The sequence below is a fragment of the Longispora urticae genome, from assembly GCF_053902585.1.
In genome coordinates this window covers 54,803-112,473 of record NZ_JAQZSH010000003.1, presented here as the reverse complement: position 1 = coordinate 112,473, position 57,671 = coordinate 54,803, and the positions used below count along the sequence as shown (strand labels likewise).

At 72.1% G+C, this 57,671-nt stretch carries 50 protein-coding genes and 1 tRNA gene (1 of these 51 cut by a window edge); 18 read left to right on the top strand and 33 right to left on the bottom strand.

The genetic code is table 11. The annotated features are described in order from the left end of the window. The 3 genes from PT931_RS02140 to PT931_RS02130 form a co-directional block, all read right to left on the bottom strand. Positions 1-1,530, bottom strand: partial view of an ATP-binding protein gene (locus tag PT931_RS02140; RefSeq protein ID WP_456244008.1) — the start only. It extends 1,593 nt beyond the left edge of the window; only the first 1,530 of its 3,123 coding nucleotides appear in the window; the start codon lies at positions 1,528-1,530; the stop codon falls past the left edge of the window. A 423-nt stretch (positions 1,531-1,953) separates the two neighbouring features. After that, on the bottom strand, positions 1,954-2,529 hold the full coding sequence (locus PT931_RS02135) for a Clp protease N-terminal domain-containing protein (protein ID WP_456244007.1): 576 nt from the start codon (positions 2,527-2,529) through the stop codon (positions 1,954-1,956). Positions 2,530-2,709: 180 nt separating this feature from the next. Continuing rightward, positions 2,710-2,943 (bottom strand): helix-turn-helix domain-containing protein, encoded by a 234-nt coding sequence (locus PT931_RS02130; RefSeq protein WP_456244006.1) that lies wholly within the window; start codon positions 2,941-2,943, stop codon positions 2,710-2,712. A gap of 471 nt (positions 2,944-3,414) precedes the next feature. Between PT931_RS02130 and PT931_RS02125 the strand changes: the two genes are divergently transcribed. Then, positions 3,415-4,581, top strand: coding sequence for a bifunctional DNA primase/polymerase (locus PT931_RS02125; protein WP_456244005.1), 1,167 nt, complete (start codon positions 3,415-3,417; stop codon positions 4,579-4,581). Between the two features lie 222 nt (positions 4,582-4,803). Here the strand turns inward: PT931_RS02125 and PT931_RS02120 are convergent, their stop codons facing one another. After that, positions 4,804-7,368, bottom strand: a complete 2,565-nt coding sequence (locus tag PT931_RS02120; RefSeq protein WP_456244004.1) for a phosphocholine-specific phospholipase C — start codon at positions 7,366-7,368, stop codon at positions 4,804-4,806. Positions 7,369-7,377: 9 nt separating this feature from the next. After that, on the bottom strand, positions 7,378-8,625 hold the full coding sequence (locus tag PT931_RS02115; RefSeq protein ID WP_456244003.1) for a haloacid dehalogenase-like hydrolase: 1,248 nt from the start codon (positions 8,623-8,625) through the stop codon (positions 7,378-7,380). A gap of 534 nt (positions 8,626-9,159) precedes the next feature. Between PT931_RS02115 and PT931_RS02110 the strand changes: the two genes are divergently transcribed. Both PT931_RS02110 and PT931_RS02105 read left to right on the top strand, forming a co-directional pair. Then, positions 9,160-9,273, top strand: a complete 114-nt coding sequence (locus PT931_RS02110; protein WP_456244002.1) for an alpha/beta fold hydrolase — start codon at positions 9,160-9,162, stop codon at positions 9,271-9,273. Positions 9,274-9,513: 240 nt separating this feature from the next. Next, positions 9,514-10,173, top strand: a complete 660-nt coding sequence (locus PT931_RS02105; protein WP_456244001.1) for an SHOCT domain-containing protein — start codon at positions 9,514-9,516, stop codon at positions 10,171-10,173. Between the two features lie 134 nt (positions 10,174-10,307). Here the strand turns inward: PT931_RS02105 and PT931_RS02100 are convergent, their stop codons facing one another. From PT931_RS02100 to PT931_RS02085, 4 genes are all read right to left on the bottom strand, one after another. Beyond that, positions 10,308-10,724 carry a hypothetical protein gene (locus PT931_RS02100; RefSeq protein ID WP_456244000.1) on the bottom strand — a complete coding sequence of 139 codons (417 nt, stop codon included), beginning with the start codon at positions 10,722-10,724 and terminating at the stop codon, positions 10,308-10,310. Between the two features lie 156 nt (positions 10,725-10,880). Beyond that, a tRNA-Met gene (locus tag PT931_RS02095) sits at positions 10,881-10,957 on the bottom strand. Between the two features lie 118 nt (positions 10,958-11,075). Continuing rightward, the gene (locus tag PT931_RS02090) at positions 11,076-13,943 is read right to left on the bottom strand and encodes a UPF0182 family membrane protein (RefSeq protein WP_456243999.1); all 2,868 of its coding nucleotides are present in this window, start codon (positions 13,941-13,943) and stop codon (positions 11,076-11,078) included. A 96-nt stretch (positions 13,944-14,039) separates the two neighbouring features. Continuing rightward, entirely contained in the window at positions 14,040-15,074 is a 1,035-nt protein-coding gene (locus PT931_RS02085; RefSeq protein ID WP_456243998.1) for a YlbL family protein, read from the bottom strand. Between the two features lie 54 nt (positions 15,075-15,128). Between PT931_RS02085 and PT931_RS02080 the strand changes: the two genes are divergently transcribed. Then, a complete protein-coding gene (locus tag PT931_RS02080) occupies positions 15,129-16,370 on the top strand; it encodes a zinc-dependent metalloprotease (protein ID WP_456243997.1) in 1,242 nt (413 codons plus the stop codon). Between the two features lie 132 nt (positions 16,371-16,502). Here the strand turns inward: PT931_RS02080 and PT931_RS02075 are convergent, their stop codons facing one another. Both PT931_RS02075 and PT931_RS02070 read right to left on the bottom strand, forming a co-directional pair. After that, positions 16,503-17,051, bottom strand: coding sequence for a hypothetical protein (locus tag PT931_RS02075; protein ID WP_456243996.1), 549 nt, complete (start codon positions 17,049-17,051; stop codon positions 16,503-16,505). Beyond that, entirely contained in the window at positions 17,048-17,521 is a 474-nt protein-coding gene (locus tag PT931_RS02070) for a M48 metallopeptidase family protein (protein ID WP_456243995.1), read from the bottom strand. Before PT931_RS02070 ends, PT931_RS02075 begins: the two co-directional genes overlap by 4 nt. Positions 17,522-17,868: 347 nt before the next feature. Between PT931_RS02070 and PT931_RS02065 the strand changes: the two genes are divergently transcribed. The 3 genes from PT931_RS02065 to PT931_RS02055 all read left to right on the top strand — a co-directional run bounded on the left by PT931_RS02065 (position 17,869) and on the right by PT931_RS02055 (position 20,546). Next, complete coding sequence (locus PT931_RS02065; RefSeq protein WP_363730111.1) at positions 17,869-18,027, top strand: DUF5679 domain-containing protein; 159 nt, start codon at positions 17,869-17,871, stop codon at positions 18,025-18,027. Positions 18,028-18,192: 165 nt separating this feature from the next. Next, entirely contained in the window at positions 18,193-19,236 is a 1,044-nt protein-coding gene (locus tag PT931_RS02060; protein WP_456243994.1) for a TOMM precursor leader peptide-binding protein, read from the top strand. After that, entirely contained in the window at positions 19,233-20,546 is a 1,314-nt protein-coding gene (locus PT931_RS02055; protein WP_456243993.1) for an ABC1 kinase family protein, read from the top strand. Before PT931_RS02060 ends, PT931_RS02055 begins: the two co-directional genes overlap by 4 nt. On the opposite strand, the gene PT931_RS02050 is transcribed toward PT931_RS02055, so the two are convergent. The 5 genes from PT931_RS02050 to PT931_RS02030 all read right to left on the bottom strand — a co-directional run bounded on the left by PT931_RS02050 (position 20,512) and on the right by PT931_RS02030 (position 24,355). Continuing rightward, the gene (locus tag PT931_RS02050; RefSeq protein ID WP_456243992.1) at positions 20,512-20,694 is read right to left on the bottom strand and encodes a hypothetical protein; all 183 of its coding nucleotides are present in this window, start codon (positions 20,692-20,694) and stop codon (positions 20,512-20,514) included. The genes PT931_RS02055 and PT931_RS02050 overlap by 35 nt on opposite strands. Before the next feature lie 168 nt (positions 20,695-20,862). Beyond that, complete coding sequence (locus tag PT931_RS02045) at positions 20,863-21,012, bottom strand: hypothetical protein (protein ID WP_363730121.1); 150 nt, start codon at positions 21,010-21,012, stop codon at positions 20,863-20,865. A gap of 46 nt (positions 21,013-21,058) precedes the next feature. After that, complete coding sequence (locus tag PT931_RS02040) at positions 21,059-21,364, bottom strand: WhiB family transcriptional regulator (RefSeq protein WP_197005485.1); 306 nt, start codon at positions 21,362-21,364, stop codon at positions 21,059-21,061. Between the two features lie 121 nt (positions 21,365-21,485). Beyond that, positions 21,486-22,007: a hypothetical protein gene (locus PT931_RS02035; RefSeq protein ID WP_456243991.1), complete on the bottom strand. Its 522-nt coding sequence runs from the start codon at positions 22,005-22,007 to the stop codon at positions 21,486-21,488. A 233-nt stretch (positions 22,008-22,240) separates the two neighbouring features. Beyond that, positions 22,241-24,355, bottom strand: a complete 2,115-nt coding sequence (locus tag PT931_RS02030) for an ATP-dependent DNA helicase UvrD2 (protein WP_456243990.1) — start codon at positions 24,353-24,355, stop codon at positions 22,241-22,243. Between the two features lie 95 nt (positions 24,356-24,450). Here PT931_RS02030 and PT931_RS02025 point away from each other — a divergent pair, with 95 nt between their 5' ends. Further along, complete coding sequence (locus tag PT931_RS02025; RefSeq protein ID WP_363730126.1) at positions 24,451-24,696, top strand: mycoredoxin; 246 nt, start codon at positions 24,451-24,453, stop codon at positions 24,694-24,696. A gap of 174 nt (positions 24,697-24,870) precedes the next feature. Further along, complete coding sequence (locus PT931_RS02020; RefSeq protein ID WP_456243989.1) at positions 24,871-25,422, top strand: aspartyl/asparaginyl beta-hydroxylase domain-containing protein; 552 nt, start codon at positions 24,871-24,873, stop codon at positions 25,420-25,422. A 160-nt stretch (positions 25,423-25,582) separates the two neighbouring features. Here the strand turns inward: PT931_RS02020 and nudC are convergent, their stop codons facing one another. The 6 genes from nudC to PT931_RS01990 all read right to left on the bottom strand — a co-directional run bounded on the left by nudC (position 25,583) and on the right by PT931_RS01990 (position 36,714). Further along, positions 25,583-26,530: an NAD(+) diphosphatase gene (nudC, locus tag PT931_RS02015; RefSeq protein WP_456243988.1), complete on the bottom strand. Its 948-nt coding sequence runs from the start codon at positions 26,528-26,530 to the stop codon at positions 25,583-25,585. After that, positions 26,527-27,837, bottom strand: a complete 1,311-nt coding sequence (locus PT931_RS02010; RefSeq protein WP_456243987.1) for a M16 family metallopeptidase — start codon at positions 27,835-27,837, stop codon at positions 26,527-26,529. Before PT931_RS02010 ends, nudC begins: the two co-directional genes overlap by 4 nt. Next, complete coding sequence (locus tag PT931_RS02005) at positions 27,834-29,129, bottom strand: M16 family metallopeptidase (RefSeq protein ID WP_456243986.1); 1,296 nt, start codon at positions 29,127-29,129, stop codon at positions 27,834-27,836. Before PT931_RS02005 ends, PT931_RS02010 begins: the two co-directional genes overlap by 4 nt. A gap of 63 nt (positions 29,130-29,192) precedes the next feature. Beyond that, positions 29,193-30,122, bottom strand: coding sequence for a hypothetical protein (locus tag PT931_RS02000; protein WP_456243985.1), 930 nt, complete (start codon positions 30,120-30,122; stop codon positions 29,193-29,195). Continuing rightward, a complete protein-coding gene (locus PT931_RS01995) occupies positions 30,119-33,292 on the bottom strand; it encodes a UvrD-helicase domain-containing protein (protein WP_456243984.1) in 3,174 nt (1,057 codons plus the stop codon). Before PT931_RS01995 ends, PT931_RS02000 begins: the two co-directional genes overlap by 4 nt. After that, the gene (locus PT931_RS01990; protein ID WP_456243983.1) at positions 33,232-36,714 is read right to left on the bottom strand and encodes a PD-(D/E)XK nuclease family protein; all 3,483 of its coding nucleotides are present in this window, start codon (positions 36,712-36,714) and stop codon (positions 33,232-33,234) included. The genes PT931_RS01995 and PT931_RS01990 overlap by 61 nt, the downstream gene beginning before the upstream one ends. Positions 36,715-36,781: 67 nt before the next feature. Between PT931_RS01990 and PT931_RS01985 the strand changes: the two genes are divergently transcribed. After that, a complete protein-coding gene (locus PT931_RS01985) occupies positions 36,782-38,158 on the top strand; it encodes a gamma-glutamyltransferase (RefSeq protein WP_456243982.1) in 1,377 nt (458 codons plus the stop codon). 163 nt (positions 38,159-38,321) lie between these two features. Here the strand turns inward: PT931_RS01985 and PT931_RS01980 are convergent, their stop codons facing one another. Both PT931_RS01980 and proB read right to left on the bottom strand, forming a co-directional pair. Then, positions 38,322-38,615: an MGMT family protein gene (locus PT931_RS01980; protein ID WP_456243981.1), complete on the bottom strand. Its 294-nt coding sequence runs from the start codon at positions 38,613-38,615 to the stop codon at positions 38,322-38,324. Positions 38,616-38,636: 21 nt separating this feature from the next. Continuing rightward, on the bottom strand, positions 38,637-39,734 hold the full coding sequence (gene proB, locus PT931_RS01975; RefSeq protein ID WP_456243980.1) for a glutamate 5-kinase: 1,098 nt from the start codon (positions 39,732-39,734) through the stop codon (positions 38,637-38,639). A gap of 105 nt (positions 39,735-39,839) precedes the next feature. Between proB and PT931_RS01970 the strand changes: the two genes are divergently transcribed. Further along, positions 39,840-41,078 carry a glutamate-5-semialdehyde dehydrogenase gene (locus PT931_RS01970; RefSeq protein WP_456243979.1) on the top strand — a complete coding sequence of 413 codons (1,239 nt, stop codon included), beginning with the start codon at positions 39,840-39,842 and terminating at the stop codon, positions 41,076-41,078. 120 nt (positions 41,079-41,198) lie between these two features. On the opposite strand, the gene PT931_RS01965 is transcribed toward PT931_RS01970, so the two are convergent. The 5 genes from PT931_RS01965 to PT931_RS01945 all read right to left on the bottom strand — a co-directional run bounded on the left by PT931_RS01965 (position 41,199) and on the right by PT931_RS01945 (position 46,105). Continuing rightward, positions 41,199-42,839, bottom strand: coding sequence for a M14 family zinc carboxypeptidase (locus PT931_RS01965; RefSeq protein ID WP_456243978.1), 1,641 nt, complete (start codon positions 42,837-42,839; stop codon positions 41,199-41,201). A gap of 111 nt (positions 42,840-42,950) precedes the next feature. Beyond that, positions 42,951-44,129 (bottom strand): adenylyltransferase/sulfurtransferase MoeZ, encoded by a 1,179-nt coding sequence (gene moeZ / locus PT931_RS01960; protein ID WP_456243977.1) that lies wholly within the window; start codon positions 44,127-44,129, stop codon positions 42,951-42,953. Between the two features lie 108 nt (positions 44,130-44,237). Continuing rightward, positions 44,238-45,140: a DUF3152 domain-containing protein gene (locus tag PT931_RS01955; protein WP_456243976.1), complete on the bottom strand. Its 903-nt coding sequence runs from the start codon at positions 45,138-45,140 to the stop codon at positions 44,238-44,240. Between the two features lie 82 nt (positions 45,141-45,222). Further along, entirely contained in the window at positions 45,223-45,450 is a 228-nt protein-coding gene (locus PT931_RS01950) for a DUF3107 domain-containing protein (protein ID WP_456243975.1), read from the bottom strand. Between the two features lie 10 nt (positions 45,451-45,460). Then, positions 45,461-46,105, bottom strand: a complete 645-nt coding sequence (locus PT931_RS01945; RefSeq protein ID WP_363730174.1) for a TetR/AcrR family transcriptional regulator — start codon at positions 46,103-46,105, stop codon at positions 45,461-45,463. An 89-nt stretch (positions 46,106-46,194) separates the two neighbouring features. Between PT931_RS01945 and PT931_RS01940 the strand changes: the two genes are divergently transcribed. Beyond that, on the top strand, positions 46,195-47,142 hold the full coding sequence (locus PT931_RS01940; protein ID WP_456243974.1) for an alpha/beta fold hydrolase: 948 nt from the start codon (positions 46,195-46,197) through the stop codon (positions 47,140-47,142). A gap of 5 nt (positions 47,143-47,147) precedes the next feature. Next, positions 47,148-47,981 (top strand): phosphoribosylaminoimidazolesuccinocarboxamide synthase, encoded by an 834-nt coding sequence (locus tag PT931_RS01935; RefSeq protein WP_456243973.1) that lies wholly within the window; start codon positions 47,148-47,150, stop codon positions 47,979-47,981. Positions 47,982-48,022: 41 nt separating this feature from the next. Here the strand turns inward: PT931_RS01935 and PT931_RS01930 are convergent, their stop codons facing one another. After that, positions 48,023-48,670, bottom strand: a complete 648-nt coding sequence (locus PT931_RS01930; RefSeq protein ID WP_456243972.1) for a ferritin-like fold-containing protein — start codon at positions 48,668-48,670, stop codon at positions 48,023-48,025. A 492-nt stretch (positions 48,671-49,162) separates the two neighbouring features. Between PT931_RS01930 and PT931_RS01925 the strand changes: the two genes are divergently transcribed. Both PT931_RS01925 and PT931_RS01920 read left to right on the top strand, forming a co-directional pair. Then, complete coding sequence (locus tag PT931_RS01925; RefSeq protein WP_456244068.1) at positions 49,163-50,851, top strand: DEAD/DEAH box helicase; 1,689 nt, start codon at positions 49,163-49,165, stop codon at positions 50,849-50,851. A 512-nt stretch (positions 50,852-51,363) separates the two neighbouring features. Continuing rightward, positions 51,364-51,663, top strand: coding sequence for a translation initiation factor 2 (locus PT931_RS01920; protein WP_456243971.1), 300 nt, complete (start codon positions 51,364-51,366; stop codon positions 51,661-51,663). A gap of 344 nt (positions 51,664-52,007) precedes the next feature. On the opposite strand, the gene PT931_RS01915 is transcribed toward PT931_RS01920, so the two are convergent. Continuing rightward, complete coding sequence (locus PT931_RS01915) at positions 52,008-52,544, bottom strand: DUF2231 domain-containing protein (RefSeq protein ID WP_456243970.1); 537 nt, start codon at positions 52,542-52,544, stop codon at positions 52,008-52,010. Positions 52,545-52,642: 98 nt separating this feature from the next. On the opposite strand from PT931_RS01915, the gene PT931_RS01910 reads away from it, so the two are divergent. The 3 genes from PT931_RS01910 to PT931_RS01900 all read left to right on the top strand — a co-directional run bounded on the left by PT931_RS01910 (position 52,643) and on the right by PT931_RS01900 (position 55,247). Next, positions 52,643-53,062 carry a Fur family transcriptional regulator gene (locus PT931_RS01910; RefSeq protein WP_456243969.1) on the top strand — a complete coding sequence of 140 codons (420 nt, stop codon included), beginning with the start codon at positions 52,643-52,645 and terminating at the stop codon, positions 53,060-53,062. Between the two features lie 43 nt (positions 53,063-53,105). Then, complete coding sequence (locus tag PT931_RS01905; RefSeq protein WP_456243968.1) at positions 53,106-54,548, top strand: catalase; 1,443 nt, start codon at positions 53,106-53,108, stop codon at positions 54,546-54,548. A 111-nt stretch (positions 54,549-54,659) separates the two neighbouring features. Continuing rightward, positions 54,660-55,247, top strand: coding sequence for a Uma2 family endonuclease (locus PT931_RS01900; protein WP_363730195.1), 588 nt, complete (start codon positions 54,660-54,662; stop codon positions 55,245-55,247). Between the two features lie 12 nt (positions 55,248-55,259). Here the strand turns inward: PT931_RS01900 and PT931_RS01895 are convergent, their stop codons facing one another. Next, positions 55,260-56,540, bottom strand: a complete 1,281-nt coding sequence (locus PT931_RS01895; RefSeq protein WP_456243967.1) for an MFS transporter — start codon at positions 56,538-56,540, stop codon at positions 55,260-55,262. Positions 56,541-56,736: 196 nt separating this feature from the next. Beyond that, positions 56,737-57,645, bottom strand: a complete 909-nt coding sequence (locus PT931_RS01890) for a RecB family exonuclease (protein WP_456243966.1) — start codon at positions 57,643-57,645, stop codon at positions 56,737-56,739. Between the last annotated feature and the right edge of the window lie 26 nt (positions 57,646-57,671).

Here is a 57,671-nt window from a genome sequence, read left to right as displayed (position 1 = left end):
CACGGCGCGCAGCGTCTGGTGCCGGGCGGCGGCGGTCCGGCTCCCCCGGGACAGCAGCCGGAACCGGTCGTCCAGCCGCGCGTCGACCTCCGCCACGCCCAGCGACCGCAACCGGGCGGCGGCCAGCTCGATCGCGAGCGGCGAACCGTCCAGCGCCGCGCAGATCCGCAGCACGGCGTCCACTGTGGTCCCGTCGAGGGCGAAGTCGGGGCGCACGGCGGCGGCCCGGTCCACGAACAGCCGCACCGCCGGAAATTCCAGAACCTTCTCCAGCGGGGTACCGGCCGGCGGCGCCGCCAACTGCCGCACCGGGCACAACGCCTCCCCGGTGATCCCGAGCGCCTCCCGGCTCGTGGCCAGCACCCGCAGCCCCGGACACGCGCCCAGCAGCCGGTGCGTCAGCCGGGCCGCGTGCTCGACCACGTGCTCGCAGTTGTCCAGGATCAGCAGCAGCGGCCGGTCCGTGAGCGCCGCGACCAGCCGCTCGACCGGGTCCGCAGGCCCGCCCGCCGACGGCAGCAGCCCGCCCTCGCGCAGCCCGAGCGCCGCGAGCACCGCCTGCGGCACCTCCCCGCCGTCCCCCAGCGGCGCGAGGTCCACGAAGCACACCTCGCCCCGGCCCAGCCCGCTCGCCTCGATCGCCAACCGGGTCTTGCCCGCCCCGCCCGGCCCGGTCAGGGTCACCAGACGGGTACTCCCGAGCAGCGCCCCGATCCGCGCCAACTCCCCGGCCCGGCCCACGAAGCTGGTCAACTGCGCGGGCAGCCCGCGCCTTGTTGGTCCCGTCACCGCCGGCAACTCCCCCCGCAGCACCGTGACGTGCACCGCCGCGAGCTCCGGCGACGGATCCGCCCCCAGCTCGTCGGCGAGGATCCGCCGGGCGTCCTCGTACACGGCGAGGGCCTCCGCCTGCCGGCCGCTGCCGGACAGCGCGCGCATCAACTGCCCCCGGGGCCGCTCCCGCAACGGGTACTCCTCGATCAGCGCCCGGAGCGCCGGCACCACGTCCCGGTGCCCGCCGAGCGCCAACTCGGCCTCCGCCCGGTCCTCCACCGCCGCCGCCCGCGCCTCCGCCAGCCGCGCCGCCTGCCCCTCCGCGAACGGCGAGTCCCGGACGTCCCCGAGCGCCGGACCGCGCCACAGGTCGAGCGCCTCCGTGAGGAGGGCTGCCGCTCCGCCGTGGTCCCCGACCGCGAGGGCGCGCTGACCGTCCCGGGCCAGCCGCTCGAACCGGTGCGCGTCCACGTCCTCCGGGTCGACCGCCAGGCGGTAGCCCGCCGGGTGGAACTCGACCAGGTCGGCCCCGCCCAGGCCGCGGCGGAGGCGGGACACCTGGGACTGGAGGGCGTTGGCCGCGCCGGCCGGTGGGTGTTCGCCGTACAGGCCGTCGACCAGGCGCTCCGTGGGGACCAGGCGGCCGGCGTCCAGGAGGAGGAGCGCCAGGAGGGCACGCACCCGGGGGCCGCCGACGGGGACGGGGGTGCCGTCGGCGAGCCGGGCCTCGACGGGCCCCAGGATGCTGAAGATCATGAGGGAGATTCTCCCCCACGTACCCCCGGATGGCCCTGCCCGGATTGTGTCTCCGGCCGGTGGGTGGGACCCGGGCCGCGTCGCGGCGCCTCCCCCGGGGCGGGGTCCGGGCCGCATCGGGCAACCTCCCCCCAGGGCCGGGATCAGGCCGCGTCGCGCAACCTCCCCGGGGCGGGGTCCGGTCCGCGTCGCGCGGCCTCCCCCGGGCGGGACCCGGGCCGCATCGCGCGGCCTCCCCCGGGCGGGACCCGGGCCGCATCGCGCGGCCTCCCCCGGGCGGGACCCGGGCCGCATCGCGCGGCCTCCCCCGGGCGGGACCCGGGCCGCATCGCGCGGCCTCCCCCGGGCGGGACCCGGGCCGCATCGCGCGGCCTCCCCCGGGCGGGACCCGGTCCGGGTCGCGCAACCTCCCCCGGGCGGGGATCAGGCCGCGTCGCGCAGGCCCGTCACGACCCGGGTGCGCAGGTCGTCGAGGGTGACCCCGGCGTCGGTGAGGATCCGCGCCGCCAGCCCCTGCTCCTCGCGCACCAGCCCGAGCAGCAGATGCTCCGACCCGATGTGTTTGTGCCCGAGGTGCAGGGCCTCCCGCAGCGACAGTTCCAGCACCTTCTTCGCCCGGGGCGTGAACCACCGGTGGCCCGTGTCCTTGCGGCGCAGGAACCCCCGCCGCCGCTCCGGCTCGGGCGGCTGGAGCGCCCCCGCCCCGAAGGTCTCCTCGACCCGGGCCCGGACCGCGTCCAGGTCGATCCCGATCTCCCGCAACGCGGCGGCGTCCTCGTCGCCGAGCAGCCGGGGCGCGCCGAGCCGGCGGACCTCCGCCCGGACCCGCTCCCTCTCGACCCCGACCGCGCTGAGCACCGTGTACGCGAGCCCGGCCTCCGGGTGCAGCATCGCCAGCAGCAGGTGCTCGGTGCCGACCTTGGCGGCGCCCAACTCCCTGGCCTCCTGCTGGGACCGGATGACCGCCGCGCGGGCCTGGACTGTGAACCGTTCGAACATCGTTCCTCCCGTTGGATCGTGAGCGGATGTACGTCCCGCCAACCGGCGACTCGTGAGTGACCGGATTCGCGGGTGGGCCGTCGTGTGGGTGGGCGGTTTCGCGGGTCACGCCAGGCTCGGGGGTGGCCGAGCCGCGCCCGCAGTTTCGCCTCCCGCCCGGGCTCGGCGCCCCGCCGGCGCCTAACTCGGTGGTCCCGGAGCCACCGGCCGGCCGGAGTGCTTCTTGTGCACCGCCTGCTTGCTCACCTCGAGCGCGTCGGCGATCTCCTGCCAGGACCAGCCCTGCCGCCGGGCGTTGTCCACCTGAAGGTTCTCCAGCGCCTCGGCGAGCCGGCGCAGGGCGAGCACGGCCTTGAGGCCGGCCCGGGCGTCGGCTCCGCTGGCAGCTGTGGCGAGTTCCTTCGGCTCCGTCATGCGTCAACTTTAGTTGACAACCCTCTCGTCGTCAACTTTGGTTGACAAACCTCGCGGGATGCCGCGCGCCGGATCCAGCCGAGCCACCTTCCGTCAACTCCCGCCGCCCGATCCGCGAGAGAGTCACCGCCGCCCCGGGCCCGCCGCCCCCGGGCCCGCCACGCCACGCACGGAACCAGCCAGAGGGCACACTTGGCACACCCTCCACTTCGGATATGCGCAGTCCATGTCTGGTGTCGCCCGGTCTATCCGGAGCGGTGGAATCCGCGCTACCGTCGGAGAGCACCGCCCGTGGCGTCGGGAAGGCGGTCCGTGATGAGCGATCGACAGACGTGGCCGGACCGGGCGACCGGCGTCAGGTCACCCGCCCCCGGGCACGGCGAGCCCTGGGCCTCCGCGCCCGACGACTCCAGGCCCGGTGCGCCCACGCCGGGCGAGCCCACCCCAGGTGAGCCCGTGCCGGGTGCGTCCATGTCCGCCAGCCACAGATCCAGCGGCGGCCCCGGGCGATGGCCCGGCGGCGGCCCCGGACGCCGACCAGAGCTCACCCTGGCCGAAGCCGCCGAGGAGTACGCGGCCGCCGGACTCCCCGTCCTCCCCCTGCACACCCCGGCCGGTGCCGCCTGCTCCTGCCGCCGCCCCGACTGCTCCTCCCCGGGCAAACACCCCCGCCTCCCGCGCGGCCTGCACCAGGCGAGCACCGACCCGGCCCAGGTCCGAGCCTGGTGGCGCCGCTGGCCGGACGCGAACATCGGCCTGCGCACCGGCACCCTCGCCGACGTCTGCGACATCGACAGACCAGGACAGTTCACGGTGGTACTGGGCCTCCTCGCCGGCCACCCCCTCGGCCCCGTCGTCCGCACCGGTTCGGGCGGCTGGCACCTGTGGTGGGCCGGCACGGGCCGCGGCAACCGGGTCAGGCTCCTCGACGGGGTGGACTGGCGCGGCGTCGGCGGCTACGTGGTCGCCCCGCCGTCCCGGCACGCGTCCGGCCACCTCTACGAGTGGCTCCGCCCGCTGGAACTCCCTCTTCCACCCTGCCCGCCGCGCCTGCTCCGCCTGGCCTCGTCCCCCCGCCGCAACCCGGCCCAGTCCAGCCCCGCCGGGCCGGGCACGCGCACCCCGGACGGGCCCGCAACTCCGGCCCCGGGTCAGGCGGGACCAGGTCAGGCGACCCCCGGCACGTCAGGACCGCCGTCCAAGGCCACAGGTGGCCAGGGCGGTTCGTCGCGGCACGCCGGCCCCCGGTCCACCTCCCCGTCGACCCGCACCGAGGCTGCCACCGCCTCACACCCACCGCAGGCCCCCGGCGTCTGGGTCACCTCAGGCCCCGAGGCTCCGCGCCGCGCGCCCCGGCCCCGGGACCCCGAGGCCACCGCCTGGGTCCGAGCGGCCGTCGAGGGCGAGGCCAGCCGGGTCGCCGCCGCCCGGCCCGGCGAACGCAACGACACCCTGAACGTGGCGGCGTTCCGCCTGGGCCAGCTCGTCGGCGCGGACCTGCTCGACGCCCGCACGGTCCGGACGGCGCTGACCACCGCGGCGCGGCAGTGCGGCCTGGGCAGCCACGAGACGGCCCGCACCATCCACTCGGGCCTCACGGCCGGCCAGCTGCACCCCCGCGGCCCCACAGCAGCCTGACCCACCCCGGCGAACCGCCGCTCCGCCACCGAAACGAGCCGGCAGGTGCCCGCGTCCTCAAGCCGGCGCCCGACCATCACAGCGACCGACAGCCGTCTCCGCCGCAACCCACGGCCCGCAGCCCCCACGGCCGACCCATCAACGGACGCGGGACGCCGACCGCTTGGCCCGGTCGACGTCCCGCCGCTCACTCCCCGGGCTACCCGAACAGCCCGGCCCCGCCTACCATCCCAGCGGGGTGATCTCCGCCGCCGACGTCCACGGCCCGCGTCCGCCGGCCTCCGTGAGCGCCCGCAGCCTGACGTACCGGGCCGTACCGGATGTGAGGGTCACCGTCTTGGCCGTCGCGTTGTCGGCGAACGTGCCCGTGCCCACGACGGTCCACGTGCTGCCGTTCGCACTCGTGGCGACCTCGTACTGCCCGATCCGGCCGTTGGCGCCCCCGTCCTGGCGGGGCAGGTACGTCAGCCCCGTGACCGTGCGGCTGGACCCCAGGTCGAGCTGCAACTCGTGCGGCAGTGGCGCGTTGCCCGCCGACCACGCCGTGTGCCACATCGTCGCCGGGTTGCCGTCGACCGCGTTGGCCGCCGCCCCGTTCTCGCCGGCCGTCTCCTGGCTGTCGAACGAACGCACGGTTCTGGGCAGGGGCCCGGATCCGGTGCCCGTACCGCCCATCGCGGGATCGCTGGTGCTCTGCGCCCCGTTCTCCATGTGACCGGCGAAGCGCCGGGTGAACCCGTCTGTGGTGTTCGCGGTCGCGGTGAGGTCGTACCAGTGCGCGGCGGCGGCCACGGTCCACGAGTCGGTGACCGTCGCGCCCGGGTTGACGGTGTAGGACCACGGCCCGTCCGTCCGGTACCGGTTCGCGCGCACCGTCACCACGCACGCCTTGGTGCCGCTGTTCCTCATGTCCAGGTACACCCTGCCCTCGGCGGGTACGTGGCGCAGGGTCACCTCCGGGTTGGCGTTCCCGCTGGTGGTGGCCGTGACCCGGTTGCCGGCGAACCGGCGCAGGAACCCGTTCGGCCCGTAGGCGGTCAGGTCGTACGCGCCCGTGGGCGTACCCCCGGAGAAGGTGTCCCTCAGGGCCTTGCCGGCCTCGACGGTGTAGCGCCACGGCCCGTCGGTGCGGAACGCGTTGGCGTAGACGTAGAAGTGCGCTCCGGCGGCGCCGGTGTTCGCGAAGTCCAGCGCCACGCTGCCGCTGGTGACGCTGGCGGACACCCCGAGGACGTAGGGCAGCGGCCGGGCCGGCCGGGTGCCCGATTCCTGCGCGGGCAGGACCTGCGACGCGGGCGGTGCCGGGTTCGTGTTGAGGGGGCCGGACGTCGGCACCGGGGTCGGCAGGTTCGGATAGCCCACCACGGCCGTCGCCAGGTCCAGGGTCGCGGTCAGGTCCCCGCACACGGCCCGCCGCCACGGGGAGATGTTCGGTTCGGCGATGCCGCTCCACTTCTCCAGGAACTGGAGCACGGAGGTGTGGTCGAACACCTGGGAGCACACGTTGCCGCCCCGGCTCCACGGCGACACCACGATCATGGGAACCCGGATGCCGAGTCCGATCGGAGCGTTGTCGTCGTCGGCGATCTCGTCCCCGATCGGCGCCGTGGACTTCCCGTCGCTGCCGTCGCCCACCAGCGGGGGGACCGGCGGCGGGATGTGGTCGAAGAACCCGTCGTTCTCGTCGTAGTTGAGGAAGACGACGGTCTTGTTCCACACCGTCGGGTTGGAGGCGACGGCGTCGAGCAACGTCTTGGTGAACTCGGCCCCCTGGTTGGGACCCCAGACGGGGTGCTCGGACTTCCGCTCCGGGGCGACGATCCACGAGACCGCGGGCAACCGGTCCGCCGCGACGTCGGCGGCGAACGCGGGCAGGACCTGGTCGGGGCGCTCGCGCCGCAGCGCCCGGTCGTAGAGGACGCGTTCCGTCGCGCTGAGGGTGTTCACGCCGGTTGCCAGGTCGGCCAGCATGGTGGCCTGTTTCGTCGCGGAGGCGGCGCGCAGCGCGTCGTAGAACGCCTCGACCTTGGAGTATCCCGTCCTGGACAGCGCCTTCTTCGCGACGTCCACGAAGGTCTTGAAGTACTCGATCGGGTTGTCCGTGTAGTTGTCCCACTCCTGGTACACCCGCCACGACTTCCCCGCGGCCTGCAACCGCTCCGGGTAGGTGGTCCACGTGTACCCGGTGTGGTTGGCGTTGCCGTAGGGGGCGTTGCCGGTGGCCCGGACGGTCGTGCTGCCGGGCTCGTAGCCGACCTTCCCCGTCCACAGGAACGTGCGGTTCGGATTCGTCGCGCCCATCTCCGAGGAGTGGTAGGCGTCGCAGATGGTGAACGCGTCCGCCAGGGCGTAGTAGAAGGGCAGCGCCGCGCGGCTGTGCGTGGCCATGGTGCGCTTGCCCTTCTGCGCGATCCACGCGTCGTAGCGGCCCTTGTTCCACGCGTCGTGCCCGGTGTACCAGTCGTGCGCGGTGCCCTGCATGAACTGGTCGCTCACCGGGTACGGCAGCACGTAGCCCGAGCCGTCGGGCTGGTGGAACACCGAGCGGCCGGTGGGCAGGGTGATCGCGGTCGGGTCGCCGAAACCGCGTATCCCGCGCAGCGAACCGTAGTAGTGGTCGAAGGACCGGTTCTCCTGGGTCAGGATCACCACGTGCTGAATGACCTCCAGCCCCCCGGTGGGGGCGGCCATGGCCATGGCGCGCTGGACGCTCTCGGGCAGCATCGCGAACGCGGCGGCGGCTCCGGCCGTGGCCGCGCCGGCGCGCAGGAAGGTACGCCTCTCCATCGGTACTCCTCAACTCACTCTGTCGGGCTGGTCAGGGATGACGGCGCCGTTGTCGTCGAGTACGGGGCCCGGGACGCCGAGAGTGTCGACGTAACCGGTGGTGGAGCAGGGGTACGCGGTCGGGCGGGCCGGCTTCGGCTCGATGAACATCGGATTGACGATCCAGCGCCCGTCGGAATTCGCGTACGCCCGGCACATCAGCTCGGCCTTGTTCCGGTTGACCACCAGGCGCAGGGCGGTCGCGTCCCGCACGAAGGTGACGTCGGTGTCGGAGTCGCCGGCCGCGAACACGTGACTGTTGCGGTACTTCTGGAAGGCGCGCGGGCCGCGCACCCCGTGGATCTCCTGGTTGACGAAGCACCGCTTGCCATCGATGTAGGTGATGACATCCCTGGCACCGCCACAGCTTCCGAGCTGGTACGTGAGCCTGCCGTGCCGGGTCTCGCCCCGGATCCCGATCACGTTCCCCGGACCGATCCCGACGCCGCGCGCCCACACCTCGACCACCGGCTGCGGCGAAGCGGACACGATCCACACGTCGAACCCGGCGCGCCGCATGACCGCGATCAGGTCGCGCTGCTGGTCGTAGTACCGGACCCACCCGGTGACCTGGTGCGTCCCGACCGTCTGGGTGGCTCCGACGGCCGCACCCAGGTTCTCCTCCCGGGCAGCCGCGGCAAACCCTCTGACTTCCTTTTCGGTGTACCCGGCGAGCAGCTGCGCCGCCCACGCGTACGCCGGCTCCATCCGCCGGTGGTCGTACCCGTCGAAGGCCGTGGCTCCCGCGCTCGTCCTGCCGCTGCCGTAGACCGCGAGAATCTCGTCGGCGCAGGCGGTGTCCACGCTGGTCCGCAGCGGCGTCCCCGTGGCGCCCGCACCACATGCCCCTCGGAGTGCCTCCGTTGCCGCCGACGTCAGGAATGGACTGGTACGGCTCCAATCACCCGGCTGGCGAACCTTGTCGTGCCGAAGCATCCAGTAGGTCGTGGCGTCCCCGACGTCGTTCTTCACGACCGTGTTGTCCCAGTCGAACAGGGCGACGGGACGCCCGCCCCGACCACACCGGCCGTAGGTGTCGACGAGCTCCTGGAGCCGGGCCCGGTTCGCCCCGTACCAGGCCAGGGTGGGGTCGAGGGTCGGGCAGTTCCGCTGCCACCCGCCGCCGGCGGAGGGCTCGGCGGACGCTCCGGGTGCGAGCAGCCCCGCCCCGGTGACGGCGGACAACGCCAGGGCGACGAGCCAACGAGAAGCCTTCAATGGGCCACCTCCATACCAATTAGGTGAGCCCTTTCTAGCAGCGCCGAGACCCCAGGACAAGACGTATGCCCATCAGTGAATATTCACGTTAGTGCTCTGTCGAAGCTTGAAAACGACAGCTTCTTGCAGGATTGCCGAAACGATTCACGGACAGAACCATTCAAACGGGACTCAATTCAACACCCGACCCGACGGGTACTCCGAGAGCCCCGCCGGCCCTTCGCCAGCTCACGGCCGGGGCACCCTCGACGGGGCAGCGGTCACCGCTCCGACACGGTAGATTGATGCGATTGTCGGACCATTGATGGAGGTCTGTCTCACATGGGAATGTTGCAGCCGTGGCACATCGCGGTCGTCCTGTTCGGCCTCGTGGTGTGCGCCGCGGTCGTCGCCATCGCGTTCGCGACCGGCCGCCTGTCCGGCAGGAAGAAGTAGGCCGGTCGCCCCGGAGCTACCATCGGTACCGACGCTGCTGGTCAGCGGGGGCGCCACGAGCCCGGTACCCCCGAATGGAATGTCGATCTGGTCGCCCTGGTGCCGGGCGCGCGCCTGATGACCATCGAGGGCGCGGGCCACCAGGTCCCCACGACCCGCCCCACGGAGTTCCTGGCCGCCGTCCGCCCGTTCCTCGACACCCATTCGTCCTGAGCGTGCCCGTCCGGCCGCACCGTCGAACCCGCCCTCTCCGCGGGGCCGGTCGGTGACGTGGACCCGGATCCGGGAGGCGCTCGGGGTGAGCCGGCAGTCGGCATGGGAGCGGTTCTCGGGCGAGGAGTAGGGCTCGCCTGTGCACAATGGACACATATCGCGCTCGCTCTCGTGGGCGGCGGGGCTCGACGGTCGCGGGTAGGATCCCGGGGATCCCCACCGACTCCGCAGAGGTTCACCATGACGTTTCCCGACCCGAACGCCCAGCACGTGTCGATGCAGCCCACGGACACCACCGTCGTCTGGTCCGGCCAGAGTGAGGACCTGACCAACCTGGCCACGGGCGGCCGGCTCTCCACGGCGGCGTACAAGCTCACCCGCGACGGCCTGCACTTCGAGGCGGGCGTCCTGTCCCGGACGGCGGAGGTCATTCCCCTGTGGGCGGTACTCGACGTGGACCTGCGGCAGTCGCTGACCCAGCGGGCGCGGAGCGTCGCCGACCTCGTGGTGCGCCTCGACCCGAAGGGTTACAAGTACGGGCAGACCCTCGTGGTGCTGCGTTCCATCCGGGGCGCCGAGCAGGTCCGTACGACGATCATCCAGCAGGCCAACGCGGCGCGGGCGACGGCGCACCAGTTCCACCACCAGCTGGAGATCCAGCGCCGGCAGGCGGGGGCGTCGCAGGTGAACGTGGGGGTCATGCCTCAGGGGGCCGCGCCGCAGGGGGTCGTGCCGCAGGGGGTCGTGCCACAGGGGCTGGCCGCGCCCGCGCCGGCCGCGCTGGCTGCCGCGCCCGGCGACGACCTGCTGACCAGGCTGGAGCGGCTGGCTGCGCTCCACTCCTCCGGAGCGCTCACCGCCGAGGAGTTCACGGCCGCGAAGGCCAAGCTGCTGAGCTAGGCGACCGGGCCTCGCAGCAGGCCTCGCAAACGGCGGGCTCTCCTGCGAACGGGCTCTGCCGCAGGGGGCCCCGCGGCTCCGGACCTGCCAGAGGTCGGACGCGCCTGCTCCGAACAAGGACGCGCCACCCCTGGCTAGATGATCGCCCGGTGTCCCGACAGGGCGATGATCACGTCGTCGTCCACATCGCGGTAAGCCTGCACGCAGACCTCCCGTTTGTCCACGAACGACTTCGGCCGACAGGCCATCCCGGCACTGTCGAGCCGCCAACCGTGCCGCTGTTCCAGGTGCTGGCGGACCTGGTCGAGAATCCGGGTCGACGACGCACCGGACGTGCTCCGCACCGTGACCCGCCAACTGCACGTACCCGACCCGCAGTTCAGTCCACTGGTCTTCTCCTTCTGACCAGTGAGGCCGGCGGGCAACGGCAGCGCCTCGTCCTCATCGGGAAGAAAGGGCTCGGACAGTGTGACGTAGAACAGGAAAGCAACGATGCAGGCCACCATTGCCGTGGTGGAGACGACGGCAATCAATCCAGGTCTGGTGCGCATGCCGCCACATCCTGCCAGGCAAAGTCCAACGGCTCAGCCCCGAAAGCATGATCGCCTCTCCACACGGCCGGTGAAGAGTCCAGGGCACGGGCGAGGAGGTGATGCCGGCTACACGAAAAAGGCCTCCCAGGTTTCCCTGGAAGACCATTCTCCGTTTGGTAGCGGGGACAGGATTTGAACCTGTGACCTCTGGGTTATGAGCCCAGCGAGCTACCGAGCTGCTCCACCCCGCGCCGCTTCAGCGATTCTTTCGCGTTCCGTTCCTCGCTGACTTGAGTAACAGTAGCCCATGGGGTGTGGATCAACAAATCGGCCCCTCCCCGCCCAGGAACAGGCGGGAAGGGGCCATCATCATCGGGCCGCGGGCGTCTTCTTCTGCGCCTCTTCGAACTCCTTGATCGCGGTGTCCAGGTTCTTCAGGGCCTTGCCGTAGGCCTCGAAGTCCCCGGAGGCCTGGGTGCGGCGGACCTCGTCGATCGCGGCCTGCATCTTGGCCACGGCCGCCGCCAGGTCACCCGAGGGGGGCACCGGGGTGGGTGTCGGGGTCGGCGTACCCGTCGTGGGGGGTGTGGTCGTCGGTGGGGTCGTGGGACGGCCCGCCGCGGCCTGGCGGACGATCTGTTCGAGCGCCGCCTCCAGGGTGTCGCCGTAGCCGACGTAGTCGCCCTGGCCGTAGGTGACCAGGACCTTCTTCGCCTGCGGGTAGTTGGTGCCGCCGGTGCCGCCCTGGATGTAGAGCGGTTCGACGTAGAGCAGGCCGCCGCCGATCGGCAGGGTCAGCAGGTTGCCCTTGATGAGCTTCGAGGGTGGTGTGTTGAACAGGGCGATGTCCCGGTTCACCTCGGGGCTGCTCAGGAGCTTCTGCTGGGCCAGGCCGGGGCCGAGGAGGCCCTGGACGCTGCCGAGGTCGAGCAGGTCGATCTTCGGGGTGCCGTCGGCCGTGTAGGAGGCGGACATCATCGACGCCAGGTTGGGCCGGTTGCGCGGCGTCATCGAGGCGGTCAGCTGGAAGGTCTGCTTGTCCTGGCCGGGGAACTGGGTGAGCAGGTAGTACGCCGGCTGGGGGGACTTGGCGTCGTGGGTCGGGTCGTCGGGGACCTGCCAGAAGTCGTCGCCGGAGAAGTACTGCTTCGGGTCGCTGACGTGGAACTTGGTCAGCAGGTCGCGCTGGACCTTGAACAGGTCCTCGGGGTAGCGCAGGTGGTCCATCAGCTCCGGGGAGATGGCGGACTTGGGCTTGACCACGTTTCCGCCGAACGCCTTGTTCCAGGCCTTCAGGATCGGGTCCTTCTCGTCCCACGCGTACAGGCTGACCGTGCCGTCGTACGCGTCGACGGTGGCCTTCACCGAGTTGCGCATGTAGTTGACGTCCTGGCGGGCCTGCGCGACGGTACCGGCCCCGGTCTGGGCGTCGCGGGCCGCGTCGCGGAGGTTGACCTTCTGCGAGTACGGCACGGTGGAGGAGGTCGTGTAGCCGTCGACGATCCAGACGATGCGACCGTTGACGACCGCCGGGTACGGGTCGCCGTCGACTGTGAGGAACGGCGCGGCCTTCTCGACCCGGTCGCGCGGGTTGCGCACGTACAGCACCCGGGAGTTGTCGTTGAGGGCGCTGGAGAGCAGGAAGTTCGCCTCGCGGTACTTGAGGGCGAACAGCGTCTTGCGCAGCAGGTTGTCGACCTTCACGCCACCCGCGCCGGCGTAGGTGAAGTTGGTCTGCTGCTCCCCGGCGGTCGGCCGGTCGAACTCGATGTCCTTGCCGCCGGACTCCTTGCCGACGATCGAGTAGTCGCTCATCAGCTCGCCGTAGTACACCCGGGGCTGCTCGGTCGGGATCTTGTCGCCCCGGTCGGCGCACTCGCTGCTCTGGGAGTTCTTCCCGTCGTCGAGGAAGCCGGAGGAGAAGTACGGCTGGCCGCCGCAGACCACCTTGTTGGCGGGCGCGCCCACGAAGCCGTACCCGTGGGTGAAGACGGTGTGCCGGTTCTGCCAGTTGGTCTGGTTGTCCCGCAGGTTGGCCGGGTTGATCTCGCGCACGCCGACGACGTAGTCCTGGGTCTTGCCGTCGACCGTGTACCGGTCGATGTCGAGCTTCGCCCCGAAGTCGTAGAACCCGCGCACCTGCTGGAGCTGGGTGTACGTCTCGGAGACCACCGCCGGGTCGAGCAGCCGGACGTTGGTGATGCTGGGGTCCTTGGTCAGGTCCGCCGGTGGGGTGATCGACGTGATCGGATACTGCTTGCGTTCCACCTTGTCGAGCCCGTAGCCGTACCGGGTGGATTCGATGGCCCGCTTGATGTAGTCGGCCTCCTTCTCCCGGCTGTTCGGCTTGACCTCGATGGCCTGCACGGCCGCCGGGTAGATGCCGCCGACCGCGACGGCCGCGAGCCCGAGCAGCGCGAGCGCGGCACCCGGCCAGACCAGGTTGCGCATCACGGCGTTGGAGAAGACCAGGATCGCGATGGCCACGACGATGGAGATCCAGGCCAGGATCTCCTTGGCGGGCAACAGCGCGTTGATGTCCGTGTAGCCCGCGCCGGCCACGTCGGTGCTCTGGTTCTGGCCGAGCAGCATGCCGCGCCGGTCCAGCCAGTAGGCGACGGCCTTGAGGAGCACGAACACGGCCACCAGGGCGGTGAGGTGCGCGCGGGCGGCGGCGGACATCCGGTCGCCGGCGCCCTCCAGCCGGACCGCGCCGTAGAGGTAGTGCAGGGCGAGCGCGCCGAGGAGGCACAGCACCGTGGTGGTGAAGGCGACGCCCAGGAGATAGCGCCAGAAGGGGTACTCGAAGACGTAGAAGCCGAGGTCCACCTTGAACTGGGGGTCCACGACGTCGAACTTGCCGCCGTTGCGGAAAAGCAGCCACTGCTGCCAGTGGCCCTGGGCGGACAGGCCGGTGAGCACGCCGAGCAGGACGGCCGTGCCGCCGAGCACCCAGCGGATCCGGGGGGTGAGCGCCATCCGGTACCGGTCGAGGGCGCGTTGCGCCGGCGAACCCGACGGCAGCAGCGGCCGGAGCCGGAAGGCGAGGAACAGGTTGCCGGCCACGAGGGCGGCGACCGCGGCCCCGAACGCCACGAACATCAGGATCCGGGTGGTCAGCACCTCGCGGAACACGCCGGTGTACTTGACCTCGGCGAACCACAGCCAGTCCGTGTACGCGTCGACCGCCCAACTCAGGACCGTCATCAGCACCAGCAGCACAGCGAGGGTGCCCATCACGCGTCGGCCACGCCGGCTGACCCTCGGTATCGGAGTACGCATCGCCACAGCTGGTTCTCCCAAGTCTCGTGAGCTTGGGGACCAGACTACGGGCTACTTACCTCCGCTGCCGTCGCACAGGACCGGCTCGCGGTGTTCGCGGATCGCGGTGAGGGCGGCCAGCGCGTCGTCGAGCGTCTTCACCTTGGCGAGGGGCAGGCCCGGAACGGCGTTCTTGACGGCCTCCGCGCAGTTGTCGGCGGGGGTGAGGAAGAACTTCGCGCCGTCCCGCTTCGCGCCGACGAGCTTCTGCGCGATGCCGCCGATCGGGCCGACATTGCCGTTGTCGTCCATGGTTCCGGTGCCGGCGATGACGATGCCGCCGGTCAGGTCGGTGGCGTCCAGCTTGGCGAGGATGCCGAGGGTGAACATCAGGCCGGCGGACGGGCCGCCGATGTCGCCGAGCTTCACGTCGATCTTGAACGGGTGCGGCTGGATCGGCTCCAGGCTGACGCCGATCGCCGGTTCGCCCTTCTCGTTGGCCGCCGACGCGATCGGCACGCTGCCCTTGACCCCGTCCCGGGTGTACTCGAAGACGAAGGTCGTTCCGACCGGCTTGGCCTTGATCAGAGCAGAGATGTCGGGAACGCCGGAAATGGTGGTGCCGTCGACGGTGGTGACGATGTCGCCCGGCTTGAGTTTGCCGTCGGCGGGCTTGCCGGCGGTGACCTCCTTGATAGAGATCTTCACCTCGTAGCCGAGCTTGCGGAGCGCGGCGGTCTCGGCGCTGGACTGCGAGCGCTGGAACTGCTGGGCGTTCTCGTTGTCGACCTGCTTCTGGCTCTTGTCGGGCGGGTAGACCAGTTCCCGGGGTACGACGGCGGTGTCGGTGTCGAACCAGTAGTAGACGGCGTCCAGCAGGCTGATCTCGGGGCTCACCGAGACCGTGACCAGCCGGAGCTGACCCTTGGGCTGGTAGGAGTCGCGGCCCTCGATCGTGATGATCGTCGCGTCCTTGTACTGGCCGAGGGTGTTCACGGTGGGGCCCGGGCCCAGTGCGACGTACGGCACCTTCACCCAGAGCAGGGCACCGGTGAGGATGCCCACCAGCACGATGCCGATCAGTACGGTCACTCCCCGACGCCTCATGGTACGAGAGCGTATCGCGTACCTTTGAAAGCGTGATCGGGACGGAGAGCAACTATGAGCGATAACCCTCCGTTCGGCTTCGGACTGCCCGGTGGTGGCATGCCCGACCCGAACGATCCTCAGATGCGCCAGATCATGGCCCAGCTGCAGCAGATCCTGAGCGCCCAGCCCGGCGCCGGCCCGGTGAACTGGGACCTGGCCCGCCAGCTGGCCGTGCAGGAACTCGGCGAGGACCCCCAGCCCACCCAGGCCGAGAAGGACGCGGTGGCCGAGTCGCTGCGGCTCGCCGACCACTGGCTGGACCCGGAGTCGGCCATGCCGTCCGGTTCGACCAGCGCGGTGGCGTGGAGCCGCAACGAGTGGCTGTACAACACGCTCGACGTGTGGAAGCCGCTGTGCGACCCGCTGGCCGCCCGGATGGTGTCCGCGCTCGGGGACCTGATCCCCGAGGAGCTGCGCGGCCAGCTCGGCCCGATGAGCGCGATGATCGGTTCGCTGGGCGGGGCCATGTTCGGCCAGCAGCTCGGCGCGGCGCTGGCCAAGCTCGCCGCCGAGGTGCTCTCCGCCGGGGACATCGGGCTGCCGCTCGGCCCGGCCGGGGTCGCGGCCCTGGTGCCGGCCAACATCGCGGCGTACGCGGACGGCATGGACGTCAGCGCCGACGAGATCCGGTTGTACGTGGCGCTCCGCGAGGCCGCGCACCAGCGGCTCTTCGGCCACGTGCCCTGGCTGCGGTCCCACGTGCTGTCCGCCGTCGAGGCGTACGCGCGGGGCATCTCCATCGACCGGGACGCCGTGGAGGACGTCGTCGGCCGGATCGACCCGACGAACCCGGAGTCGATGCAGGAGGTGTCGTTCGAGGGGATGTTCTCCTCCGCCGACGACAACCCCGAGCAGCAGGCCGCCCTGCGCCGCCTGGAGACGATCCTGGCCCTGATCGAGGGCTGGGTGTGCCACGTGGTGGACAAGGCCTGCGCGGGCCGACTGCCGGACGCCGACCGGCTGGGCGAGGCGTTCCGGCGCCGGCGCGCCGCGGGTGGGCCCGCCGAGCAGACGTTCGCGACCCTGGTCGGCCTGCAGCTGCGGCCCCGGCGGCTGCGGGAGGCCGCCGCGCTGTGGGCGGCCGTGGGCGAGGTGCGCGGGGTCGAGGGTCGCGACAGCGTCTGGGAGCACCCGGACCTGCTGCCCACCGACGAGGACTTCACCGACCCGACGGCCTTCGCGAACCGGACGCTCGGCGACTTCACCGACATCAGTGACCTGTTCACGGAGGAACCCCCGAAGAACGACGACTAGACGGGTACGAGTCCCCGCGCACCGGAGGCCCTCCCGGCCGGGCGCGTGAGCCCGAGCCGATCGGGCGCGGAAGCCCGACCCGGTCGGGCCCGACGGCGACCCGGTCGGATCCCGTCGGCGGCCCGGCCGGGCCTAGGACAACAGCGCCCTGGTCGCGTCCCAGCCTTCGAGGGCCTCGTCGAGCCGCCCGAACCCGGCCGGCGAGTCCAGCCGGTGCCACGGGGTCGTCACCGCCGCGTCCGGGGGCGGTTCCGAGGCCCAGTCCAGGTCGGGGACGCCCCCGGCGAGCCGGGCCGCGATGCCGTACAGGCCGCCGCCGACCGCCGGGGCGACCGCCAGGTCCCTGCTGCTCAGCGGCCTCAGCAGCTTGCCGACGAGCATGGCCGGCAGGTCGGGCACGTCCGGGGCGAGGACGGCTGCGAGGTCGTAGCCGTCGCCGGCCGCCGCGGCGAGGGCCTGCAGCGGGCTGGTCGCCGGGTACACCTTCATGGTCGGCCAGCGCACGGCCTCGACCAGGTCGACGGCGTCCGGCGGCGCGGCCACGGCGGCGTCGGTCTCGGCCAGGCCGGCCACCAGGTCGACCATGTCCTCGGCGAGCGCGGCGCGCCACTTGCCGGGGTCGACGCCGGGCGGTGCCCAGACGGGCGGGGTGAGCAGGACGATCACGCAGCGGGTGGTCACGTCTCATCTTCGGTCAGGTCGAGTCCGGCGGCCGCCGCGACCCCTTCGAGATAGCCCTGGGCGCGCTCGGCCTTCGGGTACCGCCCGACGAGCGCCCAGAACGCGGGCCCGTGCCCGGAGACCATCAGGTGGCTCAGCTCGTGCAGCAGGACGTAGTCGATGACCCACTCGGGCATGCCGCGCAGCCGGTCGGACAGTCGGATGCTGCGCTCGGCGGGGGTGCACGAGCCCCAACGGGTGTTCTGGTTGCCGACCCAGCGCACGGTCTCCGGCGGGTTCTTCAGCTCGGGGAGGAACCGCCGGGCGAGTTGCAGGGCCCGCTCGTACAGGTCGGTGTCGCTGCGGCGGCGGCGCTGGCCCCGGGCGGCGATCCGGTCGAGCATCCGGTCGACCCACTCGCGCTCCTCGGCGCGGCTGAACTGGTTGGGGATGAGCACCACAACCCGGTCGCCGTCCTGGTAGGCGGACACCGTACGTCGGCGGCGATCACTGCGCCGTACCTCGACGTCTGGCCTCTGGGGTGCCACTAGGGCACGCTAACCGGTCCCGGGCCGGTCTCCAAGCCCTTCACGATGAAATTGTCAAGTCGGCCCTCAACAGATGCATTCTGAGCGCCATAAAGTGTCATACTTCAGACATACTCGGCGTGTTGCGGGTCAACCGGGCCGGCAGATGCCCCCCATCAGGGCAGACTCACGGGGTCGACTTCCTCACAGTGTCGACGTGGCGCTGACGCTTCACCCGTTCGGGGTGGGTACTGTCCGCCGAACCGGTGGTCGCGACCCGCGGCCGGGATGAGCATCAAGGAGGGGTCGCCGTGGCTCAGTACAACGGCTACTGCGTGAAGTGCAAGGAGAAGCGGGACTTCGACGGCACCGTCGAGGTTTCGAAGACCGGGATGAACATGGCGAAGGGCACCTGTCCGGTGTGCGGAACCAAGATGAACCGCATCCTGGGCAAGGCCCCCGCGGCCTAAGGCACTGGAGGGGCGGCCTACCCGGCCGCCCCTTGGTCCGTAACCGGACACCCGCACCGAAAAAGCTGTGGATAACCCGGGTTTCCCTGTGGATAACCCGGCGGACGAGCGCGCCCCTGTGGACAACCGGGCGGCCCGCCGCACGACCCCGGTCAGCCTGAGGGCATGCGACCACTCCTCGCCCTCCGCCGGCTCCGGCGCGACCTGGGCAGCGTCCAGCTCGGCGTCGACCCCGCGCACGCGGTGCTCCTCGACCTCGGCGACCCCCGCCTGACCCGGCTCCTCGACCTGTTCGACGGCACCCGCACGCGCACCCAGCTGGCGCACGCGGCGAAACGGCTCGGCCTGCCCGCCGACGCGCTGCCCGCCCTCCTCGACACCCTCGCCGCCGCCGGGCTGCTCCGGGACGGCCTGCTGCCCGCCGGGCTCCCCGAACGGGCCCGCGCCGGCCTGCTGACCGAGGCCCGGGCGCTCGCGGTGCGAACGGATCCCGCCGACGTCCTGCGCCGGCGGTGGGCGGCCACGGTGGCGGTCGTGGGCTCCGACCGCCTCGGCGTACCCCTAGCGTCGGCTCTGGCCTGTTCCGGGGTCGGCACGGTCCGCACCGGCCTGACCGGCCTGGCGGAGCGCTCCGACGCCCTGCCCGGCGGCCTGGCACCCGGACACAGCGGCCGGAGCCGCGCCCTGGCCGCCGCCGACGCGATCCGCCGCGCGGCGCCGCACGCCCGGATCGGCCCCGGCGCGCCCAGCCTCGTGATCCACGTCGGCCACCTGGACCGCCCCGCCCGGCTGGTCGCCCTCGGCCACGCCCGGCAGCGCACCCCGCACCTACTCGTCACAGTCCGTGACGGCCACATCGCGGTCGGCCCGCTGATCCGGCCGGGGCACACCGCCTGCCTGAGCTGCCTGGACGGCTACCGCACCGCCCGCGACCCGCGCTGGCCCCTCCTCGCCGCCCAGCTCGCCACCGACCCGGCCCGCGCGGAGCCGTGCGAGGCCGGCCTGGCCCTGCTCGCGGTCGGTCACGCGACCGTCCAGGCCCTCGCCCAGCTCGACGGCGGGGACCCCGAGACCCTGGACACCACGGTCGAATGGGCCCCGGACGGGTCCTCCCGACGGCAGCACTGGCGGCGCGATCCGGACTGCGACTGTTCCCGACGGTGGCCCGGGCGGCAGAACGCCTCCCGGGCGGGGACAATGGGCGGGTGACCGACATCCCGCGCCGCGCACTCTCCCGCACCGCGAAACTCGCCTCGCTGCCCCTCGGCTTTGCCGGACGGGCCGCCCTCGGCTTCGGCAAGCGGGTGACCGGCATTGCCTCCGAGGTCATCAACGAAGAGATCCAACAGCGCACCGCCGAACAGCTGTTCAGTGTGTTGGGGCAGCTCAAGGGCGGGGCGATGAAGCTCGGCCAGGCCCTGAGCGTGTTCGAGGCGGCCCTGCCCGAGGCCCTCGCCGGGCCGTACCGGGAGGCGCTCACCAAGCTCCAGGAGGCCGCCCCGCCGCTGCCCGCCGCCACGGTCCACAAGGTGCTGGCCAAGGAGCTCGGCGCGGACTGGCGCAGTCAGTTCCAGGAGTTCGACGACACGCCGACCGCCGCCGCGAGCATCGGCCAGGTGCACCGCGCCGTGTGGGGCGACGGCCGGGACGTGGCCGTCAAGGTGCAGTACCCCGGCGCGGGCGACGCCCTGGTCGCCGACCTCAACCAGCTCGCCCGGTTCTCCGCCCTGTTCCGCATCCTCCAGCCGGGCCTCGACGTGAAGCCCCTGGTCACGGAGCTGCGCGAGCGGGTCGTCGAGGAGCTCGACTATGAGCTGGAGGCGAGCTACCAGCGCACGTTCGCCGACGCGTACCGGGACGACCCGGAGATCTACGTGCCCGAGGTCGTCGCCGCCGGGCCCCGCGTGATCGTCACCGAATGGATGGCGGGCACCCCGCTGTCGAAGATCATTTCGGGGGGTACGCAGGAGCAGCGCGACCTCGCCGGCCTGCGCATGTCCACCCTGCACTTCTCCGGCCCCACCCGCGCCGGCCTCCTGCACGCCGACCCGCACCCGGGCAACTTCCGGCTCCTCGACGACGGCCGGCTCGGCGTCCTCGACTTCGGCGCCTGCGCCCGGCTGCCCGAGGGCCACCCCGAACCGCTCGGCCGGCTCACCCGGCTCGCGCTGGCCGGCGAGGCGGAAGCGGTGCTGGCCGGCCTGCGCGGCGAGGGGTTCGTCAAGCCCAGCGTCGACGTCGACGCCGAGGCCGTCCTGGAGTACGTGCTGCCGATGCTCGCGCCGATCGCCGAGGACGAGTTCCAGTTCTCCCGGGCATGGCTGCGCTCCGAGGCGACCCGGATCGCGAACCCGAAGTCCCCCGCGTACGCGCTGGGCAAGCAGATGAACCTGCCCCCGTCGTACCTGCTGATCCACCGGGTCACGCTCGGCTCGATCGGGGTGCTCTGTCAGCTGGAGGCGAAAGCGCCCTACCGCTCGGTCCTCACCCGGTGGCTACCCGGTTTCGCCGACGAGTAGTGCCCTCCTCGATCGTGAGGAGGTTCGCCCGGGCGCAGAACCCGCACAGCCACAGCCTGCCGGCCGGGCCGAGCTGCAGGGCCCAGCCGTCCAGCGGCGGTTCCTCGGCCTCCCGGTCGCACAGCGCACAGTAGACAGTCTCGTCCATGACCCCTCCCCCGACGACGCACGGTAACCATCGCCGACGTTACGCCGCCTGAGTCCCCGTTGACGACCGCCGCACCGTAACAATCCGTGAACGCGAAGCGCCCGCCCCGGCCAGTGGCCGGAGCGGGCGCGTTGTGTACTAGGGGGTCCCCGTTCTTAGTACTGGGTCCTACTTGGCGTCGTTACGACGCGCGACCCACAGAGCGATGCGACGGGCTGCACGGGACGCCCCCTGGCGACCCGGCGCAGCCTTGGGCATTCGCGCCCGGCTCATCGCTTCGTACTGAAGATGGTTCAGCTGGTTGAATTCGAAGTTCATCGGATTTCCTTGATCTCTGAAAAGTATGGGTAGTACTCGGTGGTGCTCAGGCCGCGCGGAGCTGCGCGTCCCGGGCGAGGTCTTCCTTACGCGGACGGCCCCGGGGCCGCTTCCGCGGTACTACGGTGCCGCGCTCGAAGATCTCGCCACCCCACACGCCCCACGGCTCCTGCCGCTCCAGCGCGCCCGCGAGGCACTCCACCCGAACCGGGCAGGCACCACACAGGGTCTTGGCGTTCTCCAGCTCAGCCGGCGCTTCCGCGAACCACAGGTCCGGGTTGTTGCGCCGACACGGCAGGTCGTCACGGTCGGTGTCGATGGCCCGTTCCACGGGGACCAACGCCAGGCTCATGCCCGGTTCACCTCTTCCTGTCTCGTTCCACTACGGCGCTGCCCCTGTTTGGAGCAACGAATAAGGCCGCGGATCCCGGTTATCGGGTTCCGCGGCCTCGAGGTGAGCCGTCGCCTGGTGGTTACCAGGTTTCTCTCCCTCGAGGCGGGGTCCCGCCCACGTACGCCCCCGGCCGCTTGACAGCGGTCGACGGACCATCGGCCAGCACGCCAGCGATCAGCGCGGTCTGGACCTGAGCAGAGGCCAGGATCGGCCCATTGCTCTTGTGCGACTTGCCCTTGCTCGACTCGACAGCAAGCTGCGGCTCGCCAGCCTGCGCCCAGACAGCGGTCTCCCGCGCCATGGCCGCGACGGCGGACACAGAGGTCTTGATCAACTCGGCGGTCTCGGTCGTCATGGTCTCGGTGGTCACAATCGACGCACCGGGGTTGACGAACTCGACTTCCTGGACCAGGAGGCTCTGAGCACCGCTCCGGTCGTGAGCTCTGCCGCTCATCTCGCTGTTGCAACCCAGCGGACGCACGACGCGCACACCGACACCGAAGTCGAATCCAGCACCCTGTCGCGAGGCGAGCAGGGAGCCGCCACGGGTGTGGCCGGCCAGCATCGACAGCTCCGCCGTCGTCATCTCGATGATCTCCACTGTCAACACCTCCCGACTAACTCCCGATCCGGACATGGTCACCGCAGCCAGATTCCTCTGGTGTGGTGCCTGAAGGCTATGCCTCGCGTAGCAAACGCCGCAACCTAATTTACGGTGCCGTTATCCAGGAACTTTGTGTCAGCACGCGACTACGGCTGGCGGGCGGAAACGGCACACCTCAGGGTACGCGACCGGAGCCCGGCGCGGGGCCCCGTCGAGGCCGCCGAGCGCACTCAGCCCGCCGCCCCTTCGGGCAGTACGTCGGCAACGGACTTGCCGGCCACCAGGGCCAAAACCGCCTCGCCGTACAGGTTGAGCTTGCGGGGGCCGATCCCCGCGATGGACACCAGCTGCGGTTCGCCGGACGGGAGCTGCTCGGCGATCGCGGTCAGGGTCGCGTCGGTGAACACCACGTACGCGGGGACCTTGGCCGCGCGGGCCACCTGCGCCCGCCAGTCCTGGAGGCGCTCCAGCAGCTCCTCGTCCATCTCCGAGGGGCAGGTGGCGCAGCGGCCCAGCTTGCGTTCCATCGCGTCCATCAGGGTCACGCCGCAGACCCGGCAGGACACGGAACGCACGGCCGCCCGGTCGCGCCTGCGGGGGGCCGCCGGGGTCTGGGTGCCGGCCCTGGGGGTACCCGTCGGAAGGAACCTGCTCGGTCGGCGCGACTGCCGCCCGCCCGCCGCGCGGGCCGCCGCCCAGGACAGCCACAGCCACTCCCGCGCCCGGGTGATGCCCACGTAGAGCAGCCGGCGCTCCTCCTCCAGGGCCTCGGGTGTCTTCGCGTACACCGTGGGCAGGGTGCCGTCGGCCAGCCCGACCAGGAACACCGCGTCCCACTCCAGGCCCTTGGCGGAGTGCAGGGAGGCCAGGGTGACGCCCTCGACGGTCGGGGCGTGCTGGGCGGCGGCGCGGCGGTCGAGCTCCTCGGTGAAGGCCGACAGGCTCGTGTCGCCGGCCCGGGACGCCGCGAACTCCTCCGCGAGGCCGACCAGGGCCGCCAGCGCCTCCCACTTCTCCCGGGCCGCGCCGCCCGCTGGTGGGTTCTCCGACCGCCAGCCCACCGCGTCCAGCGCCTCCGCGACCGTCGGCACCAGCGGGGCGGACGGGTCGGCCGTGCGGGTCGCGACGCGCAGGGCCACCATCGCCTGGCGGATCTCGCCCCGTTCGAAGAAGCGCTCGGAGCCCTGGAGAACGTAGGGGACGGCGGCGTCGGCGAGGGCGCCCTCGTACACCTCTGATTGGGCGTTGATCCTGTAGAGCACCGCTATCTCGCTCGGCGGTGTGCCCGCGTCGATCAGGGCCGCGCACCGGGCCGCCACCGCCGCTGCCTCGGCCGGCTCGTCGGAGAAGTCGCGCACCTCGGGCTCGGGGCCGGCGGGGCGCTGGCCGACCAGCTCCAGCCGGAGCCGGGCCTCCGCGCCGCGCGCCTGGCTGATCACCGTGTTGGCCAGGGCCACGACCTGGGGTGTCGACCGGTAGTCCCGGAACAGCCGGACCACGGTCGCGTCCTTGTGCGTGCGGGGGAAGTCGACCAGGTAACCCGAGGTGGCCCCGGTGAACGAGTAGATCGTCTGGCTCGCGTCCCCGACCACGGTCAGGTCGTCGCGCCCCGCGAGCCAGGTCTCCAGCAGCTTCTGCTGCACCGGGTTCACGTCCTGGTACTCGTCCACCACGAAGTGCCGGTACTGCGAGCGGATCTGCTCCGCCACATCCTGGTGCTCCTCCATGGCCCACACGGCCGACCGGAGCACGTCCTCGAAGTCGATCATGCCGGCGGCCCGCTTCGCCCGCTCGTACTCCGCGAACACGGCCGCGACCTGGTCCGCCGCCAACGGCAGCTCCCGACCGGCCCTCGTCGCCACCTCCGGATAGTCCCCGGGCTCCACCAGGGAGGACTTGGCCCACTCGATCTCACCGGCCAGGTCCCGGGCCAGCGTGCGCTCGCCCCGGTGCCCCGTCTTCGCCGCCGCGAGGGTGATCAGCCGGGCCTTGGAGTCCACCAGCTCGGGCATCGCCCGGCCGTGGAAGATTCTCGGGGCGAAATACCGCAACTGCCGCAGGGCCGCCGCGTGGAACGTGCGCGCCGACACACCCCCGGCACCGAGCAGCCCCAACCGGGCCCGCAACTCCGCCGCCGCCCGCGCCGTGAACGTGACCGCCAGCACCTGCTGCGGCTGCACCTGGCCCGACCGCACCCGGTGCGCGATCCGGTGCGTGATGGCCCGGGTCTTCCCCGTGCCCGCGCCCGCCAGGATGCACAACGGGCCGGCCGGGGCGGTCACCGCCGCGCGCTGCTCGTCGTCCAGTCCCGCCAGTACGTCGTCCACGGTCACCGATTCTTTCATCTTGCTCTGTCGCGTGTCGGTCGCCACAACGGAGACTGAATCCCACCGTCGGGATGTTGACCCAGATAGCGTGCGCCCTCAGGAGGTTTGAACAGATGCTGACGATGTACTCCACCACATGGTGCGGCTACTGCCGGCGACTCAAGTCGCAGTTCGACCGGGAGGGCATCACCTACCAGGTGATCGACATCGAGGAGTCGCCGAACGACGCCGAGTTCGTGATGAGCGTCAACGGCGGTAACCAGACGGTTCCGACAATTCGCTTCTCGGATGGTACGGCGATGACCAACCCGTCGATCGTCCAGGTCAAGGAGCAGCTCGCGGCCATCGCGGCCCGATAGCTCTTCCGCACGTCCGCAGCCCGGGGGGTTCCGACCTCCCGGGCTGGCTCGCGTCCGTTCCGGGTTCCTGCCGCGGGCTGGCGCGTCCTTCCGGGACCGGCGCGCCCCTTCCGCAGACTGGCGCGTCCCTTCCGGGGGCTGAGCCGAACGGGCTGTCGGCCTAGACTGCGACGCATGTTCCTCGATCCCGCCGCCTTCCCGTTCGTGGACACGCTGAGGTCCGCCTGGGCCGACGTGCGCGACGAGTACCTGGCCCTGCCCGAGGACTCGTTCGATCCGTGGGTGCAGCGCGAGATGTACGGCGACGGCTGGTCCGTGTACGGCCTGGTCGCGTTCGGCGAACGCATCGAACCGGCGCTCGCGACGTGCCCGCGCACCGCGGCGGCCCTGGAGCAGGTCCCGGGCCTGACCACCGCCGGGTTCTCCCGACTCGCCCCCGGCACGCACATCAAGCCGCACGAGGGCTGGGTGACCACCGTGTACCGGGCGCACCTCGGGCTCGTCGTCCCCGAGGACTGCGGAATCCGGGTCGGAACGGCGACGCGGTCATGGGTACCCGGCGAGGTGCTGATCTTCGATGACACGGTCAACCACGAGGCCTGGAACCGCTCCGATGCGCCACGGACCGTGCTCCTCTTCGACTTCCTGCGGCCCGGTGAGAGCGGGCAGGACGAGGCCCCGCCGGAGGTGGCCGAGTTCCTCCGCCACCGCCGGGCCGACGCCTAGATCCGACGACGACGGCAGCCATGTGGGATCCCGCCAGCGTCCTGTCCAGCACGGACCGTGAGCACTTCTCGAACCTGTGGGACAAGTGCTCCGCGTCGGGCCAGATGAGGAGAGGTTCGGCGCCGCGCCATCCCGTGTCAGGTAGATCGCAGGGGCCCGGTCAGGGGAGTTTGCCGGCCAGCCAGTTGTCGATCAGGAGGCGGGAGATCGAGATCCGGGACGGCAGGACCAGGTCCGTGGCGCGCAGGGCGGCGCGGGTGTGCCACTCGGCCTCCGCGATCTCCGTCGGGTCCAGGACCAGCGGCTCTGCCGGATCCGCCAGCGCCGTGAAGCCCGCCATCAGCTCGTCGGCGAAGGGCCAGCCCTCGCTCGCCACGTACCGGATGTCGGAGACCGTGATGCCCAGTTCCTCGGCGGACTCGCGGGCGACCGTGCCCTCCAGGCTCTCGCCCGGGGAGACGAAGCCGGCCGTGACCGAGCGCCAGCCCTCCGGGCGGGCCGTGTTCCGGGAGAGCAGGCAGCGGCCCTCGTCGCCGGGGACCCCGTCGTGGATGAGGACGAGGACGGCCGGGTTGGTGCGGGGCCAGGTCAGGTCGCCGGCCTCGGTCTGCTGGACCCAGCCGGCGTGCACCGGGTGGGTCGGGGCGCCGGTGCGCGGATGGAAGCGGTGGCTCTCGTGCCAGTTGGCCAGGGCGACGGCGGCCAGGGCCAGTTCCACGAAGAGGGGGGACGGCGGGTCGAGGAGGACGTCGCGCAGGCCGGTCATGTCCGGGACCTCGGCCATGACCGCGAAGTAGGGCGTGCCGTCCGCGTCGACGCCGAGGAAGAGCCGCTCACCGGCCAACCAGTCGTCGACCGAACGACCGCTGGCCGCCTCATCGCCGAGCGGACGACCGTTCACCGCCGCATCGCCGGCCGGCCGCTCACCGGCTGGCCGGACGTCGCCCGACCGGGCATCGGGCGCGGCCCCGCCGCCGGGGACCGACGCCACCCGGGTGTCGACCAGCGCCGACACCGCGCCACCGTGCACGGCGAAGATCCGGGCCCGACCCCAGGCCTCCGCCAGCCAGTCGGGGTCGGTGCGCCGGAACTCCGCACGGTCGATCATGCCCGGACGACTCCCGCGAGCGCCTTCAGCGAGGGCTCGATGACGTCCGCCTCGCCGAGGATGACGATCGCCGCGTTGGCCGGGGAGAAGTAGCGGGCGCCGGCGGCGGCCACCTCCTCCAGGGTCACGGCGGCGAGCCGGTCGCAGTGCGCGGCCAGCCAGTCCAGGTCGAGGCCGAAGCCCTCCAGCATCGAGGTGAGGCTCGCGATGCCGGCCTGGGTGGCCATGCCGAGCCGGAGGCTGCCCAGCGCGTACTCCCGGGCCTGCTCCAGCTCCTCGGTGTCGGGGGGCAGGACGGCGAGGCGGCCGAGCTCGTACAGCGTCTCCAGCAGGGCCGGGGCCGTGACCTCCGTGGCCACGTCCGCCGAGATCATGATGGTGGAGCCGGCCAGGGAGTGCTCGACGCCGGAGTGCGGGGAGTAGGTGTAGCCCTTGTCCTCGCGGATGTTGCCGACCAGCCGGGACGAGAAGTAGCCGCCGAAGACCAGGTTGGCCAGGGTGAGCGCCGGGTGGTCGGGGTGGCTGCGCGGCACGCCGGGCAGGGCGATCCGCAGGCAGGACTGCACCGAGCCGGGCCGGTCGACCAGGGTGATCGGGCCGCCGCCGAGCGCCGGGAGGTCCGGGAAGCTGACCTCGGGCGCGCCCGGGGTCCAGCCGGACAGGGCCTGGGCGACGGAGTCGAGGGCCTTTTCGGGTACGACGTCGCCGACCAGCACCAGCGACGCCCCGTCCGGGCGGACCCGGGCGGCGTGCATCGCGGCGAGGTCCTCGCGGGTGACGGCGCGGACCTGCTCCGGGTCCGGGGTCTGCACCTCGTAGGGGTGGCCCGGGTAGATGCGCTTGAGCAGGGCGACCCGGGCGAGGTGGCCGGGCTGGGTGCGGGCCAGGCTGATCCGGTCCGCGATCCGCTCGGCCTCGGTCTCGACCTCGCCGGACGGGTACGCCGCGCCGTTGAGGGTGAGCGCCAGGAGTTCGAGCAGCCGGTCGAGGCCGTCGACCAGGCAGTTGCCGGAGATGGTGAGCCGGTCCAGGTCCGTACCCGCGGCGAGCCCGCCCCCGACGGCCTGCAGCTCGGTGGTGATGGCGTAGATGTCCATCTCGTCGGTGCCGGCGAACAGGGTGCCGGCCAGCAGGCCGCCCCGGGCCAGGTCCGCCTGGGCGAACGGCACCCGCAGGCGCAGCTCGACCAGCGGGATGGACGACCGGCGGATCGCGATGACGTGCAGCCCGTTGGGCAGGGTGCGCTCGGCCCGCTCGGGGACGACCAGCGGACCGGCGGGGGTCAGATCGGGGACAACGCTACTCATGCCGACACTCCCGGAATGACCTCGATGCTCGCGCGGCGCTGCGGACGCAGGGTGGCCGCGGCGGCGATGATCTGCGCCTCGGTGACCTCGCCGAGCAGTCTCGGCAGGTCGTTGATCAGGGCGGGGTTGCCGTGCTGGAGTTCCAGCACCGCGAGCCGCACCGCCCGGTTGGTGACCGCGTCGGTCTCCCGGAGGAAGTGCGTGACGAACCGGGCCTGGATCCGGGCCAGTTCGCCCTCGGCGAGGCCGTCGGTGGCCAGGCGCTCGAGCTCCTCGTCGACCGTGCGGAGCACCTTGTCGGTGTCGCCGCCGGGCGGCATGAACACCTGGAGCAGCAGCACCGTGGGGTCGCGGACCTCGAACGGCTCGCCCATGAACCCGATGTAGCCGCCGACGCTGGTCGCGGTGCGGTCGCGGAGCACCATGCGCTCCTGGAGCCGGGCCGCCTCGCCGTCGGTGAGGACCTCGGCGAGCAGCACGTACGGCAGGTAGGCGGAGAACTCGACGATCGGGTCCGGCACGCGCCAGGCCAGCGCGACCGCGGGCAGCGGGGCCATCGCGTCGGTGTAGGAGTCGCGGCGCTCGGCGGTCAGGTCGGGCTCCGCGAACGAGGGCCGGACGGGTGCCGGGCGGCCGGGGATGTTGCCGAAGTGCTTCTCGACCATGGCGCGGGCCGCTGCCACCTCGAAGTCGCCGGAGACGGCGAGCACGGCGTTGCCGGTGGCGTAGTACTCCGCGAAGAAGCCGGCCGCGGCCTCGACGGTGGCGGACTCGAGGTCGACGAACGAGCCGTACCCGTCGTGGGCGTTGGCGAACGTGTCGAACATGACCGGTGGCAGCTTCAGCCACGGGAAGCCGCCGTACGGCCTGTTCAGCACGTTGACCCGGATCTCCTCCTTCACCACGTCGATCTGGTTGCGGACGTTCTCCTCGTTCAGCCGGGGACCGCGCATCCGGTCGGCCTCGAGGAACAGCGCCCGCTCGAGCGCGCCCGCGGGCAGCGACTCGTAGTAGTCGGTGTAGTCGAAGTGGGTGGAACCGTTGAAGGTGCCGCCGGCGCCCTGCACGTACTTGAAGTGCGCCAGCTTCTCCAGGTTCTCGGAACCCTGGAACATCAGGTGCTCGAAGAGGTGGGCGAAGCCCGTGCGCCCCTCCGGCTCCGATCTGATGCCGACGTCGTAGACGACGGTGACGCCGACGACGGGCGCCGAACTGTCAGGCTGGAGCACCACACGCAGGCCGTTGGCCAGGGTGAACCGCTCGATCGTGTAACTCGTGGCTGGAATCCGCACCCCCCGACCCTAGCGCGTGCCGGGCACCCTGGATACGCGCCACCTCCGGTCCTGCCAGGGGCTTCAGCGGCCGGCGAACCTGACCGAGTCGAGCACCTCGTCCACGACGGAGTCGAACTGCCGGTGGGTGCCCGGGATCGACACGTACAGCACGGCGGCCTCGGGGCGGCCCACGTCGATCATCGCGATCGCGACCAGCTCGTCCTTGGCGGTCAGGCCGCGCCGGGAGTTGTCGAACCGCAGCCGGAACTTGCTCACCCACGCCGGCCGGCCACCCAGGACGGCGGCCTCGTCGCGGATCATCTCCATGGTGTTGGGCTGCGGGTAGTACGACACCCGGGCGTCGGCGGCCACCTGGCGGCCCGTGCACTTCAGGTCGAGCTGGGTGCCGTCGTTGGCGGTCGCCGGGACCGAGCCGGACAGGATCGAGGCGTGGTAGGTGCCCTCCGAATACCGCTCGGTGACGATGTCCTGGCCGATCCGGTACTGCACCTTCAGGGTGCCCGCCGACCAGCTGTCCAACCAGGGCTGCCACGGCTCGCCGAACTTCTTGTAGGAGATCCCGGCCTTCTCGTCCACGGTGCGCGGGCCCGCCGGCACCGGGGGCGCCTCGTAGCTGGGCTCCGGATACGACGTCGGGGGCGGGCACAGCTTCGCCAGGGGCGGGCGGCGGTCGGGGCCGTTCTCCGCCGTCGGCCGCAGCGGGGCAACGTTGCCGGTGAGCACCATCGCCAGGACGACCACGATGCCCAGCACCAGCACCAGGGCCGCACCGCCGCCGAACCACAGCAGCAGGCGCCTGTTCGGATCGGGGGGCGGGGGCTCCAACGGGACCGCGCCGGAGCGCCGCGCGGCGTCGGCCTCCAGCCGGGTCGCGAAGGTGACCAGGCCACCGAGGTGCGGGTGAGCCGGCTGCGGCTTGGCTGCGGTGGGCGACGGCGGGAGGACGATGTCGGCGTCCCCGTCGGCCCACGGCGATTCACTGGTCGTCATGACTCCCCCAGTGTGCCACCGGAACGCAAGGGGACGCCCGCCACGAGCGCCGCCAGGCCATCGGCGTCCAGGAGGTCGACGGGGCGGACCGTGCGGTCTTCGCGGACGTAGTGGAACGCCGCGCGGACCCGGTCGAGGGGCACGCCGGCCAGCTGCGCCCAGGCCAGCCGGTACGCGGCCAGCTGCACCGCCGCCGCCCGGGCCGCCTCCCCCGCCGGTGGCCGGCCGGTCTTCCAGTCCACGACGTCGTAGCTGTCCCCGTCCCGGAAGACGGCGTCCATCCGGCCCCGGAGCAGCACGCCCCCGACGAGCGTGGAGAAGGGCACCTCGATCCGGTACGGGACCCGGTCGGCCCACGAACCGGCCTCGAACGCCGCGCGCAGGTCGGCGAAGTCGGCGTCCGGTGCCGCGTCCGCGTCGGCCGCACCGGGCAGTTCGTGCAGGTCGAGCAGTGTCTCCGCCCCGTTGCGCCGTTCGAGCCAGGTGTGGAACGCCGTGCCCCGGCGCGCGTGGGTCGCCGGCCGCTCCGGCAGCGGGCGCCGCAACCGGCGGGCCAGCTCCGCCGGGTCCTTGGCCAGGGTCACCAGCTGGGAGACCGTCAGCCGGTCGGGCAGGGTCACGGCGCCGCTGTCGTGGGCCGTGCGGTCCCGTTCGGCGAGGAGGAGGGTGACCTCGGGGGAGAGCTCGCCCGGCGTACCCAGGAAGGAGGTCACCAGGTCGGCGCCCTCCGTCAGCGCCCGGCGGCGCTCGGCCGACAGCGGGTCGTGCGGCCAGGGTTTGTGGGCCCGCTCGGCGCGCAGCGGGTTGTCCGGCCCGGGGTCGTCGACCCAGACATCGGTGTGCGCGTGCCCCCGGACCTCGGTCAGGAACGGGCTGGGCTGGCTGGGTCGCTTGTTGTCCGACCAGCGGTACCCGGAGCACAGCAGCAGGTCCCGGGCCCGGGTCACCGCGACGTAGGCGAGCCTGCGCTCCTCGCGCTCGCCGTGCGCCTTCCACGCCGCGTCGAAGTCCCTGATCGTGCCGGTGAACGCGGGCAGCTCGGCCGCGTCGCCGCGCAACGGGAACGGCAGCACGCCCAGGCCCTGCAGCCACGCGTCGGCCTTGCCCGCCGGGTCCGGGAACAGCCCGTCGTTGAGCCCGGCGACCGCGACGACGTCCCACTCCAGGCCCTTGGCGCTGTGCACGGTCACCAGCTGCACCGCGTTGTCCGCGACCTGGGCCGGGCCCTGTTCGAGGCCGCGTTCCTCCCGGGCCGCCGCGTCCAGGTAGCTGAGGAACCCGCCCAGGCCGGGCCCCCGCGACTCGGCGGCGAACCGGGCCGCGACGTCGCCGAACTCGGCGAGGTGGACCATGCCGTCGGTGGCCGGGCGGGTGATCACCTCGACGTCGAGGCCGAGGGTGGTGATGACGTCGGCGACGAGGTCGGGGAGGGCGCGGTCCAGGTGGGAGCGGAGGGCGCGGAGTTCGCGGGCGAAGCGGGTGAGGCGGCGGTGGCCCTCCGGGGAGAAGGGTGGCACCCGGGAGGCGTGGTCCGGCGTCCCCGCGTCGTCGGCCTCCTCCGGCCAGGGCTCATCAGCCCAGGGCCCGTCAGCCGGCCCGGGCTCGCCCGCAGGCCCGGGCTCCGGTGCCGGCCCCGCGCCCGGGTCCGGTTCGTCCGCCAGCGTGTCCAGCGCCTCGATGATCGACGAGTCCGCTCCCAGGTCCCGCGACCACCGGTACAGCTGCATGACGTCGCGCGGCCCGATCCGCCACCGCGGCCCGGTCAGCAGCCGGAGCAGCGCCCCGCCCGCCGTCGGGTCCGCCAGTACCCGCAGCGTGCTGAGCACCTCCACGACCTCGGGGGTGTCGAGCAGCCCGCCCAGCCCGACCACCTCGACCGGCAGCCCCCGCGCCCGCAGCGCCGCCTCGATCCGCGCCATCTGGGACCGCTTCCGGACCAGCACGGCGGCGGTGGGCTGCGCGTCGGCCTCCCAGTAGCTGCGCAGCGAACGGTCGAGCCGGTCCGCGATCCAGGCGGCCTCGTCGTCGGCGGTCAGGTGCAGGGCGCAGTGCACCGCCGGCCGGCCGTGGTCGGGGCGCCCGGCCCGGAGCACCGCCTTGCTCTCCAGCCCCGCCGACAGCGCGTTGGCCGCCGTCAGGATCCCGGGCTGGTTGCGCCAACTGACGCTCAACTCTTTCCGGGTACCGCCGAAGCTGTCCAGGAATCGCTCCAGGCTCCCCGCGCTGGCCCCCCGCCAGCCGTAGATCGCCTGGGCCGGGTCCCCGACGGCCGTCACCGGGTACCCGTCGCCGAACAGCGCCTGGAGCAGCACGAACTGCCCGTGGCTCGTGTCCTGGTACTCGTCGAGCAGCACCACCCGGTACCGGGCCCGCTCCGCCGCCCGCACCTCCGGATGGACCCTGGCGATCAGCGCCGACCGGCTCAACTGGTCGCCGAAGGCCATCACCTCGGCGGCCTCCAACCGATCCTGGTACGCCCGGATCAGCGGCACCAGCTGGGCGCGCGCCCGCTGGGTCGCCTCGGCCGTCTTCCCCTTCAACGGGGCCAGCCCCGCCTGGAAGTCCGCCAGGTCCTCCGGGGTGCGCAACTGCCCGGCCAGGTCCCCGGCGAGCTGGAGCACCGCCTCGGTCACCGCGCCCGGGCTCTTGTCGATCGCGGACATGTCCCCGTCGTACGCGCGGACCACCGCGTCGGCGAACCGCCAGCGCTCGGCCTCGGTGATCAGCCGGGTACTCGGCTCGTACCCGCCGCGCAGCCCGTGTTCGGCGTGGATCCGCCCCGCGTACGCGTCGTAGGTGGAGATCGTCGGCTCGCCCGCGAACATGTCGCTCGGCCCGAGCCGGGTCTCCAGCTGGCCCAGCCGGCGGCGGATCCGCACCCCGAGTTCGCCGGCCGCCTTCCGGGTGAACGTCAGGCCGAGGACCTGCTCGGGGCGGACCAGCTCGTTCGCGATCAGCCACAGCACCCGGGCGGCCATCGTCTCCGTCTTGCCCGAACCGGCCCCGGCGACGACCAGCATCGGCTCCAGCGGCGCGCTGATGATCGCGGCCTGCTGCTCCGTCGGGGGCGGCTGGCGGAGCAGTTCGGCCAGCGCCTGCGGGGTGAACCTCACTCCGTCACCCCCTTCACGTGCATCGGGCAGCACACCCGGACCGGACACTGTCGACACTTCTCGTTCACGATCGCGAGCACCGTCGCGCCGCCGACCACCCGGCCGGCCGCGGTGACCAGGTCCGCGCCCCAGCCGGGGTCGGCGGCCTCCGACAGCGGGGTCTGACGCTGCTCCGGGTTGTTCTTCAACCGCAGCCTGACCAGGGCCGCGCCGCCCGACACCTCCCCCTCGGGGAACGCGCCGGCCTCCACCGCCGCCTGGTACGTCGCCAGCTGCTTGCTCGTCTCCGCGTCCTCGGAGGCCGAGCCGGTCTTGAAGTCGTACACCACGAGCCGGCCGTGGTCGTCGCGCTCCAGCCGGTCCACCCGGCCGACCAGTTCCACGTCGTCGCCGAAGTCGATCCGGAACGCCTGCTCGACGCCGATCAGCCGGGGCGCGCGGCCCTCCGTCCAGCTCAGCAGCTTGTCGATCATGCCCTCGACGTCCTGCCACTGCCGGCGCGAGTACCACCGGGCGCCGGTGTCGATCTGTGCGAACCGCCGGCGTACCTCGTCGAAGATCTCCGCCCGGGTGATCCCGTCCCGCGCCGACAGCTCCGCCGCGTAGTGCACCAGGGTGCCGATCGAACCGGCAGCGCTCACCGCGTCGCCGCCGTGCCGGCTGAGCAGCCAGCGCAACCCGCAGGTCAGAGCCGTCTCCACAGTAGAGGGTGACACCCGGACCCGCTCCCCGGGCAGTGCCATCGGCCGCGCGTCGGACAGGTCCCGCAGCCCCCACCAGTCGTCGGGGTGCGCGCCGGGCACGCCCGCGTCGGCCAGCGCGGCGAGCTGGCGGGCCGCGTCCTCGTCGGGCAGCCGGCGGCGCAGGTCCGCCACCAGGCCGGGCAGGGTGAGGGCCTGCGGCAGCGGCGTGTACTCGACCGGCACCTGCTCCGGCTGCTCCGACCGGACCCGCAGCTCGTCCAGGAACCGGCTCGGCTGCTCCTCCTTGCCCGCGACGGCCGTGGCGATCAGCAGCTTGCGGGCCCGGGTCGCCGCGACGTAGAACAGCCGGCGCTCCTCGTCCAGCAGGGCCACGACGCTCGGCTCCCGCTCCGCGACCACGTCGACCAGCAGTTCCGAGCCGAGCAGGGAACCACGGGGCTTCAGGTTGGGCCAGACGCCCTCCTGCACCCCGGCGACCGCGACCACGTCCCACTCCAGGCCCTTGGCCGAGTGCGCGGTGAGCACCCGCACGGCGTCGCCCCGGTCGGCGGTCGGCGCGAGGGAGTCGCCGGGCAGTTCCTGGCCGAGCACGTGGTCGACGAACAGGTGCGCGCCGGCGCCGGGCAGCCGGTCCACGAACCGGCCGGCGGCCTCGAACAGCGCGACGACGGCGTCGAGGTCCCGGTCGGCGGCCGCCCCGCGCTCACCACCGCCGAGCGCGGCACGTTCCCAGCGCTCGGCGAGCCCGGAGGCACTCCACACGGCCCACAGAGCTTCCTCCGCATTGGGTACGACGACCGGCGCGCCCGGGGCGTCGCTCTCCGGGTCCTCCGGCTCGGCGGGGGGCGCGGTGGGCTGCGGTCCCGCCTGGCGGGCGGCCGTGAGCAGGGCGTTGAGTCGGCGGGCGGGGGCGGCCCACGGGTCGTCGGGCGGATCCTCGATCAGCTCGGCGAGCGACTGCGGCACGGGCATCGGCTCCGGAACCGTCGTCCGCGCCGACCCGTCCGGGTGGTCCCCGTCCGTGGGTTCGGGTTCGGCGTCCGGCCAGGGGTCCTCTTCGGGCCAGGCCTCGGCATCCTCCTCCGGCTGGGGCTGGGGCTGGGGCTGGGCACCCTGCGCCGCGCCCGGCCAGTGCCGGATGCCGGGGCGGACGTCGGGTCCGGCCAGCGCGCCGAGGTCGCCTTCGTCGTCACGGTGCTCCGGGACAACGCCGTCGTGGGGATCGTCGACCGGTTCGAAGCCGAGGTCGTCGGCCGGCTCCTCGTCGGGCCAGTCCTCGTCGGGCCAGTCCTCGTCGTACCCGTCACAGGTTGTCGCCTGTGATCCGACCTCGCGCCGGGGTGCCGGGATGTGCGGGACCGGCTCCGGGCGGCGGGCCGACAGGAGGGCCAGGCCCTGACGGAGCCGCCGCTCGGCCAGCGGATCCGCCCCGCCCAGCGGCGAGTGCAGCAACGCCACCGCCGTGTCCTCGTCCAGCCGCTCCGGGTTCGCGGCGCAGTCCAGCAGCGTCAGCAACGCCCGCACCACCGGCTGCGCGGGCAACGGCAGATCCGCCGCGGCGGTCTCGACGGGTACGCCGGCCATCGTCATCGCCCGGCGCAGCGGCCCGAGCGCGGCGGCCGTCGAGCGCACGATGACCGCCATCCGCGACCACGGCACCTCGTCCAGCAGGTGCGCGGCCCGCAGCCGGTACGCGACGTAGCTCGCCTCCTCGCTCGCCGAGTGCAGCAGCGCCACCTCGTACCCGCCGACGCCCTTCGCCGTGACGAACCGGTGCCTCACCGCACCCCGCAGCCGGCGACCGACCCGCTGGGTGGCGTCCAGCAGGGTGCCGCCGGTCCGCCAGTTGGTGCCGAGGGTGACCGTGTCGGGGGCGAAGTCGCGCAGCCCGGCCGGGTCGGCGCCCCGGAACGTGAACGTCACCGAGTCGGGGTCGGCGAACCCGATCGGCCGGTCGGTCACCAGGTGCAGGAGCTGGAGCTGGGCGGGGTCGAGGTCCTGGGCGTCGTCGACGTACACGTGCCGGAGCCGGGCGCGCTCCGTCGCCAACAGGTCGGGGTCCTCGCGCAGCTCGGCGATCGCGGACCGGATCAGCTCCGCCGGGTCGTACCCGCCGGGATCGCGCAACAACCGCACGTCGATGTACTCGTCCAGGAACCGCGCCGCCGACACCCAGTCCGGCCGGCCGTGCTGGCGACCCCAGTCGGCCAACTGCCGCGCGGACACCCCGCGCTCGACGGCCCGGAGCAGCAGGTCCCGCAGTTCCGTCGCGAAACCCCTGGTCAGCAGCGCCGGACGCAACCCGGCCGGCCAGTCGTCCCGGCCGTCCTCCAGCGCGCCGCGCAGCAGCTCCCGGATGATCAGGTCCTGCTCGGGGCCGGTGATCAGCTTCGGGGTCGGGTCGCCCCGGCGGGCGGCGGCGAGCCGGAGCAGGGAGAACGCGTACCCGTGCGGGGTGCGGACCAGGGGTTCGGTCACGCCGGGGCTGCGCGCCGCGACCCCGTCGCGCAGGCCGGTGGCGGCGTGCCGGTTGAACGCCCAGACCAGGACCCGGTCCGGCTCGGCCCCCTCGGCGATCCGGGCCGCGACGGCCGCCAGCAACGTGGTGGTCTTCCCCGTGCCGGGCGCGCCCACGACCAGCAGCGGCCCCCGGTGCGCGACCACGGCGGCCTGCGCGGGGTCGAGGACCGGTGCGGTATGCGTTGCCGCAGGTCGCCGCACCAGTCGATAGGTCACGGGCTCAATTCCACCATGCCGGCCCCCGACCGGACGCATGGGCGGCCACGCGGCACTCCAACCCGTCGAGGGCAACTTTTTCCGACAAACCGACTACTCTCGCTCTGTGGAAGCCTCTCATCGAGCCGCTGTCGCCGCCGGTCATCCCGCCACCGCCGAGGTCGGCGCGCTGATCCTCGCGGCCGGCGGGAGCGCGGCCGACGCGGCGGTCGCCGCGGTCCTGGCCAGCTGCGTCGGCGAGACGATCCTCACCGGCCTGGGCGGCGGCGGCTTCGGCACCTACTACGACGCGGCCACCGGCGAGGTCACCTGCCTGGACTTCTTCGTCGCCGTCCCCGGCCTCGGCGCGCACGCCGAACCCGCCCCGATGAGCCCGATCAGCGTCAACTTCGGCGGCGTCCCCATCCCCTACTCGGCCGGCGCGTCCAGCGTCGCCGTCCCCGGGGTGCCGGCCGGCTGCGGCGAACTGCACCGCAGGTTCGGCCGCCTCGACTGGGCCGACGTGGTCGCCCCCTCCGTCGAGCTGGCCCGCACCGGCGTGCCCCTTCCGCACGCCCAGGCCCTGTCCCTGATCTCCATCGCCCCGGCCATGCTCCCCGGCGACGGCGCGGCCATCTACGCCCCCTCCGGCCGGCTCCTGACCGGCGGCGAGACCCTCTACCACCCCGGCCTGTCCACGGCGCTCGCCCAGCTCGCCGAGGAGGGCCCGGCCCTGTTCTACACCGGGCAGATCGGCAAACTGATCGTCGACATGGTCGCGGCCGGCGGCGGGGTGCTCACGGAACTCGACCTGGCCTCGTACCGGGTCCTGGAGGTCCCCGTCGCCTCCGCCGCCTTCGCCGGCCGCACCGTCCGGGCCCGCGACGACCTGAACCGCACCATCGCCACCCTCGGCGCGCTGACCGCCACGGACCCGGTGAGCATCGCCCGCGCCCTCGAGGAGCCCGGCCCGCCCACCAACGGCAACACCACCAACGTGTCCGTCGTGGACGCCGACGGCAACGCGTGCGTGATCACCACGACCCTCGGGATCGGCTCGGGCGTGTGGCTGCCGGGGCTCGGCGTCCACCTGAACTCGATGCTCGGCGAGGGCGAACTCCTCACCCCCGGCCTGCCCGCCGGCGGCCGGATGGCGAGCATGATGTGCCCGCTGGTCGTCACCGACGCCGACGGTCTGGTGCTGGCGGCCGGCTCGGCGGGCGCCTCCCGGATCCGGACGGCCCTGGTGCACACCCTCATCGGGGTACTGGTGGACGGCATCGACCTCGCCGACGCCATCGCCCGTCCCCGGATCCACCCGGCGGCCGGCATCCTGCACGCCGAGGCCGGGGTGCCCGACGAGGCCCTGCGCGCCCTGACCGACGCCGGGTACCAGCTCCGGGTGTGGGACGGCATCGACCACTACTTCGGCGGGGTGAGCGCGGCCGGGCGGGGAGCGGCGGCGGGCGACCCGCGCCGCGGCGGCCGGGGCATGCTCCTGTAGCCACCGAACGTTCCGGACCCGTGGCGCGACCCCCGGCCACCGGCTCGGCTGGCCGGCGTGCGGACAACGGGCGGGCGCGGTGGCGTTGGACCCCGTGTCGGCGGCGGCCACGACGGTCGGCCGCCCGGCGGTCCGGGGCGCTCCCGCCGCCCAGCCGGTGGTGTCAGCCGGCGCTCTCCGGATACCACGCGTACCGCGCCATGTTCACCTTGTCCGTGCGGAACAGCACGCCCTCTGCCATCAGCCGCTGCATCTGCTTCTGCTCGTGGTGCGGCACCAGGCGACCGTTGGCGGCCACCACCCGGTGCCACGCGACGGGCGCGCCGTGCACGGCCATCACCTGGCCGACGATCCGCGCGGAGCCGAGCCCGAGATAGTCGGCGATCGCGCCGTAGGACATCACCTTGCCCTCGGGAATCGTCTCCACCACAGCCAGAACCGCCTCGACAACATCCACCCCGCAAGCCTAATCGGGGTACTACAGGAGCGCGATGTCGTCGCGGTGGATCAGGGCGCGGTCGTAGCCCGGGTCGAGGTCGCGGGTCGAGCGCCCCAGCAGCGGCGGCAACTCGATCGAGTCGTAGTTGACGAGTCCCCGGGCCACGGCCCGCCCCGCCGGATCGAGCAGATCCACCGGCTCCCCCGCCGTGAACGTCCCGTCCACCGCCGTCACCCCCGCCGCCAGCAGCGATGCCCGCCGGTCCACGACGGCGGCGACCGCGCCCGCGTCCAGGTGCAGCCGGCCGTGCGGGGTGGTGGCGTGCGCGAGCCAGAACAGCCGGGAGGTGGGGCGGCGGCCGAGGCGGTGGAACAGGGTGCCGACCTCCTCGCCGGCGAGCGCGGCCCCGGCGTGCGGCGCGCCGGTCAGGACGACGGGGATGCCCGAGGTGGTCGCGATCCGGGCCGCCTCGATCTTGGTGACCATGCCGCCGGTGCCCAGCCCGGCGGTGCCGGCGCCGCCGATGGAGATGTCCGCGAGATCCTCCGGCCCCCGGACGTCGGAGATCCGGGCGGACCCGGGCCTGCCGGGCGGCCCGGTGTAGAGAGCGTCGACATCGGACAAAAGAACGAGCAGGTCGGCGTGTACGAGCGCCGCGACCAGTGCCGCCAGCCGGTCGTTGTCCCCGAACCGGATCTCGTCGGTGGCGACCGTGTCGTTCTCGTTGACGACGGGCAGCGCGCCGAGGCCGAGCAGGGTGGTCAGCGTCTGGTGCGCGTTGCGGTAGTGCACCCGGCGGACCAGGTCGTCGACGGTGAGGAGTACCTGGCCGACCCGGATGCCGTACCGGGCGAAGGACTGGGTGTAGCGGTTGACCAGCAGGCCCTGTCCGACGCTGGCGGCGGCCTGCTGGCTGGCGAGGTCGCGTGGCCGGCGGGCGAAGCCGAGCGGCGCCAGGCCGGCGGCGATGGCACCCGAGGAGACGAGGACGACCTCGACCCCTGCGGCCTGCCGCGCGGCGAGCACGTCGACGAGCGCGTCCACCCGGGCCGGGTCGAGTCCACCGGCTGCCGTGGTGAGCGAGGAAGATCCGATCTTGACGACGACGCGTCGGGCTCCGGTCACGGTTTCACGCACGACGCCCATTCTTGTGGATCGGCAGGTGACGACCCGCACTGGGCCGGTCACCCCACGCGGACACGCCAGACGTGGCCCCCGACCCCCACCTACTAGGCTCGGAGCATGGCAAAAGACGTGCGTACCGCCGCCCTCGACGCCCGTGGGGCCGCCGACACCCTGGCGGTCACGACCCGGGCCGCCAAGGACGCCGCGCTGGTGGCGATGGCCGACGCGCTGGTGGCCCGTACCCCCGAAATCCTGAAAGCCAATGACGAGGACGTGGCCCGGGGCCGGGCGGCCGGGTTCTCCGAGGCGCTGATCGACCGGCTGGCGCTCACCGACGCGCGGGTCGAGGCGATCGCCGCCGGCCTGCGTCAGGTCGCGGGCCTGCCCGACCCGGTGGGCGAGGTGGTCCGGGGCTCGACCCTGCCGAACGGGCTGGAACTCCGCCAGGTCCGGGTGCCGTTCGGCGTCGTCGGCATCATCTACGAGGCCCGGCCGAACGTGACCGTGGACGCGGCCGGCCTGTGCCTGAAATCCGGCAACGCGGCCCTGCTGCGCGGTTCGTCCTCGGCCCGGTCCTCGAACGCCGCCCTGGTCGAGGTGCTGCGCGACGCCCTGGCCGCGCGGAACCTGCCGGCGGACGCGATCCAGCTGCTCGATGCCGAGTCCCGGGAGTCGGTGCACGAGCTGATGCGCGCCCGGGGCCTGGTGGACGTGCTGATCCCGCGCGGCGGGGCGGACCTGATCCGCACGGTCGTGGAGGGCTCCACGGTGCCGGTGATCGAGACCGGGGTGGGCAACTGCCACATCTACGTGGACGCCGACGCGGACCTGGACATGGCGCTGCGGATCCTGCTGAACGCGAAGACCCAGCGGCCGAGCGTGTGCAACGCGGCCGAGTCGCTGCTGGTGCACGCGGCGGTGGCGGAGGAGTTCCTGGCGAAGGCGCTGCCGGCGCTCCGCGAGGCCGGGGTGACCGTGCACGCGGATCCGGCCGTGTTCGCCGGGGCGGTGCCGGTGACGGAGGAGGACTTCGGGACGGAGTACCTGTCGCTGGATCTGTCCGCCGCCGTGGTGGGGTCGCTGGACGAGGCCGTGCGGCACATCCGGAGGTACGGCACGGGCCACTCCGAGGCCATCGTCACCGGCTCCCAGGCGGCGGCCCGCGCGTTCACGGCGCGGGTGGACGCCGCCGCGGTGCTGGTGAACGCGTCGACCCGGTTCACGGACGGCGAGGAGTTCGGGTTCGGGGCGGAGATCGGCATCTCGACGCAGAAGCTGCACGCCCGGGGGCCGATGGGGCTGCCGGAGTTGACGTCGACGAAGTACGTGGTGACGGGCGAGGGGCACGTCCGCTAGGCCCGGTCCCGGCCTTCGCCCGGCCCCGCCCGGCCGCCGGCCCGCACCGGGCGCGGCGGCCCGGCCCGGTTGTCCGCGCGCCGGAAGGGGAGACCGCCCGGACGCGGCCTCCCCCACCCGCTAGAACTGCAGCGACCAGATATCGATCTTCCCGACATCGGAACTGGCCACGTCCTGCACCCGGAGCTTCCACACCCCGTTCGCGGTGGCCGGCACACTCGCCGAGTACGACTTCAGCACGTTGTCGGCGCTGTCGCTGTTCGGGAAGTCCTCCAGCACGACGACCGTCCCGTCGGGCTTGACCAGGCTGACCACGAGGTCACCCCGGTAGGTGTGCTTGATGTCCACGTTCACCGTGACCGTGGTCTTGCCGGTCACCCCGGTCACCGTGATCGGGCTCTCGACGGTGGCGTTGTCGACGATGGTGACGTCGGTGCCGTTCTCGAACTTCGGGCCGGGCGGGTTGGTGGTGCCGCAGTACTGCTGCTCCTTGCCGATGGCCCGCTGCGGGCAGTCGGCGTACTCGACCAGCTTCAGCACCGCCTCCTTGTTCCGGGAGGTCTGCGCGGGGATCACCTCGTCGGGCGGGTAGAAGCCGTAGTTCCCGCCGTACATCTCGAAGGTGTAGGCGAAGATCTTCTGGTTGCCCCACAGCCAGTCGAGGATGTCGCCGTCGGTGATGTAGTCCTCGGCGGACTGTTCGGGCAGGTAGTTGTTGGTGGAGGCCATCTGCTGGCCCATGGTCTTGAAGGTGTTGAAGTCGTCGGCGGTCATCCCGGTCGGCGTGTCGGCCGTGGTGTACCCGAACGGCCACAGCACGAGCTCGCCGTACGTGTGGAAGTCGATGCCGACCTTGATCTGCTGCTTGCCGCCGACCCGTCGACTGAGCACCCAGTCGGACACCTTCTTGGTCTCCGGCGAGGAGAACGGCGCGGTGCCCCGGTAGGTCTCGCTGGACGTGCTGGTCGACGAGCCGTTGCAGCAGCCCCAGTTGTAGGACCAGTTCCGGTTCATGTCGGTGCCGACGTTGGAGGAGCCGGAGTTGGGCTGCCGGTTCTTCCGCCAGGACCGGTAGGAGCCGGACGCGACGTCGTACTCGCCGCCGTCGGGGTTCATGTCCGGGATGACCCAGATCTCGCGGGTGTTCACCAGGTTCGTGATCCGCGCGTCGGTGCCGTAGTTGTCGATGAACAGGTGCAGCAGGTACACCGACATCTCGACGGTCAGGTGCTCGCGGGCGTGCTGGTGCGCGTCGAACAGCACCTCGGGCTCGTCCTCGTCGGTGGCGACGTTGTCGGAGATCTTGACGAGCATCAGGTCCCGGCCCTCGTACGAGGTCCCCAGGCTGAGCTTCTTGGCGATCGCCGGCTTGGAGGCGACGAGGTTGTTCACCTCGGTCGTGAGCTCGGCGTAGTTGTGGTAGCCCGAGTCGGCGGGCGGGAAGTCGCGGAGCGCGGCGGCGCCCCGGTCGGTCGGCGGGGTGACCTTCTGCGCCGTGTAGCCCAGCTTGAGGATCTGCCGGAGCTCGGTGGGCGTGGCGGTGACGTTGACCCGGCCGTTCTCGACGTTGTCGACCGAGGCACCGGTGGCGGCCACGGCGTTCACGCTGGCCCGGGACGCGGGCCCGGTGAGGACGTACTCGGCGGAGGACTCTGTCGGGTCGTGGCGGGGGTCTGCGGTCGCGGGACCGGACAGGGCCAGCCCGAGTAACGCGACGACGCCGACGGTCAACCACCGCCGGCGTCCGAAGCGAACTGTCATGGATCCTCCAGGAGGGGTGGAGCCCCTCGAAAGGGGCTCTGGTGGTGACAGCCACTCAAACAACCCCGGAAGATCACATCAATATAATGTTATCTATGTGTAATTCACGGGTCAGTAGGTCGGCAGGGACGGGTCGACGGTGTTGATCCACGCGAGCACGCCGCCCTGCACGTGCACCGAGTCCTTGAACCCGGCCGCCTTCAACGCCGCGAGCGCCTCCGCCGAACGCACCCCCGACTTACAGTGCAGGACGATCTGCCGGTCCTGCGGGAGGCTCGCCAGGGCGGAGCCGTTCAGGATCTCGCCCTTCGGGATGAGGACGCTGCCCGGGATGCTGACGATCTCGTACTCCGCCGGCTCGCGCACGTCCACCAGCAGGAAGTCCTTGCCCGCGTCCCGCATCTCCTTGAGCTCCAGCGCCGTGATCGTGGACCCGTCGGCGGCCTCGGCGGCCTCGGCGGACACCGCGCCGCAGAAGTCGTCGTAGTCGATCAGACCGGTGACCGTGGGGTTCTCGCCGCACAGCGCGCAGTTCGGGTCCTTGCGGACCTTCACCTGGCGGTAGCTCATCTCCAGCGCGTCGTAGACCATCAGACGGCCGACCAGCGGCTCGCCGATGCCCGTGAGCAGCTTGATGGCCTCGGTGACCTGGATAGAGCCGATGCTCGCGCACAGCACACCGAGCACGCCGCCCTCGGCGCAGGACGGGACCATGCCGGGCGGCGGGGGCTCCGGGTACAGGCAGCGGTAGCAGGGGCCGTGCTCGGCCCAGAAGACGCTGGCCTGGCCGTCGAAGCGGTAGATCGAACCCCACACGTACGGCTTGTTGAGCAGGACCGCCGCGTCGTTCACGAGGTACCGGGTGGCGAAGTTGTCCGTGCCGTCCACGATCAGGTCGTACTGCCCGAAGATCTCGAACACGTTGTCGTTGTCGAGCGCGACGTTGTGGATGACCACGTTCACCAGCGGGTTGATCTCGCGGATGCTGTTCGCCGCGGACTCCGCCTTCGGCCGGCCGATGTCGGACTGGCCGTGGATGATCTGCCGCTGGAGGTTGGACTCGTCGACGGTGTCGAACTCGACGATGCCGAGGGTGCCGACGCCGGCCGCCGCCAGGTACATCAGCGCGGGCGAGCCGAGGCCACCGGCCCCGACGCACAGGACCTTGGCGTTCTTCAGGCGCTTCTGGCCGTCCATCGCCACGTCGGGGATGATCAGGTGCCGGCTGTACCGACGGACCTCGTCGACGGTGAGCTCCGCCGCGGGTTCGACGAGTGGGGGCAGTGACACAGCGGTGCCTTTCGGTCGCGGTTCGCGAGGATCAGGAGCCGGGGCGGGCGGCCAACTGCCATTGTGCCCCGCCACGCGACCCTTCTGCGGTGACCCGACCCACAACCCCTAGTTTTCGGGTACGTACGACCCGGTCGGCCCCGTCAGCCGCTTCCCGTCGACGTACGGCCACGCGTTGGCGGTGCAGCCGTACAGCCCCAGGTTCTGCTGGACCATGACCGGCGCGGCACCCCCGGGGGCCGGACAGCGCTCGTGTCCGTTTCCGAACTGGTGGCCGACCTCGTGGTTCACGGCGAACTCCCGGTACGCGCCGAGCGGGGCGCCGTAGTCCGGCACGCCGGTCAGCCAGCGACTCAGGTTGATGATCACCTTGTTGCTCCTCAGCCGGCAGGAGAGGAACTGCTTGGCCTGGATGCCGTCCTCGCGACAGAGGGTGTCGGTGGTGGCCTCCGTGGCCAGGTACACCGTGAACTCCCCGCCGGTCGGCACCCGTTGCAGCCGCAGGTCGCCGGAGCCGGTCCAGCCACGCGGGTCGCCGAGCACCCGGTCGACCTCGGCCGCGAACGCCTCGACGTCCTGGCCGGAGCCGTTCTCGACCCCCACCCGGTACTGCCGGATCTGGCCCGCCCTGCCGAGCACCGCGCCGGGGCTGGCGGCGAAGGAGAAGACGCCGGTGGCGGACCGGGGGAACGCGGAGGGCACCGGGGAGGGTGAGGGCTGGATCGCCGGCGCGGCGGCGGGCGCTGCGGCCGGGGCGGCGGCGGGCGGCGCGGAGGTGGCCGGCGCGCGTGGCTCCATCACCGGCTCCGGTCGCGGCCGCGCGGCCAGGTTCCCGGCGGGCACCTCGGCGGGCAGGCTCAGGCCCCGGACGAAATCGACGGTGACCAGCAGCCCGGCGAGCAGCAGCAGGCAGATCAGGGCCGTCCGCTGCCGGCGGCGCAGCATCTCCCGGCGCGGGTCGGGACGGTCCCCGGCGGGCTCCGTGTCCGTGCTCAGGCTGGCCCTCGGCATGGCCTCACCATGACATTCGGGGCAACCCGACCATCGATGACACGCCGAACGGCCCGGCGAACCGGGCCGTTCGGGGCAAAACCTATCCGGCGGTGAACCCGACCGTGCGGGTCACAATCTCGGCGATCTCCACATAGGCGAGCTTGTCGACCGGGACGATCACCCGGCGGCCCTTCTCGTCGACCAGGCTCAGGATCTTGGACTCGGAGTTCAGAGCCTCGATCACGGCCGTCTCGACCTCGGCCGGTGACTGGGCACTCTCCACGACGAGCTCGCGCGGGGCGAACTGCACGCCGATCTTGACCTCCACGTACCCTCCTCTATGAACTTTCGCTGCCTGCGAGCGGGAAGTGCGAGATACCGCGCCAGGCCAGGGTCGCCATCAGAGCGACGGCCTCCTCCTTGGGCACCTGCTGGCCGCTCGCCAGCCAGTACCGCGCGGCGATCTCCGCGGCACCCGTCAGGCCGACCGCGAGCAGTTCGGCCCGCTCCCGGCTGATCGAGGTGTCCTTGGTGATCGTCTGGGTGATGGCGGCGATGCTGCCCTGCTCGACCCGGTCGACCCGCTCGCGCACGGCGGGGTCGTTGCGCAGGTCGGACTCGAACACCAGGCGGTACGCCTCGCCGTTGCCGTCCACGAAGTCGAAGTAGGCCTGCATCGCGGCCTCGACCCGGAGCTTGTTGTCGGACAGCTCGCCCATGGCGTCCTGGAGCTTGCGCACGAGCGCGTCGCAGTGCACGTCGAGCAGCGCGAGGTAGAGCTCCAGTTTGCCGGGAAAATGTTGGTACAGCACGGGCTTCGACACGCCGGCGCGCTCAGCGATGTCATCCATCGCGGCCGCGTGGTAACCCTGAGCTACGAAGACCTCCTGGGCCGCGGCGAGGAGCTGCTTGCGCCGCGCGGACCTGGGCAGTCGTACCGGGCGCCCGGTGGTCTGCGCGCCGCTGGTGGGAGCCGCAGCCATTGGTCACCTCCGTCAAGCCGGCGTCATTGGTACCGGCACCCGTTGAGCGTATCCCGTGATCAGCCATGTATCTGAGGCACACTCTCCGTGTGAAGCGCGCACGGATGGTCCCCGAGCAGACTCTGTCCCCCGAAACCGGCCCCTGGCCAGCGTGGCCCGGCCGCGAGGTGACCCTCGACGGCACGGTCACCCACGTTCGCGACACGCCGGGGACCAGCCCGGACACCGAACCGGCGCTCTACGTCCACGGCCTCGGCGGTTCCGGACAGAACTGGACAGACCTGGCCGGACTGCTCGCCGGACGGCTCGACGGCCAGGCGATCGACCTGCCCGGTTTCGGACTCAGCGAGCCCGCCAAGCGGTACGGCGTGTCGGCCTTCGCCGCCCGGGTGATCCGGTGGATCGAGGAGTCCGACCGGGGCCCGGTGCACCTGTTCGGCAACTCCCTCGGCGGGGCCGTGTCCGTCCGGGTGGCCGCGAACCGGCCCGACCTGGTCCGCACCCTGACCCTGATCTCGCCGGCCATGCCGTTCATGGACCCGCGCTGGTCGGCGCACTCGAAGCTGCTCCCGATGCTCCTGCTCCCGAACGTCGAGCGGATCGCGACGAAGCGGATCCAGGCCATGGCGCCGGCGGACATCACCCGCGCCGCGCTCGAACTCTGCTACGCCGACCCGACCCGGATCACCGACGACGTGTTCCAGCGCTACACCGACGAGGCCGCCATCCGGGTCGCCCAGCCCTGGTACGCCGAGGCCTGGGTGCGCACCTTCCGCGACCTGGTCGGCAACTTCGTCCGCGCGTACCTGCCCGGCAGCGGCTCGCTGTGGAACATGGCCGCGCACGTCAAGGCCCCGACCCTGGTGATCGCGGGCAACCAGGACCGGCTGGTGGACGTGCGGGTCGCGCCCAAGGTGGCGACCACGATCCCCGACAGCCGGCTGCTGATCCTCGACCAGGTCGGGCACGTCGCACAGCTCGAGGCACCCCGGACGGTGGCCCGGGCGGTGCTCGGCCTGCTGGAGGAATTATCGTGACGGGGGTGAAGCTTCTGCACTCGGGCAAGGTCCGCGACGTCTACGAGGACGGCGACGACATCATCCTGGTCGCCTCCGACCGGATCTCGATCTACGACGTCATCCTCCCCACCCCCATCCCGGACAAGGGCGCGCTGCTCACCGCGCTGAGCCTGTGGTGGTTCGACCAGCTGGCCGACGTGCTGCCCAACCACGTCGTGTCCGCGACCGACGTGCCGGCCGAGTTCGCCGGGCGGGCCATCCGGTGCCGCAAGCTGCGGATGGTGCCCGTCGAGTGCATCGCCCGGGGCTACCTGGTCGGGATGGGCCTGGAGGAGTACCGCAAAGCGGGCACCGTGTCCGGCATCGCGCTCCCCGAGGGGCTGGTCGAGGGCTCGAAGCTGCCCGAGCCGATCTTCACCCCGACGACGAAGGCCGCGATCGGCGAGCACGACGAGTTCATGACCTTCGACGAGGTGGTCACGGCGGTCGGTTCGGCGACGGCCCAGGAGCTGCGCAGAATCACCCTCGACGTGTACCAGCGGGGCGCCGACCTCGCGGCCGAGCGCGGCATCCTGATCGCCGACACCAAGATCGAGCTCGGCTGGGCCCCGGACGGCACCCTGGTGCTCGCCGACGAGGTGCTCACCTCCGACTCGTCCCGGTACTGGCCCGCCGACGCCTGGCAGCCGGGCGGCCCGCAGAAGTCGTTCGACAAGCAGTACCTGCGCGAGTGGTCCGGCTCGCTCGACTGGGACCGCACGGCCCCCGGGCCGGAGATCCCGGCCGACGTGGTCGAGGGCATCCGCACCCGCTACATCGAGGTCTACGAACGCCTCACCGGCAAGACCTGGGGTTAGGGAGCGCCGGGCGACGCGCCCGGCGTACCCATCGAAATGATCTAGGTGTTGAGGCCGACCACGGCCATCCGCGCCGTGTGCGCCGCCGTCAGCCGCTTGAACAGGGCGTTGACGGCGGCGAGGTCCCCGGAGCCCTGCACGACCAGCTCGGTCAGCGCCTCCTGCTCGGACGCCACCCGCTGGGCCTGCGACAACGCCTCGCCGACGAGCCGCCGGGCCCACAGCGCCAGCCGGCTGGCCACCTTCGGGTCGGCGTCGACGGCGGCGCGGATCTCGCCCGCGATGAAGTCCGCGTGCCGGGTGTCGTGCAGCACGTCCAGGATCAGCTCCCGGTCCGGACTGCCCAGGAAACCGGCGATCTCCCGGTAGAAATCGTCGGCGATCGAGTCCCCGACATAGGCCTTGACCAGGCCTTCCAGCCAGTCGCGCGGCTCGGTCTGGTCATGGTAGTCATCGATGGCCGCCACGAACGGGGCCATCGCGGCCACCGGGTCGACCCCGAGGGCGGTCAGCCGGTCGACGAGCCGGCGGTAGTTGGCGATCTCCGCGCCGGCCATCTCCGACAGCGCGGCGCGCCGGGCGTGGTCCGGGGCGAGCCGGGCGTCCTCGGCCATCCGGTCGAAGGCGCTCAACTCCCCGTAAGCGAGGACGGCGAGCAGGTCGGTCACGGCAAGGGAGGACTCAGACACGACCGCAGGCTACCTTTTTCGCGCCGGAAATCCCGTGTTTCGGTGAGATGAGCCACAGGTGAGCCTGTCGGAAACGTCACGCAGTGAATTGGTCACGGCGCGTCGACCAATAAACAGTTACCATGGCTGTTAATAGCAGGAGCGCTCTGGCCACTCGAGGCCCCGCACCTGCACCGATCCGCCACTGGCGCCGCGGCGCGCAGGCCGACGACCCGCTCTGCTGAGGTCGCACGAAGCCCGCGTCACGTCGCGACACGCTCTCCGCGCCCGTGGCCACCTGAGAGGGACACCACACTGCTTCCCGCACAGCACGACCCCAGTGAAGAAATCACCGTAGAACCACTGATTCCGATCGCCGTCGACACGCAGGCCCCCACGTTCGCCGAGCTCGGCGTGCGCGCGGAGACCGTCGAGTCGCTCGCCGCTGTCGGCATCACGCGCGCCTTCGCGATCCAGGAGTACGCGCTCCCGATCGCCATGCGCGGCGGCGACGTGATCGGCCAGGCCCCCACCGGCACCGGCAAGACCCTCGGCTTCGGGATCCCGATCCTGGAGCGCACGCTCGACGTGAGCGAGGGCGCCGACGGTGCGCCGCAGGCCCTGATCGTCGTCCCCACCCGCGAGCTCAACGTCCAGGTCGCCCGTGACCTGGCCGCCGCCGGCAAGGTGCGCGGCATCCGCGTCCTCGCCGTCTACGGCGGCGTCGCCTACGAGCCGCAGGTCGACGCGCTGGCCAAGGGCGTCGACATCGTCGTCGGCACGCCCGGCCGGCTGATGGACCTCGCCAAGCAGAAGAAGCTCAACCTGGGCAAGGTCCGCACGCTCGTCCTCGACGAGGCGGACCGGATGCTCGACCTGGGCTTCCTCGAGGACGTCACCAAGATCCTGGCCATGTTGCCGGAGCAGCGGCAGACCATGCTGTTCTCCGCCACCATGCCGGACCCGATCGTGGCGCTGTCCCGCCGGTTCCTGAAGAACCCGGTGACCATCCACGCCGGTCACAACGACAACAGTGCGCCGAACCCGCTGACCAAGCAGTTCGTCTACCGCACGCACCCGATGAACAAGGCCGAGGTCGTCGCCCGCATCCTGCAGGCGAAGGACCGGGGCCTGACGATGATCTTCTGCCGGACCAAGCGGGCCACCCAGAACCTCTCCGAGGACCTGGACTTCCGCGGCTTCGCGGCCGGCGCCGTGCACGGTGACCTGGGCCAGGGCGCCCGGGAGCGTGCCCTGCGCGCGTTCCGGGCCGGCAAGGTCGACGTGCTGGTCGCCACCGACGTCGCCGCCCGCGGCATCGACGTCACGGCGGTCACCCACGTGATCAACTACGACTGCCCCGAGGACCAGGAAACGTACGTGCACCGGATCGGCCGCACCGGCCGCGCCGGGGCGACCGGTGTCGCCGTCACGTTCGTCGACTGGGAGGACGCTCCGCGCTGGAGCCTCATCGACAAGAACCTGCACCTCGACCAGCCGAACCCGCCGGAGACGTACCACACGTCCCCGCACCTGTTCACCGACCTCGACATCCCGGAGGGCGTCACCGGCACCCTCCCGTCGGCGCAGCGCACCCGTTCCGGGCTGAGCTCCGAGGCGATCGAGGACATCGAGGGCGGCCCGCGCAAGGGCGGTCGCGACCGGGACCGGGGTGACCGCAAGAGCGGTGGCCGCGGCCGGTCCGAGCGGCCGGCCGGTTCCTCCTCGGGTGCCGGGGCGGCTCCCGCCCAGGGCTCGGCGGAGGTGGCGGTCGACAAGCCGCCGCGTCAGCGTCGTCGGTCGCGGCGGGTCGCCGATGGTGAGTCGCCGGTCGTCGGTGGCGGGGCCGAGTCCGGCGCCGTCTCCGTCGGGGCTGCGGCTTCCGGTTCGGGTTCGGGTTCCGGTGAGGTTGCCGCTGCCCGGGGCGGGGTGGCCTCTCCGGGGGCCGCGCTGACCGGGTCGGGGACCTCCGGTTCCGGGTCGGGTTCGACCGCTCCGCGTTCGCGGTCGGCACGGTCCTCCGCGCCGGCTCCGGCCGTGGCGTTGGGGACGCCGTTCGCGTCGGGGGTCGTCGCCCCCGTGTTCGCGGCGCCGGTCGTCGAAGGGGACTCCGGAACTGACGAGGGGTCGTTCGACGGTGGCGAGGAGGCGCGCAAGCCGCGTCGGCGGCGGCGGAAGCCGGCTGGCAGTTCGGCCGAGTAGGACTCAGAGGTAACGCAGGGGGCTCCATCCGGTTGGGTGGGGCCCTCTTCGCGTGCGGGGAGCGGGCCATCGGCTCGGTCACCTGGGACGAGTTCAAGGCGGGCCCACTCCGTATGTGGGGAGCGGCCCCAGGGTGTCGCCCTGCCCGAGCCGGTGCTGAGGGCCTTCTTCGTGTGTGGGGAGCGGGCGGAACCGGAGACGACGACGGCCACATCGCGCTCCGGCCTTCTTCGCGTGTGGGGAATGGGCTGGTGGCTGACGCAACTGGCCTGGGCGGCGGGACAGCTGGCCGGGCGTCCGAGCATCAGGTGGCGGATGTCCGAGGACGTTATGGCCGGTCGTGGCCGGTCGTAGGTCGGTCGGATGTTCTTTGGCGTGGGAGGCCTGGGTGGGCGGTGCGGAGCGCCGCCCACCCAGGCCGGGCGCCGGATCGCCGCCGGGTCGGGGGCTGTGGCGCACCCGTCGGCGCAGGAGGTGCCCCGTCCCGTGCGCCCGACCGTTACGGTGGGCGGGTGACGGATGATTACTGGCGCCGCCCCGCCTCCGGCCAGCCGGAGCCCCCGGCACCGCCCGCGCGCCCGACGCCGCCGGCGTACACGGGACCGCCGCCGTCGACCCCGCCCCCGCCGGGGTGGCGCCCGCCCACGATCGTGGAGATCCCGCCGGCCCGGCAACTGCCCGCGCAGGAGCACCGTGTCCTCGACGCGGAGGAACGCGCCGCCCGGACGATCACGTACGGGGTCGGCATGATGTCCGGGGCCGTCGCCCTGGTGCTCGTCCTGATCCTGTGCGGCCGGGCCCTGTTCGTCTGAGCCACCCGAGGACCGGAACGCACCGCACGGACCCGTGGCCGCGGACCAGGCTCACCGACAGACCTGGCCCGATCACCGCACCGGCCCGTCCCGCGGACCCAGTCGACCGGCGGACCTGCGGGCTCACGGACTCAGATCACCCTGTGGACCCGCCCACCACACCCGGCCCACCCGTGGCCCTGGTCCCGCCGCGCGAACCCACCCCAACCCGTGGCCCGAACCACCAGTGAGCCCGGCCCACCCGTGAGCCCGGCCCACCCGTGGCCCCGGACAACCCCGTGGGCCCCAACCTTCACACACAGGGCCGGCTCCCACCGTAACCAGAAAATGCCCTTGATCTGGGTCTAGTAGCCGCTCCAGGCGATCCGGGCGCCCGCGTCCCCGGTCTTGTACACGTACCACCCGGAGAACCCGGCCAGGACCAGCACCGCGAGGCCGAACACGATCATCATGATCATGCGCCCGCGGGCCGCCGGGGGTGCCGCGACCTCCCCGCCGGCCGGTGCGGGCGCGGCGTTGGCGTTGGCCCGGCGCCGCCCGGCCTCGAGCGCCATGAACAGCAGCGACACGACGGCGAGTCCGCAGACGAACCAGAGCATCTTCTCGCCGTGGTCCTGGTGGACGTTGATGTCGGCGGCGAGCTCGGGGGGCATCATGCCCTTGTCCTGCATCCGCCGCTCGAAGCGTTCGCCGCTCTCCTTGGCCACCCAGGAGACGACGGGGGCGATGACGACCAGCAGGAGGAACACCCAGGTGAACCGGGCCCGCAGGGGCGGCACCAGGACGTAGACCACGCCCATGAGGGCGAGGAGTGGCACGAAGACGACGGCGGCGTGGACGAGCAACGGGTGCGCCGGCAGACCCATGATCTCATCGAACATCGCGTCAGTGTGGGCGTACCGCGACGGCCGGGGCAATGCCCCACACCGCCTCCGGCTCTTATTTGACTGATTCCAGAAAACGTGGTTACCTTCTGGTCATGCCAAGTGACCAGCAGCTCCGAGCGCATGGCCTCCGGGTCACGAAACCGCGGCTCGCGGTGCTCGACGTGCTGGCCGGCGGGGGCCACCTGGACGTGGACGAGATCACCCGCCAGGTGCGCGACCGGCTCGACAGTGTCTCCACCCAGGCCGTCTACGACGTGCTGGGTGCCCTCACCCGCTCCGGCCTCGCCCGCAGGATCGAGCCGGCCGGCCACCCCGCCCGGTTCGAGGCGCGCACGGGGGACAACCACCACCACGTGGTGTGCCGGAGCTGCGGAGCCATCGACGATGTTGACTGCGCGGTGCACTACACCCCATGCTTGACCCCGTCGAAAAGTCATGGCTTCGTCCTCGATGAGGCAGAAGTCACGTACTGGGGCCTGTGCCCCAAGTGTCAGGAGATCACCGAAGACTGAGATCCGGGAGTCCGGGTCTCGCCCCTAAGTTGGAGGAGAGACGTTGACCGAGCACTCCACGACCGAGACCGGCTCCCCGGCCCCCAGCGACGCGTTCTCGCTGACCGCCGGCGCCGACGGCCCGATCCTGCTGCACGACCATCATTTCATCGCCCAGATGGCGCACTTCAACCGTGAGCGGGTGCCGGAGCGCAACGTGCACGCGAAGGGCGGCGGCGCGTTCGGGCACTTCACGGTCACGGCCGACGTCAGCGCCTTCACCAAGGCCGCGGTGTTCCAGCCCGGCACGACCACCGAGACGCTGCTGCGGTTCTCCACGGTCGCCGGCGAGCAGGGCAGCGCGGACACGGCGCGCGACCCGCGCGGGTTCGCGCTGAAGTTCTACACGACCGAGGGCAACTACGACCTGGTCGGCAACAACACCCCGGTCTTCTTCATCCGGGACCCCATCAAGTTCCCGCACTTCATCCGCTCGCAGAAGCGGCTGCCGGACACCGGGCTGCGCGACAACGACATGCAGTGGGACTTCTGGACGCTGAACCCGGAGTCCGCGCACCAGGTGACGACGCTGTTCACGGACCGGGGCACGCCGGCGACGTGGCGCGAGCAGCACGGCTTCGGCTCGCACACCTACAGCTGGGTGAACGCGGGCGGCGAGCGGTTCTGGGTGAAGTACCACTTCGTCACCGAGCAGGGCATCCGCAACCTGAGCGCGTCGGAGGCGGCGGCGATCTCGGCCGAGGACCCGGACTTCCACCGCCGCGACCTGATCGAGCACATCAAGCGGGGCGACCATCCGTCGTGGACGCTGAAGGTGCAGATCATGCCGTACGCGGACGCGCCCGGCTACCGGTTCAACCCGTTCGACCTGACGAAGGTCTGGCCGCACGGCGACTACCCGCTGATCGAGGTCGGCCGGCTCACCCTGGACCGCAACCCGGAGAACTTCTTCGCCCAGATCGAGCAGGCCGCGTTCGAGCCGTCGGCGCTGGTCCCGGGCATCGGGGTGTCCCCGGACAAGATGCTGCTCGGCCGGATGTTCGCCTACGCGGACACCCACCGGCACCGGATCGGCACCAACTACACCCAGCTGCCGGTGAACCAGCCGAAGGTGCCGGTGAACACGTACACGTTCGACGGTGCGATGCGCTTCGACCACAGCGGCAACTCCCCGGTCTACTCCCCCAACTCCTACGGCGGCCCGGTCGCCGACGAGACGAAGGGCGCGGAGATCGGCTGGGAGGTCGACGGCGAGATGGTCCGGTCGGCCGCGACCCTGCACGCCGAGGACGACGACTTCGGCCAGCCGGGCACGCTGGTCCGCGAGGTGCTCACCGACGCCGAGCGGGCCGCGCTGGCCAGCAATGTCGTCGGCCACCTCAAGGGCGGGGTGTCGGCGCCGATCCTGGCGAAGGCGCTGGCGTACTGGCGCGCGGTCGACAAGGGTCTCGGCGACACCATCGCCAACGGAGTGAATGGTCACTGACCTGGCGATGATCTCCAGGTATCGATAGACTCGGCCTCCCTCGTCCGTTCGAGGGAGGCCGAGTTTGCACGGGTTTGTGCGATAATCGGGCCAACGGCAGGGGGTGTTCCGGTGACCACAGGATGGACTGACGCGCTGGCCGCCGACGCCCGGGACGCCCAGACCCTCCGCCGGATCCTCGCCGATCCGACGAATCCCGAGGTCTATCCGGACTCCATCCCGCACGAGCTCGTCAACGGAGCGATCATCGTGACGCCACCGGCAGGACCCACGCACGGCTCCCTGCTCGTCATCCTCGGCACGTCCCTCCGCCGCCAGCTCCCCCGGGACCTGTGGCTGGGCATCGACACCTGGCTCTACCTCGACCGGCAGAACCACCCGGCCCCCGACCTGATGCTCTGCCCCCGCCCGGACAGCGAGATGAAGCGGCCCGCCGAGGCGCTCCTCGTGCTGGAGATCCTGTCCCCGGCGACGGCCGACCGCGACCGGGGCGAGAAGCGTGCCGTCTACGCCCGGCACGCCATCCCGTCCTACCTGATCGTGGACCCCGACCCGCTGACCATCACGGAGCTGCGGCTCGACGGCGAGACCTATGTGGAACGCCAGACGGTGACCGCCCCGGGCATCTTCACCACCGAGGCGCCCTGCCCGCTCACGGTCAACCTGGGCTCCCTGGCCCGCGAGCTCGCCGCCTGGTGAAGATCAAGATCTCTATCTGGTTACGAGTGGGCGCCCGGCCCCGTCCGTGAAGGCCGGGCGGAACGCGCCCGCGAACGGGATGATCGCCAGGACCAGCACCAGCGGGATCACGAAGCCGAGCCGCAGGTTCCCGACGAGCCCCACCAGCGGGGCGCCCAGTACGAACCCGGCGTAGTTGAAGAGGTTCACCCGGGCGATCGCCACCCCGGTGTTGTCGGGGTCGAGCCGCGCCGCCGCCGTGAACGACTGGGGCACGATCGCGCACAGCCCGAGGCCCAGCACCCCGAACCCGGCGATCCCCCACCACGGGCTCTGCGCGGCCACCACCAGCGCGAGCCCCACGGTGCCGACCAGTGCTCCGACCACCACGGTCCGCGTCGAGCCGAACCGCTCGCCCAGCCGGTCCGCGCCGGAGCGGCCGATCACCTGGAAGCCCTGGTAGAAGAAGTACGCCCACGGGGCCACGGACTCCGTGCTCCCCAGCTCCTTGAGCAGGTACGGGCCGTGCCAGTTCGAGGTGGACGAGTCCGCGATGTACATGAACATCATCGCGATCCCGATCATGAGCACGGGCTTCCACGGCACCTTCGCCGCGAGCCCGGTCGTGCCCGGGGCGCCCGCCGGGCCGGCGGCGACCGCGTCCCCGGTCGGGCCCCCGGCAGCTCCGGTCGTGCCCGCCGTGCCGGCCGCCCCCTCGGCGACCGGCACGGCGGAACTCTGCGGCCCCCGGATCTCGGCGCGCTTCAGCAGTCCGGGGCCGACCAGCAGCGCGAGCGCCACCCCGACCGCCCCGACGACCCCCAGGTGCGCGGCGAGCGGGATCCGGCCGGCGACGGCGACGCTGGCGAGCGCGCCGAGGATGCCCGCGACGCTCCACACCGCGTGCATCGACGCGAGGATGCTCCGCCCGTACCGGGCCTGCACCGCCACGCCCTGCATGTTCATCGTCGCGTCCACCGCGCCGACGCCGAGCCCGAAGACGACGAGGACCGCGAACAGCGCCGGGCGGTTGGGGGCCGCGCCGGTGGCCGCGATCGTCGCGCACACCAGCGGCCCGGAGATCCGGAGCAGCGCCGCGCTGCCGAACCGGGCGGCGAGCCAGCCGGACAGCGCGCTGCCGATCCCGGCGAACACGGGCACGGCGAGCAGGACGAGCGAGAGTTCCTCGTCGGTGAAGCGGTGCTCCGCCTGGATCGCCGGTACCCGTGTGACCAGGGCCGCGAAGCACAGGCCCTGCACGAAGTACGCGCCCGCGACGGCGATGCGTGCGCGGCGGTCCCGATCGAGGCTCATAACTGAGGGATTCTCGCGTTCCCTGGTGCCCAGCGCAATCCCCCGCCGGCCCCGGCTTCCGAACCGGCCCCGGAATCCGCCGCGGCTCGACCGCGCCCCCACACATCGACGGCTCCCGCTCCACGGCCAGCGCTGGCCGATCGCGTTCGTCGCCGGGCCGCCGGCACCTGGTCAGCAGCTCGCCGGCCAGTACCCGTCAGATGGTCTGCCCTGGTCCGCTGACACCCGCCGGGTCATCGGCCACGGCCGCCGGGACCCCTGCCCCGGGTTCCCGGGGCGCCGGAACCGTGTAGCCCTCCACCGCCGTCCACGGGTCCCGCTTCGGCGCCTCCCGCCCCGCCGGGCACGACGTCCGGAAGTCGCAGAAGGAGCACAGCGCGCTCGGCCGCATCGCGAACTCACGATCCGCCCGGATGTCGGCGACCGTGGCCTCGGCCCGCGCCACGTGCCGCGCCAGACTCTCGACGGTGTGCTCGTGCGCCGCGACCGTACCCGTAGGGAGGTGGTGCAGCTCGACCTTCCGGCACGGCTTGTGGAACATCCGCTCGGCCGCGTACGCGTACAGCGCGAGTGCCCGCGAACCCCGCGCGTCGTCGGCGTCCAGCCCGGTCCGCCCCGTCTTGTAGTCCACGATCACCAGCTCGCCGTCGCGCGCGTCGAGCCGGTCGACCCGCCCCGACAGGGCCAGCGTCTCCGTCTTCGCCGCCACCGTGCGCTCGACGCCGACCGGGTCGCCCTCGGGCAGCCCGGCGACGTACCGCTCCAGCCAGGCGACCGCCGTCCGGTACACCGCCTTGACCTGGGCCGCGTCCCGGTAACCGTCGGTCACCCAGGCGCCGGTGAGGAGCCGGGGGACGATTTCCGCAGTACGCTGGGTGGTCGGCAGGTCGTACCACCTCTTCAGGGCGTTGTGCACGCTCGCGCCGAGGGAGTTGTGCGCCCACGCGGGGCCTCTGGGCGGCGCTGGGCGGTCCAGGTACGCGTACCGGTACCTACGGGGGCAGTCCTCGTAGGTGGTGATCCTGCTCGGCGTACAACTGAAGAGCTTCACTGGTGCGGAGAAAAGTGCAAGCTGGTTGTCTTCGTCCGGTTTCGCGCTCGGCATATTCCCATGCTCTCACCGGGGTGCGA

What these genes read in the sequence shown, in the direction of transcription:
- PT931_RS02135 (WP_456244007.1), bottom strand. Translation starts at nt 2,529, where the DNA reads ATGTTCGAACGGTTCACAGTCCAGGCCCGCGCGGCGGTCATCCGGTCC.
- PT931_RS02130 (WP_456244006.1), bottom strand. Translation starts at nt 2,943, where the DNA reads ATGACGGAGCCGAAGGAACTCGCCACAGCTGCCAGCGGAGCCGACGCC.
- PT931_RS02125 (WP_456244005.1), top strand. Translation starts at nt 3,415, where the DNA reads ATGTCCGCCAGCCACAGATCCAGCGGCGGCCCCGGGCGATGGCCCGGC.
- PT931_RS02120 (WP_456244004.1), bottom strand. Translation starts at nt 7,368, where the DNA reads ATGGAGAGGCGTACCTTCCTGCGCGCCGGCGCGGCCACGGCCGGAGCC.
- PT931_RS02105 (WP_456244001.1), top strand. Translation starts at nt 9,514, where the DNA reads ATGACGTTTCCCGACCCGAACGCCCAGCACGTGTCGATGCAGCCCACG.
- PT931_RS02100 (WP_456244000.1), bottom strand. Translation starts at nt 10,724, where the DNA reads ATGCGCACCAGACCTGGATTGATTGCCGTCGTCTCCACCACGGCAATG.
- PT931_RS02090 (WP_456243999.1), bottom strand. Translation starts at nt 13,943, where the DNA reads ATGGGCACCCTCGCTGTGCTGCTGGTGCTGATGACGGTCCTGAGTTGG.
- PT931_RS02085 (WP_456243998.1), bottom strand. Translation starts at nt 15,074, where the DNA reads ATGAGGCGTCGGGGAGTGACCGTACTGATCGGCATCGTGCTGGTGGGC.
- PT931_RS02080 (WP_456243997.1), top strand. Translation starts at nt 15,129, where the DNA reads ATGAGCGATAACCCTCCGTTCGGCTTCGGACTGCCCGGTGGTGGCATG.
- PT931_RS02060 (WP_456243994.1), top strand. Translation starts at nt 18,193, where the DNA reads ATGCGACCACTCCTCGCCCTCCGCCGGCTCCGGCGCGACCTGGGCAGC.
- PT931_RS02050 (WP_456243992.1), bottom strand. Translation starts at nt 20,694, where the DNA reads ATGGACGAGACTGTCTACTGTGCGCTGTGCGACCGGGAGGCCGAGGAA.
- PT931_RS02045 (WP_363730121.1), bottom strand. Translation starts at nt 21,012, where the DNA reads ATGAACTTCGAATTCAACCAGCTGAACCATCTTCAGTACGAAGCGATG.
- PT931_RS02040 (WP_197005485.1), bottom strand. Translation starts at nt 21,364, where the DNA reads ATGAGCCTGGCGTTGGTCCCCGTGGAACGGGCCATCGACACCGACCGT.
- PT931_RS02030 (WP_456243990.1), bottom strand. Translation starts at nt 24,355, where the DNA reads ATGAAAGAATCGGTGACCGTGGACGACGTACTGGCGGGACTGGACGAC.
- PT931_RS02025 (WP_363730126.1), top strand. Translation starts at nt 24,451, where the DNA reads ATGCTGACGATGTACTCCACCACATGGTGCGGCTACTGCCGGCGACTC.
- PT931_RS02020 (WP_456243989.1), top strand. Translation starts at nt 24,871, where the DNA reads ATGTTCCTCGATCCCGCCGCCTTCCCGTTCGTGGACACGCTGAGGTCC.
- nudC (WP_456243988.1), bottom strand. Translation starts at nt 26,530, where the DNA reads ATGATCGACCGTGCGGAGTTCCGGCGCACCGACCCCGACTGGCTGGCG.
- PT931_RS02010 (WP_456243987.1), bottom strand. Translation starts at nt 27,837, where the DNA reads ATGAGTAGCGTTGTCCCCGATCTGACCCCCGCCGGTCCGCTGGTCGTC.
- PT931_RS02000 (WP_456243985.1), bottom strand. Translation starts at nt 30,122, where the DNA reads ATGACGACCAGTGAATCGCCGTGGGCCGACGGGGACGCCGACATCGTC.
- PT931_RS01990 (WP_456243983.1), bottom strand. Translation starts at nt 36,714, where the DNA reads ATGCGTCCGGTCGGGGGCCGGCATGGTGGAATTGAGCCCGTGACCTAT.
- PT931_RS01970 (WP_456243979.1), top strand. Translation starts at nt 39,840, where the DNA reads ATGGCAAAAGACGTGCGTACCGCCGCCCTCGACGCCCGTGGGGCCGCC.
- PT931_RS01965 (WP_456243978.1), bottom strand. Translation starts at nt 42,839, where the DNA reads ATGACAGTTCGCTTCGGACGCCGGCGGTGGTTGACCGTCGGCGTCGTC.
- PT931_RS01955 (WP_456243976.1), bottom strand. Translation starts at nt 45,140, where the DNA reads ATGCCGAGGGCCAGCCTGAGCACGGACACGGAGCCCGCCGGGGACCGT.
- PT931_RS01945 (WP_363730174.1), bottom strand. Translation starts at nt 46,105, where the DNA reads ATGGCTGCGGCTCCCACCAGCGGCGCGCAGACCACCGGGCGCCCGGTA.
- PT931_RS01915 (WP_456243970.1), bottom strand. Translation starts at nt 52,544, where the DNA reads ATGTTCGATGAGATCATGGGTCTGCCGGCGCACCCGTTGCTCGTCCAC.
- PT931_RS01910 (WP_456243969.1), top strand. Translation starts at nt 52,643, where the DNA reads ATGCCAAGTGACCAGCAGCTCCGAGCGCATGGCCTCCGGGTCACGAAA.
- PT931_RS01895 (WP_456243967.1), bottom strand. Translation starts at nt 56,540, where the DNA reads ATGAGCCTCGATCGGGACCGCCGCGCACGCATCGCCGTCGCGGGCGCG.
- PT931_RS01890 (WP_456243966.1), bottom strand. Translation starts at nt 57,645, where the DNA reads ATGCCGAGCGCGAAACCGGACGAAGACAACCAGCTTGCACTTTTCTCC.